The organism is Fusobacterium sp. (genome assembly GCF_030528405.1).
GTDB lineage: Bacteria > Fusobacteriota > Fusobacteriia > Fusobacteriales > Fusobacteriaceae > Fusobacterium.
Genome location: NZ_JAUMYY010000013.1, coordinates 1 through 44,170, shown reverse-complemented (window position 1 = coordinate 44,170; position 44,170 = coordinate 1). Strand labels below are relative to the sequence as shown.

The window sequence follows — 44,170 nt, the reverse complement described above, 5'->3', positions numbered from 1 at the left end:
AATTGTTTTACTAAAGATAATTTTGGAATTTAGGGTTGTATAATTATATTATATTTTTTATAAATTTATTTTGATAAGATAGTATTCAATTTATATTAAATTTCATATATTTTTATTTAAAATAGGTAATTTATTTGCTATAATTATATTAGAATTTATTCACATCTTATTGACTTACTTCCTCTTTCACAATATTTTATTTTTATTTACTTAGCCACATTTAAAAAGGCTGTTGCATTTAAATAATTTTTTTATATAAGCTTTGCAACAGCCTTATTTTTATTCATTTTATTTATCAAATTTTATTGCAGCTTCATCAACAGCATAGCTATAAAAATCTTCTAATGATTTTGAAACTTGCTCTTGTGAACCAAATTTTCTAACATTAACAGTTTTATTTTCAAGTTCAGCCTTTCCTATTATAAGCTGCATAGGAATTTTATATCTTCCATTTGCTTCTCTTATCTTATAACCAATAGTTTCTGTTCTATCATCCAGTTCGGCTCTTATTCCTAATTCTTGTAGCTTTATCATAATTTCTTTAGCATAAGGAATACAATCATCATTTATAGTTAAAACTTTTATTTGAACTGGTGCTAGCCACATTGGAAAGGCTCCAGCATAGTGCTCAATTAAAATTCCTATAAATCTTTCTATCGAACCATAAATAACTCTGTGAAGCATTACAGGCCTATGTTTTTCTCCATCTTCTCCTATATAAGTTACATCAAATCTCTCAGGTAAATTAAAATCAAGCTGTATAGTTCCACATTGCCAAGTTCTTCCTATAGCATCTTTAATTTTAAAATCAAGCTTAGGTCCATAGAATGCTCCATCTCCTGGATTAATTTTGTATTCCCTACCAAGTTTATCCAAGGCTCCTGCAAGAGCACTTTCTGCCATATCCCAAATTTCTTGAGAACCTATAGATTTTTCAGGTTTAGTTGAAAGCTCTATGTTATATTCAAAACCAAATAATTTACTGTAGAATTTATCTATTAAATTTACAACTCCTATGATTTCATCCTGTACTTGCTCTTGTGTCATAAATATATGAGAATCATCCTGAGTAAAAGATCTCACTCTCATAAGTCCATGTAAAGCTCCTGAAAACTCATGTCTATGAACTTTTCCTAACTCTGCAAGTCTTGCTGGTAAATCTTTATATGAATGAAGTTGATGTTTAAAAGATAAAACTCCACCTGGACAATTCATTGGCTTTATAGCAAATTCAAGCTCATCTATTTCAGATGTATACATATTTTCTCTGTAGTTAAACCAATGTCCTGATGTTTCCCATAATTCTTTATTTAACATAATAGGAGTTTCTAATTGGTCATAACCTGCTTTTTCATGTTCCTTTCTCCAAAGATCTATAAGTACATTTCTAAATACCATACCCTTTGGCAAGAAAAATGGAAAGCCTGGTCCATATTCACTCATAAAGAACAGCTCCAACTCTTTTCCAAGTTTTCTATGGTCTCTTTTTTCAGCTTCTTCCATAAATTTTAAATGTTTCTTTAATCTATCTTCATTTGAAAAAGCATAACCATAAATTCTTTGAAGCATTTTATTTTTAGAGTCCCCTCTCCAATATGCTCCAGCAACAGTTCTTAATTTAAATGCTTTTAAATAGCCAGTTGAAGGTACATGTGTTCCCCTACAAAGATCTGTAAAATCTCCCTGTTTATAAAATGACACCTGCTCTTCCTCAGGAATTGCTTCAACAAGCTCAACCTTATATTTATTTTTATCTACAGTTTTAAAATATTCTATCGCTTCATCTCTAGGTAAAATAAATTTTTCTAATTTTATATTTTCTTTTACAATTTTTTTCATTTCTTCTTCAATTTTTTGTAAGTCTTCTTCAGTAAATTGTTCAACTGGATCAAAATCATAGTAAAAACCATTTTCCACTACTGGTCCTATTGTTACCTTCGTGTCTGGATATAATCTCAATACCGCCTGAGCCATCAAGTGAGCAGTTGAGTGCCTCACTATATATTCTCCTTCCGAACTTTCAATATCAATAAACTCCACTTCAGCATCATGATCTAATATATAAGACATATCTACATTTTTTCCATTAATTTTTGCTCCAACAGATTTTTTAGCTAGGGAATTGCTTATCCCCTTTGCTATTTCGAACATGTTAATATTATTTTCATATTCTCTTGTCTGTCCATCTAAAAATCGAATTAACATCTTTTCCTCCATTATTTTTATACATTTTGCTTATAATTTATAAGCTAGTACTCAATTATTTTAATTTAATTTTTCATTATTTTTTGCTATTCAAAGGGCTAGGTCTGTCTAACAGGTAACCATCAGGTTTTGTGCTTCCACTTCCACTGTCTTTTGCTCCAACTCCAAATATAGAATCATTAGGGAAGGTCAACAATGTGAAATGAAGCCCTGCTCTCCATTCATAATTTTTTGTTGTCGCACTATATTTATTTTCAAAGGAAAGTGCCCATTCATAGAAGCCCATCTCTTTCCCTATTTCAATTCCAATACCGTCTAATGATTTCTTTCTATTTGCTGTAGCAGAAGCCTTATCTGCTAAATTTTCATAAAATTTAGCATAGGTTTTTAACTTCCATCCTTGGCTAGGTTTACCTATTTTAGCATAAACGCTTAGTTCATGTTCTCTACTGTTTTTCTTCCATTCATAGCTTCCTGAACTTCTTTTCCAATCAGACTTTTCAATAAAAGTATAGCCCACCCCTAATCTATTGTAGGTATAGCTTAACCCACCTTCTAACTTAGAAAGTGATTTCATCAAATCTCCAGTTTTTGAATATCTCTTGTCATTCTTTTCCATAGTAATATAAAATTTAAAAGCTTTTTTATAGTTACCTATTTTAAAAGTTTCATCAGAAATTCTAGTAAGTTCAAACTGTCTATTAAATTTTTGACTTCTCTCCAAAATATTTTTTATTGTCTCAACATCTTCTATACTTATTTCATCTTTAGGCTTTTCATATTCAAGAGTAGCATATTTTATAAGCTCTTCTTTTTCGAATCTTTTATCTCTATATTCATAGCTAAATCTATATACGTCAGTATTTCTTATGCTACTACTTTCATTTAAAGTACCATAGTCATTTTCAGAAAAACTAAAGTAAAAATCTTGTTCCCTGTCTTGATTAAAAGTATTATAAAGAACCGAATAATCAGTATTTTTTTTATTCAATCTTCCTCCAGCAGAACTCTCTACCTTATCTTTTCCCTGAGCATAAGATAGTGTTATTTTATCATTTTCTCTCCTGTAAGAATATGTAAATCTATTCTCATTTATCTTTTCTTCAGCTTCAATAGGAGAAACAAAATCTTTGACATTAAATTTCATATCCAAATTAGAAAACGAAAAACTATGATTTTTCTTACTATAATTAAAGCCATAATTTCTTTTAGATAAATCATTTAAATTTGTTCCAGAAAGTGTTTTAGAAGTATATCTTCTATCCTCATCAAAAAAAAGTTTAAATTCTTCATCATATTTTGTTTTAAATGCTATTTCATTTAAAAATATCCTACTGTTAAGAGCTTTTTTTCCATATGAATCTTTAGCTTCCTTGTAGCTCGTCGTAAAAACTGTGTCTAAATTTTTGGTTTTAAATTTAATTTCATCTTCTATTTTTATATAATTAACTTTGTTTATATGCCTTTGCTCTTCTCTTTTTACATCTCCAGAAAATTTAAAATTTTGAAATTCCAAACTCAAATTATTATTAAGATTTTTACTAAAGCTTATTTCATGACCTAATTTTAAATTTAAAACATTTGTTTTATCGCTTGAATTTTTATAAGAGTCCTGTCTAAAACTACTTAAAATATGAAATTTCCCAAAAGAGCTCTCTATATTTTTTCTACCTAAAGTCAATTCAAAAAATTTGGACTCATTTTTATAATCTCTGTAAGAACCATCAAAAAGTCCAGTCCTATCCCATATTTTTTCTTTAGCTTCTCCTATTCCAAAACCATATACCTCTTTTTCATTAGATAAATCAAAATCCATTCTTTTTTCTATCTTTTCTTCATAAATTATATTTTCAAATCTATTATAATCCGAAATTCTGCTATCTCCCAACATGGAAACTCTATACTTATCCTTAGATAAATCTAGCTTTTTCTCATTATCCTCATAACTTAGTTTCGGTTTAAAAGTGTAAGCCCCTAAGCTATACTTACCTAAAATTCCATTTATCTTCTCATGATCATTCTTTTCATATTTTACTATAGTCGTTGGAACATAATTCATATCTATACCTAAGATATTTTTTTGTCTTAAGGTAGTCTTAATATCTTTTTCCCATAATGAAAATCTTCTGTAGTCATTTCCTATTCTTTTATCGTATTTTAGCTCCAGTCCACTTGCTCTGTGTAAATAATCTACAGCCACTTGCTCATCTTTTGATTGTAGATCTAAACCGGTAGAACCTGGATCAAGGTCATATAAATATTTATATCCTGCTGATAATTTATATTTCTCATTATCTTTAACTGCATAAAGTTTAGAATACAAATCATGATCTATATTAGAACCATAACCTATGTCATCTATGGAGTCGTACACTATTAAGCCATAGCCTTTTTTATCACTTACTAAACTTAAATCTGCTTTTAAACTTAAGTCTTTATCCTCTCCTAGATTTTTTAAATCTGCACTTAAAGTATAAAAACCTATATTTTTATCATATTTATACCTATCTATACCCAAAGTTTTGTAAATATTATTATCGTCCATCTTTTGCATTATATCAGATAATTTCCCCACCATACTTCTGGTTGAATTAATTGCTTTTAGATCAAAGTAACCTTTCTCACCTGAGTACTCCTGAGAGAAAGAAAATCTATATCTCTTATGAGACTTTTCATATTCACTTAATTGCCCTATATTATTGTTACTGGTTTTTTTTGCTTTTGAATAGATTAGCAAATCATCTATATCAAGTTTAGTTTCACCTAAATCCGAACTATACCAGTTTTCCCATCTTCCAATTAAAAGACCCATTTTATCAGAAAACTTAGGAGCTATACCTCCTCTATATTTATCCTTTCTATTACCATATAAAAATCCCCACGAAGTTTCAAATCCGTAGTCATCTGAAGATTTAAAAGTTGGAAATAAAGGGACTTTTGAGTTTTTCCTTATATTAGCTCTAAACCAAGGAATATTAAAAGGAAAAATATTTCTTTCTTTAACAAAAAGATTAGAGTTATATAAAGTTATCTGTTTATCAGGTTCTATATCCGCATTTTTGGAAAATATATGATAACCAGCTTTTTTGGGTGAATCCGGGAAATTAACTATTCTAAAATCTGTTGTTATCCAGCCATCCTGATAAGAAATTTTTTCGTCTTCGTACTTTACATAAGGGCTACCAAAATAAACTTTGTCATTTGGTGCTTCTGCTCCTGTAGTCTTAGCAACATTTATATAAGCAAAGTTGTTATAAAATTCTCCCTTTTCCTTTAAACGGTCCAGAGTTCCTCTTTCAGTTTCTATTTTTATATTTCCCGTACTTTGCTCTAAATTAACAAGTGCAGATTCAGAAAATTTTATAATTTCAGTTTTAGGATCTCTTTCCAATTTATAAAAAAGACCACTTACACTATCGCTTTTTACTGAAATTCCTTTTTCTGCTGTCAAAGTATTTGTATTTAGATCTACTACAACTTCATCACTATCTGCTTTTATTGTATCTGAGTAAGAATTTGAAAAAAATACTATCATAGCCAAAAAAAAGAAAAAGGCTTTTATTCTCATTTAATTTCTCCCTAAAAATTTTTTAATTATAAATTATAACACAGTTTTAATATTTTTTCTATATTTTAGACCTGTAAAATGCTATCTCTTTGAAACTTTAAGTTCTCTTCTTATATTTCTCTCCTGATCCTTTTTAGCTATACTCTCTCTCTTATCATAATTTTTCTTTCCTTTAGCCACTGCAATTTGAATTTTAACATAGCCTTTAGATAGGTGAACATCAAGAGGTACTATTGTATAACCTTTTATTTTTACTTTTTCATGCAACTTTCTTATTTCTTTTTTGTTGAGTAAAAGCTTTCTAACTCTTCTTTCTTCTGGGTTATAAACAGAACCATACTGCCATGGAACTATAGACATTCCCATTATAAAAACCTCATTATTAATTATTCTTATAAAAGATTCTTTTATACTCACTTTTCCAGCTTTGACAGATTTTACTTCGCTGCCTTTTAATTCTATTCCCGCTTCAAATCTATCTTCTATAAAATAATCAAAAAAAGCCTTCTTATTATTTGCAATTATCATTTATCCTCCAGCAGCTCAATTGGACTAACAGAGATTTCCAAAGTATAAAAATCTGTTTTCTGTAGAATAACTTTTACTTTATCACCTAAGCTGTATACTTTTTCTTTATTATCTCTATCTACCATTACATAGTTAATCTCATCAAATTCATAGTAATGCTCTGCAGTGGTCACATCCCAACTACATTCAATATTTTCAGCTGTTTCAAAGAATACCTTTCTTTGGCTAAAACCACTTACAACTGCTTCAAAAACTTCTCCCACTTTATCTGACATATACTCCACTAATTTTATTCTGATACTTTCTTCTTCAGCTTTCATAGCAACTCTTTCAGTTTTAGAAATATGACTGCATATTTCCATTAACTCATCTTCATAAATAAAATTTTTCTTAGCTTTTTCTGAAATTATATTATTCAAGATTCTATGAACCATAAGATCTGAGTATCTTCTTATAGGAGAGGTAAAATGTGTATAAAATTTTGAAGCTAATCCAAAATGCCCAATATTTTCAACAGTATATCTAGCTTGTTTAAGTGCCATTAAAATCATTTTATGGACTAACATATTAATTTCTCTTTTTCTTGAATTTTCTATTATTTCTTGAAACTGTTTAGGATGTATATTATCCAAATTAGGAATCTTATATCCAAACTTAGCTAGAGTTTCATTTAAGCTAGCTATACTTTCTCTTGTCGGCTTTTCATGTGTTCTATAAACCGAAGGAATGTCTAACCAAAAAATTCTTTCTGCTACAACCTCATTTGCAACAATCATAAAGTCCTCTATGATTTTCTCTCCTTCTCCTCTTTCCCTTTGCCCAATTGCAGCTACAGTCCCATCATCATTTAAAGTAACTTTTATCTCTGGTAATTCAAAATCTATACTTCCCCTCTTATATTTTTTACTTCTCAATATTTTTGATAGCTCTTGCATTTCAAGTAACATGTCTTTTATATCACTATATTTTTTACTTAGTTCTTCGTTGCCATCCAAAATCTTATTTACATCAGTGTAAGTCATTCTGTGGACAGAATTTATAACTGACTTATAAATATCAGCACTTACAACATTTCCATTTGCATCTATTTCTGCTTCACAACTAAAGGTCATCTTATTCTCTCTCTCATTTAAGGAACATATTCCATTTGAAATTTCTTTTGGAAACATCGGTAAAACTCTATCAACTAAATAAACTGAATTTCCTCTTTCTCTAGCTTCTAAATCAAGTTTTGAATTAAATTTTACATAGTGTGAAACATCTGCTATGGCTACAATTAGCCTAAAGTTTCCATTTTCTAATTTCTCAACATAAACTGCATCATCTAGGTCCTTTGCATCTTCACCATCTATAGTAATTATAGGTAATTTAGTTAAATCTTTTCTATTTCCTTCCCACTTTTCTTTTACCGAATTTTCTATCATTTCTTTAACTTCTAACATAGCTTCAGTTGAAAACTCTGTTTTTAATCCTTCTCTAAAGATAAGTGCGTCTATCATATTTTTTGTATTGCTTATTGAACCTAATATTTTAATAACCTTTCCTTCCGGTTTTCTTGAATCATCACCCCAAAAAGTTATTTCAACCGCTACTAAATCCTCATTTTCAGCTCCCATAGTCAATTCATTAGGAATATATATATCCTTACCTATAGAACGAGTAGGCACAACAAAGGAAAAAGTTTTATTCTTTTGTAATATTCCAATTATTACTTTCTTTTCATGACTGATAATCTTTGCAACTTCCCCTTCAGCTCCCTTATCTTCATTTTTTTCCTTTGTAATTCTAACCAAAACTGTATCTCCATCTAAAGCATTATTAAAAGCTGATTTAGGAATAAATATTCCCTCTTTCTCTTCTCCTTTTTTTTCTATATCAACAAAGGCAAATCTATCTTTTACAATGGAAAAAGTCCCCTTCAAGAAACCTACTTGTTCAGGCAAAGTTATTTTCCCAGATTTAACAATACTTAGCTCCCCATCATCTACCCAAGACATAATTATTGCTTTATTACTCTTTTTATTTTTAGTAGACCATTCTAAAACTTTAGTAGCTTCATCAAATGAAAGATAATTCTTTTTTTTAAGTACCTCTTTTAATTTTTCTAAGTCTTTTTCTAAGTTCATTTTTCAGCCTCCTCTTTGATAATAGAAATATTTTTTAATAAATCTTCTTCCATCAATTTAGTATTTTTGTGAGATTTTTTGCCCAATTTTTTTAAATAACTTTCTTTTTTTTCTGCTTCCAGTAAAATTCCTCTATCCAAATTTTCAAAAGTTAAATCTCTAATCTCTTCAAGTCCAGGATAGTTTCTTCCCATTTCTATGGCATCAGCTATATAAACTATTTTTTCAACTAAGCCCATATTTTTATTTCCTAAAGTATGATTTTTTATTGCTTTTAAAATTTCTTCATCCTCTATATTAAAATTTTTTTTTACCCAATATGAAGCTACAAAAGAATGTAGAATATCTGTATTTTCTAAATCTTCTTCTGATAGTTCCATCATAAAATTTTCCTTACAGATTTTTTTCATCTCATCTACATTCATTTCCTTACAAGCATCATGTAAAAGGGCAGCTATCTTACATTTTTCTATATTTGCTCCATAATTTTTAGCCAGTTTAACACTCATATCAACAACAGACATAGTGTGTTTAAACCTCTTAGGGCTAAGCTTTAATTTTATAATTTCAGACAATTCTTTAAAAGAATACTCCATAGATACCTCTTTTTTCTTTATATTTTAATATTTAATTATACCATATATTTATGCTTTTAGCTCTCGTTATTTAAAAAATTAAAAAGGGCATCACAGCCCCTTTAAACAAAATTTTAAAAAATTTTAAATTTCCTGCATAGCCTCTCTTAAAAAGGGAAGCAAAGAACGAGTTACAATTATTTTTCTGCTCTCTATATTTAAGCACATTATGGCTCCTCTTTCCATTAAGTCATACCAGCTTGTCTTGCTTATGCCAAACATTTGAACTAAATCTTTTGTGGAGCAAAACTCTCCTAAGTTATCCAAAAGCATATTTTCTAAAAATGTTTCTATCTCATTTTTAGGCGACCAGTTAAAGAAATTGTTAATATAAAAATCCTCTTGTGTTAGAGGATTTGATATTGGATACATATTGGTGCTGAAATTTAAGCTGTTTAAAAAAGAGGAAAGTTCATATTCTCTTCTGCCGTATCTGCTTTTTGACTTTATATTTTCGTTCTTTACAAGCATATAAATAAAAGTCAGACTTAGACCTAAGTTTTCCTGAAGTTTTTTTGCGCTTGCGTATTCTCCTATTTGCTTTCTTAAAATTTCAAAAATTACATCTTTCATAGTCATAATAAACCTCCTATAATTTTTTTAATTTTAATTCCGATGATTAAAAAATTTTCAGTTTTTAATAGGATTATGTGAAAGCTCATTCCTCCTTTGCAATAGATTTTTTTTATAACTTAGTTTTATTAAAATATGGGAGAAAATTTCTCCCATACTAAAATTATTTTTTCTTCAATAAAATATTTAATTGTTGCTTCATAAGCTCAATTTCTTGTGCCTGCGCATTAATTCTATCGTTTTGTGAATTAACTTGTGCCTTTAGCTGATTATTTTCCTTTGCAAGTCTATTCATTTCATCTTGCATTATATAACTAGGTGTGTTAGTTGCTGATGAACTTCCACCCTTACCTAGCTTCCAAGTTAAACCTACATTTGCCATAGTCTTCACTCTTCTTTCACTGCCTATTGCAAGACCTGCCGTCATTAAAACATTTTCACCAAAATAATGGCTCATTCCAACTGCTATGGATTGCTTATTTCTGTAATGTCCAAATCCTGCCATTATTTGATTTGGCGCTTGCGGATCATATTGCATAGGCTTTAAAGCCGACAAAGCTGCACTTAGTGAACCGACATGATTTATTTCAGATTTTACCTCTGCAAATCTCTCATTTACCTCTGCTCTTAAATTCTCTGTTCCAACATTATTTTGCATTGCATTATAAAGCTGTCTTCCTGTTACTGCATCTGTTGATGTAGCTGACAGCTCACCATCTGCAACATTAGTTATCTTTCTTTTTAAAGTTGCAGAACCCACTGATACCTCATTAGAAGATGTTACTGCTGAATTATTTCCTAGCGCCACTGAATTTGTTATTCCTGCCGCTATATTTACATTAGATCCCAATACAAAGTTATCATTGCCAGCTATTGTATTATCATTACCGAAGGCATAAGAACGATGACCTGTTACTATATTAGGATCTCCGAAAGCTCCTGAATTATTTCCGCTTACTTTATTTCCATATCCGACTGCTGTTGATTTTTCTCCTGAAACTTCATTTTTCGCTCCAAAAGCTAAACTATCAATTCCACTCGATTTATTGTTTGAACCAAAAGCTAAACTATAATCTCCACGTGCCTCATTTCTACGTCCAAAATCTAAACTTTCTTTTCCACCTGCATAATTTTCTGTACCAAAAGCGGAACTTTAATTTCCGCTGGCTTCATTATTTGAACCAAAAGCGGAACTATAATCTCCGCTGGTTTTATTATTTCTACCAAAAGCCGAACTTCCTCTTTTCATAGCTTTATTATTATATCCAAAAGAAGATGAGCCACCTCCAATAGCTTCATTTCTCCATCCAAATCCGGCAGCTCCCCAACCTTCAACTTTATTTTGAAATCCAAAAGCCGAACTTCCTTCTTTTAGGGCTGTATTCTGAGTTCCAAAAGAAGATGAGCCAGATCCGTAAGCTTTATTTGTACTTCCAAAAGCGGAAGAACGAATTCCATCAGCTCTATTTTTATATCCAAAAGCGGAACTGTCTATTTCTAAGGCTGAATTCCAATATCCAAAAGCGGAACTTTCTTCTGCTATGGCTTCATTATTATATCCAAAAGCGGAACTTTTTTCTTTTAATGCCATATTAGAATATCCCACTACTGTACTTTCTTTTGCGTCAGAACCAACAGCATTATCATATCCAAAGGCTGAACTTTCCTCTCCATAGACTTTATTTTTAGCCCCTACTGCTGTACTTTCTTTTGCGTCAGGATAAAGCACATTATCTGTTCCAAAAGCGGAACTTCTTTTTCCTTTTGCTTTATTATTATTTCCAAAAGCAGAGCTTTCAAGCTCACTGGCTTTATTTCTATATCCAAAAGCAGAGCTTTTATACCCACTGGATTTATTTTCTACTCCTACTGCTGAAGAGTAATAATTTATTGCTGGTTCAGAACTTTCCCCTGCTTCATTGTCAATTCCAACTGCAACGCTTTCTTCCGAATGTGCTACACTTCCATTTCCTGCCTGATATTTGTGTGCTAAAGATGATTGTGCCAATAAAATTAATAATGTAAGTGTTATAAATTTTAAGCTATTTTTCATATTAAACACCTCTTTTTATTTTTTATTTAATTTTATATAATCTTATCTTATTTCTATTGTATCAAAAAAAAAAAAAATGCAACAAATTTGTACGATTTATTTAAAATTATTTTATTATTTATTTTTTGAATTTGAAATATATAAAATTTCCTGCTTTGCATTTTTTTAATTAGGGAGAAAAGGAAAAATTTTTTATAAAAAAATAGCTCCATTTTTTTCTGGAACTATTTTTGAGAATTTATTTTGTATGTTTGATTCATTTTTAATATTTTTTAAAAGGGTAATTTTAGAGAACTTTTATCTTTTTTCTCATTCTTTTCTTTTTCATCTTTTTCTTCTTCATTTACATTTTTTTCTTGTTCTTCTTGAATTTCCTCTGGCTTAGGAATAGGCTGACCAAACATCCACTCAATATGCCTTCTCATTCCTGTCATATCGAATTTTTTCCCATTTATTTCCACTATATCATCCTCCGGTAATGCTATATGACCTTCTTCAAGAGCCAAGTTTTTATCCAGTGATATTTGGAATTTAACTGCTTCAACATTGGGATCTTCAGCAAATTCTAAAGGCTTAAACTCTGTCTTCACAACTTTTATTAAAGTGTCATCTGCTAATATAGCTTCTATTTCTGCATCTGTAAATTCTCTTTGTGGAGGAAAGTCTGCCACAAATAATCTATCCGTTTTTACAAACTTCAATTTTTGATCCGCTGACATCTCAAAAACATCAATTGTATAATTCCCTCTAGTAGGAATTAGCATAGAACCTAAATTAATAACCTTTCTTCCATAACCAAATGGATCTGGTAACACTCCAAAACTTCCTTTTGATATAAGTTCATCCTCTGGCGAATTAATTCTCACCTCATACATAGTTGGTCCTTCCATTTCTTCAAATGAAAGAATAACAGATAGCTCTGGCAAAGGAAATGGAAATATCGGCTGTACCAAATTATCAAAAATCCCTATTGCATCTACTGCATTTGGAACATGTTGACTTACATCTGCTCTCAAAGCTGTTTCTACACTTCTTAATTTCATTAGTTTCACTCCTTAAACTTATTTATTTTAATCTATAAATCTATATAACTAAATTTTTTCACATACAGTTTATGATAAATTTTTAAAAATGTCAAAACTATTAATTTTTTTTATTTGAATTTGCATAAAAAAATCATTCGTGCTATACTAAAATAAATTATTTTAGTAAAATTTATAGGAGGAACACAAATGCAAGAGCTTTACGCAAAATATGGTAGTACAATCATTATTATAGTTGTATGGGTTTTGATTTTTTACTTCTTGGTTATGAGACCTAATAAGAAAAAGCAAAAACAGCAACAAGAACTTTATAATTCATTAAAAGAAGGTGTAGAAGTTTTAACTATAGGTGGAATAAAAGGGACTATCGCTTTTGTTGGTGAAGAATATGTTGAAATCAGAGTGGATAAGGGAGTTAAACTAACTCTTAGAAAGTCTGCTATATCATCTGTTCTTAACTCTTAAAAGAAAATAACACAAATTTGAAATTGGGTTGTTGCATCTTATTAATTAGTTAAGCTTGCAACACCTTTTTCTTATTATGAAGGGGATTATTTTATGAAACGAATTTTTACTTTTATTTTATTTATATTCTTTTCCACTTTTTTGTTTGCAGCAAAAATAAATAAAATCAATTTAAATTTAAACAATTTTTCTGTAGATTTTTCCGAATTAAAAGATAGCGACTATATTGTCAGTGCTGATGAAGATACAAGACTTATCTATATTGAAATCCTGAACTTGGATAAAAAATCTGTGGATAAATTTACAAATGAATTAGAAGAAAAGATGAAGAAATCAGGTTATTTTGAAGATTTAAACATAAGTAAAGCTGAAAATGCTCTGTTTATTACCCTACAGCTTTTTCCTAAAATTTCTTATATTATAAATAGCACTAACAAAAAAATTGATCTTTCTCTATATAAAACAAATAAAAATAAGCATTTAATCGTTATAGACCCAGGTCATGGAGGTAAAGATCCTGGAGCTGTAAGAGGTAAAGTTTATGAAAAAGACATTGTTTTTGCTATTTCTAAGCATTTAAGAGAAGAACTTGCAAAAGATTTTAATATACTTATGACAAGAGATAAGGATGTTTTTATCAAACTTCACGATAGATCTAAAATGGCAAATAATGCAAAAGCAAAACTTTTTGTAAGTGTGCATGCAAATGCTTCTACCAACACAAAGGCTCATGGAGTGGAAGTATTCTATTTCTCCAGAAAATCTTCTCCCTATGCAGAAAGAATAGCAAATTTTGAAAATAGCTTTGGCGAAAAATACGGAGAAAATACCAATGATATAGTTCAAATTTCTGGCGAACTTGCCTATAAAAAAAATCAAGAAAATTCTATAAGCTTAGCCCAAGACATCGTTGATAATATTGCAACTTCAGTTAATCTTCGAAATGGAGGTATACATGGTGCAAATTTTGCCGTACTTAGAGGTTTTAACGGACCTAGTATTTTAATTGAAGTCGGCTTCGTTAGTAACTCTGGAGATAGAGAGATTATAACTAATTCTGATGCTCAGAAAAAAATAGCTATTGAAATTGCTGACTCTATTAGAAATTATTTTGATTAGGAGAATTTATGGAGAATCTAAAAAAATACAAATTTTCATTTATTTTACTTACATTATTTTTACTTTTATCTATATTTTATATTTCATTACCATCAAAGAATAAAATTTCTGAGGTTGAAGTTAAAACAATACAAAAAAGCACAAGAACTATGGACGTACAAGCTTATTATGTTAAAGATGATCTTATTGAAGCTTATACCATTACTGTTGCTGAGGATTCTTATTCAAACTTATTGAAAATAGCTATTGAAAATTTAATTAATAAATCGCTTATAAGTAATAAACCTACTCTTTTAAATATTTATTTTTCTAATTCTTCAATCTATTTTCAGTTTAACACCAAAGATTTGAATCCCATATTAAAGGAAGCCATCCAAAAAACTACATTTGAATTGTTAGATATTTCAGATATAAAATTTATATAAAAATAAGAGGCTATTGCAACTTAAATTCTCTTTAAAATGCAATAGCCTCTATTTTTTTAAAATTTATATTGTAGTCCTGCTGAGAACACTGAGTCTGCTCTCTTTCCATCTTCTACTCTAAAGTCTACATTTCCATAAATTCCAAAGTTTGGTGTTATTTCTCTAAATAGTCCTACACCTAACCATGTTGTATTTTTCGCTTGTTTTACACCACGATATTTTTGCTTTGTTGTATTTCCTGTGAAATGACCTTCATAAGTCAATTCTCTTTTACCTACATTTATTGCTTGAGTTACATATGATTGGAATTTATATTTATTTAGCGCAAATTCTGCTCTAAGTCCTACTAAGAAATTTGAACTCCAATAATTCTTTGAATCTGCATGTATTCCCCATGCTGCATTTGATTCTGAAAAACTTCCTCTCTTCAAATAATCTTGTGAATATCCTATAAATGGTGTTAACCATCCAAATTTCTTTCCAACCTCCAAATAAACTGAACTCATTATATCATCATGTTTTACTCTTCCTTGCACTGTATTTCCTAAACCATCTATTAGTTCTCTCTCAACTTTTGTTGATACATGTGATATACCTACTCTACCTGCTGTATAGAAATTATTTGCTAAATCTTTCTTTCCATATAGCGATATTCCTACCATATCACTTTTCGAATTTCCTGCATAACGATTAAAATCTGCTTTCGCATATGAATATGCTAATGCAACACCTAGATTAGTATTGCTGTTAAATTTCTTATCAAGTCCAAATTGTCCACCTGTTACACGAGTGTCTGCTGAAGCATAGCCATCTCTTCTTAATTTTCCATCACTTCCTATAGCTGAAAACCAAGCTTGACTCTCTCCATTTGAAAGTTTTAAGTTACCTAAACCTGCTAATCTATTTGATAGATCTCTATTTATATTTTGTGCCTGTGAAAAAGTTAGAGCCTGAGCTGATGCATATATCTCTCCTGACATCATTTCTGTTGCCCTTGTAAATGCCATTGTCGACATACTTTGCATTGTAGCAGCCATAGTTAATTCTTCTTGACTTGCTGTACCAGCTTTCACTTTTTGGTCAAGATCGGCAAATACATTTTCTACATTTTGTGCTACATTTTTTGATGATTCTTCTGCATTTCCTATATAGTCAACTGGATTTTGTCTTGATAATTCTGCAACTAATTTTCCATCATTTGCTTCTACACTTGCAACTCTCATTCCTTCAGTTGATACATTTTCAATACTTCCTTTTATTTCCTTTGCACTCATCAATGTTTTACTAACAGTTCCAGCTATATATTTATCTGATAATACTTGCACTTTTCCATTAATATTTACATTACCTAAAACAGCTACTTCTGAACTAAAATCTAGTTCCGTTTTAGAATCTGGATGTGCTATATAATCTCCACCAATTATAGCTGTTCCTTTAAAGTTTTTACCATCTATATTAATACCACTTCCTAAAAACTTCACTGTTCCATAGTTTTCAACATTTTTTGAAGCTATATTAGAAGGCTTTATATCATTTTCATCAATTTCACCCATATAAATATCATTTCTATATCCTATAATAGATTTACTATGTAATTTTAATTCTCCATTAAGATTTACTGTCACTTTCTCTGCATGTATTTTATGAATCTCAAGAGTACCTTCTGTAACTGTACTTCCTCTTAAATAAGAGTTATTACCTGTTAGGTGAAGAGTTCCTTTTCCTAATTTATTTAAGCCTCCATTACCATAAATATCATTTTCAAAATATGAAGTTATTCCTTCTGGAACATTGGCATTAAACATATTATTTGAATTAGCTGAATGTTTATATTGAGATAATGTATTTACAAAAGAACCTGGACCTTTTAAAGCCCTCTCTGTATTTAACATTCCCCAACCATATTTATAATCTGGTTCTTGACCTACAAAAATATTTCTTCTATCTTCTCCCTTAATGTCAGAAGAAATTTCTGTTCTATCAGTTGTAGTGAATAGAGTTTGTCTAACTTGTTCATTAGTCATCCAAGGAAATTTTTCTGCAACTAAGGCTGCTGCTCTTGAAACCCTTGGCGCCGCATATGATGAACCATGAACTATTTTTGTTTCATATATAGTTTTAGCATTGGCAGAAATAGCCCACCACTTTGCAGCTCCAGGATATGCAAGATGACTTCTATAATGTATATTTAATTCTCCATTATCATTTTTTTCTTGTATTCCAACTGCAGTTATCCATCCTTTTTCTAACTCAGATCTAAATTTAGGTAATCCTGGGTTTAAAAAAGCATTCATTGGTTGTACTGTATTTCCACCTACACTTATTGTATTTCCATTTGCCCATACAAAGATAGTGTTATTATTTACCTCTTTTTCATAAAATTTTACTAATTCTTCTCCATCTTTTATAACTTCTTGTATATTTCCACTTTTTCCTGAAAGAGCAACTCTAAAATCACTTACTCCCATATCTGATTTAAAATTAATCATTTCACTTACTACTGCAAAAGATTGATTAAACACCTTTATTTTTTGATTTTCCATTTTTCCTATAATTTGTTCATAAAGTTCTTTAGTAGGTAGTGAAATTTCTCCTTCAGTTCCAGCTCTTCCTATTCCTGCAAGAATTGGCTTAAATTTTGCACCATTCTCCATTAAAGTAAAAAGAACTTCTTCTCCATGCTCACTATTGTTTCCACCAGTTTTAACAATTTCTAATTGAGGGTATTTTTTTCTTAACTCTGCTTCATGTCTAGAGAAATTTGAATCTAATACCGCTACTTTTTGAGTTGAACCATTTAGATGTCTACTATCTGTTGGAATAGCTTCAGTTGATTTACTTCTAGCTGCTAATAAAGCATTTTTAAATCCTTCTTCTCCTAATTTCTTACGAAGCTCCATAAAAGAGCCCTGCATAGGAATTTTTGGATCCAATGGAATAACATTTGGATTTCTAGGTTCTAAGTCATTATTATTAATATCTGGCATTCCCTTATTTCCTTCAGGAGCATTTGGTAATGCTGGATTATGTCCTTTATTTTGTTCATTTGGTACTGAGGCATTATCAGGCATATTCTTTTTAGGTACACTAGGCACTGACTGTTCTGGTCTTATTGGTAGATTAGTACTTCCACCGCCTCCACCACCTCCGCCTCCGCCACCACAAGCTGTGAAGACTAAGCATATAGCCGCTGCCAATATCATCTGTTCTTTTAATTTTCTTTTTTTATTTTTCATTTTATCTCCCTTTAATTACTTATAAGTCATATTCACTATAAAATTTTTAACCTGCAAATTATAGTATAGATTATATATAATTGCAAGAATTTATTTTTTATTTCTTTAACTTTGTTTTTTATTTGCTTTTATAATGTTTCATAATTGATTCTTTAATAAAAAATAGGACTTATATATTTTAACAATCAAGTTAATTTTAATAGTCCTATTTCTATTTTTACTAAAATCCTATTGTAATATTATCTATTAAACGTGTTGTTCCAAATTTAATTGCTAATGCTATGATAGATGGTCCTGTTATGTTCTCTACATCTTTAAGTGTTTCTCCATCAACAATTTTGATGTAGTCAATTGTACAATTCAATCTATCAAATAACTCTTTCATAGCTTCCTTAATAACTTTTGTATTTTTCTCTCCTTGTTCAATCATATTTTTTCCTAATTGAAGAGCTTTCGAAAGGGAAAGAGCATCGCTTCTCTGTTCAGATGAAAGGTATTTATTACGTGAACTTTTAGCTAGTCCATCATCTTCCCTAATAATAGGTAAAGCTATCACTTCAATGTCCAAATCAAAATCCTTAACCATACGCCGAATAATCATAAGCTGTTGAATATCTTTTTTTCCAAAATAAGCTCTATCTGCTTTTGTAATATTAAATAACTTAAGTACAACTGTGCAAACCCCTTTAAAATGACCTGGTCTTTGTGCTCCACATAAATTATCAGTTAAATTTTCTACATTCACATAGCTTGAATAATTTCTAGGATACATCTCTTCTACTGATGGAACAAAAAGAATATCCACTCCCTGTTCCAGACATTTTTCTTTATCATGTTCCAAATTTCTAGGATAAGCATCATAATCTTCATTAGGTCCAAACTGAATGGGATTAACAAAATCTGATACTATAACAATATCATTTTCTCCCCTAGCTTTTTTCATAAGTGCTTGATGACCTTCATGTAAATATCCCATTGTTGGAACAAGCCCTATACTTTTTCCTGACATCTTCTGCTCTTTCACAAATTGCTTTAGTTCTTTTAAATTATCTATTATTCTCATATTTTTTCCTTTCAGATAAATAAATTACTCTAATTATATAAATTTTTAAGTAAATTTATCTCTAATCTTTCGATGCTGTATTCTGTTCACCGTATAGTTTACACCATTCTTCTGCCTCTTGCTCACCTATATGGTAACTTTCCTTATCATTTGGAAATTCTCCTTTTTCAACTGCCTCAATAAAATTTTTAGTTGATGTTTTTATAACTTCTCCAACATTACCAAATACACGAACAAAAGATGGTGATTTATCTGAATAAGTACCAAAAGCATCATTAGATACAAGAACTTGTCCATCTGTAACATTTCCTGCTCCAATTCCTATTGTTGGACATTTTACTATTTCAGTTATTTTTTCAGCTACTTGCTTAGGTACACATTCAATTACAAGAGCAAATACACCTGCTTCATCTAAAAGCTTTGCCTCTTCAAGTAATCTTTGAGCATCCTCTGCTTTTTTTCCCTGAATAAGATACCCTCCCATTTGATTAACAGACTGAGGCGTAAGCCCAATATGACCAACTACAGGAATTTTTGCTCTTACAAGTGCATGCACAACATCTAAAATTTCACGTCCACCTTCTAACTTTACTGCCTGTGCATGGCCTTCTTGGATCAGACGTCCTGCATTTTTAACAGCTTCATTGACATCTCCATGGTATGAAAGATAAGGCATATCTCCAATTATAAGTGCATTTTTTGCCCCTCTTGCAACAGCTTTTATATGATGAATCATATCTTCCATAGTTACATAAATCGTATCATCATAGCCCAGTATAACATTTCCAAGTGAATCTCCAACTAAAATTGAATCAATTCCTGCTTCATCAATTAATTTTGCTGTTGAATAATCATAGGCTGTCATCATTGTAATTTTTTTCCCAGTCTCTTTAAATTTTTGAAAGCTCCTTGTTGTTATTTTTTTTCGCATAATTCCTCCCATCTATCTTTTTTATTTAATTATGTTCTTCATTTAAATCATCTTCTAAAAAAAGTTTTAATAAATCTTCAGAAATTGTTCTTCCATTTCCTCTGAGTAAATTTAATGTTTCTAAACCTAAACTCCTGTAAACTTTCTCTATATGTAAGTTATTTTTTAAATTTTTCAAATGATGTTTAATTGTTAACAAATCTCCTCGCTCAAGAGGTCCCGTTAGGGCATTGAATCCTTTTTCACTGATATTATTTACAGTTGAATTTAAAAGTGGCATTAAAAGCTGCTGAGCTTGCTTCGAATTTATACCAATATCTTTAAGTATCTGTTCTGATAAGCCATATAAAGTTACTAAATAATTAGATAAAATAACTGCTGCAATATGATAAAGTGCCTTATTATCTGTTGAAATTTTTATATATTCATTAGCATAAGTTTTTAGCAGTTCTTCAACAATTATTTCATACTCTCCCTGTCCTTCAACAGTAAAAACTGTATTTGCTAGCTGCTGAATTGCTATTTGTGAATCTGAAAAAGATTGTAAAGGATGAAAACTAAAAATTTTTGCCCCTCTATCAAAAAGTAATTGAAGTTCTGTCGAGGCTAAAGAACCAGACAAATGTGCAAAACTTTTATTAGATATATCCAAATCTAATTCTGCTATAGTATCTGCAACTTCTTTAATCTGACTGTCATTTGTTGAAATAAAAATTAACTCAGAACTTAGAACTAATTCTTCTAATTTGTTATATGCCTTTGTTTCAAGTTTTTCTGCTAGGTCTTTAGCATCATCAAAAAATTTTGAGTAGATTCCTTTTACACAATGTTTCTTTTTAAGGTAAAAAGAAAGAGCATGACAAACTTTGCCCGCTCCAATAAATCCAATATTCATTTTTCACCATCCCTATCTTACGAACCAAAGTAATATTTTCACTATTAAATTGTATTTTTTTATATTCTCCTTTGAGTATTTATAAACTATAATCTATGTACAACAGGGCTTATCTGATGTAAAATTAATATCTATTCTATGTATTTTTATGTTTTATAAAATTATTCTCATCATATCTAGCTCGTCTAGCTTTACATCTGTTTTTATTCTAACAAAAGAATTTGGATTCGCTGATTCCACTATTTCTTCTGGCCCTCTGTCTATTCTTATCATCTCAGGTATTATAAACTCCCTTACTTCTATACCAGGACTAACTATTTCAACTATTTGTCCAACATATAATTTATTTCTTATAGCTAAGATATACTCATTGTCACTTAGTTTTTGCTCTACTTTTGCAACCAGTTTATGTGTTTGACTATAAGAATTTCTATTATTATAATTTAATGATTCCACTCCAGCTTTACCATGATAAAAACCTTCAGTATATGATCTATTTGAAATTGATTCCAATTCTTCTCTCCATTTAGGATTGTATTCGTATTTTCCGCTGTAATAAGAATTAAGAGCATCTTTATATACCTTTACTGCGTTTGATACATAGTAAATTCCCTTCATTCTACCTTCGATTTTTAAAGAATCTACTCCTATATCTAAAATTTTATCTAAAATTTCTATAGTACATAAGTCTTTTGAATTAAATATATAAGTCCCATGTTCATCTTCAAAAACTGGAATAGTTTCTCCTGGTCTTGTTTCTTCAACTAAAGAATATTTCCATCTACAAGCTTGTGCACAATCCCCTCTATTAGCATCTCTTCCCGTCATATAATTGCTAAGTAAACATCTTCCAGAAATTGCCATACACATTGCGCCATGTACAAAAACTTCAAGCTCTATATCTGGAACTTTCTGCCTTATCTCTGCTATATTGGCAAGTGATATTTCTCTAGCTAATACAACTCTTTTTGCTCCCATATCCTTCCACATCTTAACTGATCTCCAGTTAGTATTACTTGCTTGTGTACTGATACTTATATTTAAATTAGAATTTTCCTTAACTACTTGAAATACTCCTAAATCTGCAACAATTACTCCATCCACTCCAATTTTTTCTAAAAACTTCACATAGTCTGGTAATTCTTCCAGCTCATCATTATGCGGAATTATATTAAGGGTTACATAAACTCTTCTTTCTCTTTCATGTGCATAGTTAACTGCTTCTGTCAATTCTTCATCTGAAAAATTATTGCTACCTGCCCTTAAGTTAAACATTTTTCCACCTAAAAATACGGCATCTGCTCCATAATGTATAGCCATTTTAAATTTTTCCATATTACCAGCAGGTGCCAGTAGTTCTACTTTTTTCAAAATATCATCCCTTCTAAAAATTTCTTTTCTATTTTACTTTATCTGTATAACTTGTAAATTTTGTAAATGCTTCTAGGAAATTAAGTTTAACAGTTCCTGTTGAACCATTTCTTTGTTTCCCTATAATAAGTTCGGTTATTCCTTTATTTTCAGTTTCTGGTATATAATATTCCTCTCTATATAAAAATGCAACTATATCTGCATCCTGCTCTATAGCTCCAGATTCTCTTAAATCTGAAAGCATTGGTCTTTTATCCATTCTGGACTCAACCGCTCTTGAAAGTTGTGAAAGAGCAACTATTGGAATATCTAACTCTCTAGCCAAACCTTTTAATGCCCTTGATATATCAGAAATTTCTTGCTGTCTATTTTCTCCGCCTCTTCCACTTCCTTTTATAAGTTGAAGATAGTCTATAACAATTAAATCAAGTTCTCCCCTACTTTTTAATTTTCTAGCTAGAGATCTTATTTCCAAAACTGTTACATTAGGAAGATCTCCTATAAAAATTTTAGTATTTGATAACCTTCCAGTTGCTATACCAATATTTTGCCATTCATCTTCATTTAAATAACCATTTCTTATGTTTTTCAAAGGCACTCCAGCCTCAATAGCTAAAAGCCTTTGATATAACTGTGAACTTGACATTTCTAAACTAAAAAATAAAACAGATTTGTTTTCTATCTTAGCCACATTTAAAAGTAAATTAAGAGAAAAAGCTGTTTTTCCCATTGCTGGTCTAGCTGCTAAGATTATAAGATCTGAATTATTTAAACCACTTGTCATATGATCTAGGTCGATAAAACCCGTACTTAAACCAACTGGTTTTCCTTTATTTTGGAAAACCTTTTCAAGTCTTCTTATTTCATCTAATGAGGCTGTTTTAATAGGTATGATTTCTTTTTTGCTAACTTTATTAGAAAGATTTAATACCAAAGATTCTGCTTCATCAACAACATCCTCAGAAGCTCTATCATCTTTATAAGCTATTTCAGTTATTTTAGTCCCTATACTTCCAAGTTTTCTAAGTACAGATTTCTCTTTGATAAGTTCCGCATATTCAATTAAATTATAAGAGCTTGTTATTTCCTCTGTAATTTCATTTAATGCATCTTCAATGGTAGTTCCTATAAATTTATTTATCTTTTTACTAACTTCATTAACTAGAATTGGATCTATGGTCTTTCCTTCTGAATAAATTTCCATCATAGCTCTAAAAATAGTAGAATATTCTTTTTTATAGAAATCTTCCTCTTTTAAAATTTCTATTATTTCACCAAAAAGATCAGTATTATAAAATATACCTCCTAACAGAGCTTTTTCAGCTTCTACACTGTATGGAATTTTTTTTAAATTTTCACTATCCATCTCTATTTCCTCTATTTTGCTAATATATTAACTTTTAGAATTGCTTTTATATCAGTAAATAACTTTATAGTTACCTCATCTGCACCTAAACCTTTAATATTTGCCTCTATTTTTTTCTTATCTATATCAAGCCCAAACTCATCTTTAATTACTGCCACAATTTCTTTATTAGTTATAGCACCAAATAGTTTCCCATTTTCTCCACATTTCGCAGCTATTGTAAGAGCTTTACTTTCTAAAATCTTTTTTATTTCTAATGACTTTTGTCTATCCTCCTCAAATTTCTTTTCTTCTTTTTTCTTTTTATTCTCTATTTTTTTTAATTCCTCTTCAGTAGCAAGAACTCCCTTTTTATTCTTTATTAAAAAATTATGGGCATATCCATCTGAAACCGTGATTATTTGTCCTTTTCTTCCTTGTCCTGCCACATCCTCTAATAAAATTACTTGTATTTTTGCCATTTATATACCTCCATTATCTTTTATCAAAAACTTGACTTTACTTTAAAAAATAGAAACAAAGTTATATTTTTATTGTTTCTACCTCAACTATATCAAAACTTGCTAAAGCTCCAAGCACAAAAACAGGCAGTGGATAAATTATAGCTAAGACTATACTCAAAGTATGTTTTAATAGATTAAACTTTATACCAACTTTAGTGCTCAATAAATATAGAGTTTTCACACCATACCATGTATAAATATACCTCACTATTGCTATTACATTTTCACTAAAAAACTCATTTAAAACAAGTCCAGAAACCTTATTTAATACTATTATTAACATAAATGGTACTAACCAATATGGTGATATTTTCCATACTTCATAAGTATTAGGTAATAAAGTTAGAAATAAAAATATATTAGCTATAAATAAATATGAAAAAATTGAGGATACAAGGTTTTTCCTTAATTGCAAAAATGTAGTATATAAATCTCTAACATCCATATTTAAAGTCAGTTCACTAGCTTTAAAAGCTTCTTCTACTATATTTTCTAAATAGAGTCTATTATAATAAATAATTGTAGTTATTATTAAAGTTGATATAAGCGACATTATAACTACTTTATCAAAAGTTTTTATCTTAGCCTTAATTCTTAATATTAAATAGAATAAAAATTCAGTTAAAAATGGATAAATTAAATATATTATCAATATCTTTATATTAATTATATAAAGAATTAAAGCAACTGATAAATTCACTATTAATCTGTATTTACTTCCAAATATATTCACTTTTTTTATTTTATAGTATGGTACTAAATATCCAAAAATTGGCATAAAAATTGATAAAATAAAATATGCCAATATAGTTAGCACTGATACTATTGGTGTTAAAATTGTCATTTAGCCCCCCTCAGCTAATATTTCCTTCAAAAAAATCTTTTACTTTCTTATGAAATTCTGAATCTCCTTGTCCTTGATTCATTTTTTTTCCAGTTAAAACATATTTTACAACTAGATTTTCTTCTTTAAAAAATTCCCTAATGATATTTAAAAATTCTTCCCCATATTCATTTGTTTCCATTTGCTCTTTTGCATAACTGTATTTATAATCATAGCATATTGTTAGTACATTATCCACAAGCGACTTTACTTCTGCATACATGAGAAATACTCTATAGGAAATTCTCCTCTTACTTGCTTCTACAAGTAAATTTTTCCAAGAACTTTTTATTTCATTTATGTCTATCTTTATTTTATCCGTGGAATTTATACCTGTATCCTCTTTAATTAAACTTTCTTTTTTTTCCACGACATATAGAGTTTTATTAGGATTTAACAAGTTTTTTCTATCTTCCATAGTTGATAAAATATCCGAAACAATTACATAACCTATTAGTTTTTTATTATCTTCAAATTTAAACTTTCCAATTATATCATAAATTATAGATATTATTTTAAATGCTAAGTCTGTTTCTATTTCTTTTTTTATCATAGAATTTTTTATATATTTCGCTAAGTCTTTAAAAAATAATTCTATATCAAAAGATTCTGCAGATAAAGTTTCTAATTCATTTATTATATCATATTCATTAGCTGTTAATAACTTATCTAAAAATTTTTTTATTCTTTCACTGGGTGTTAGACCTAATGTTTCTTCAGCTAACTTTAGATCTATCTGTTTTTCATTTGTACTTATAATTAATCTCTCTAATATTGATATGGAATCTCTCATACTGCCAGATGAATTTTCATGAATCAATGGAAAAACATCGTCTGTCATTTCAATTCCTTCTTCACTTAATATGAATTTTAATCTCTGTTTCATCTCATCTAAATCTAAACTTTTAAAATCATATCTCTGACACCGAGAAATTATAGTCGGTAAAATTTTTTCTAATTCAGTTGTTGCCAAAATAAAAATAACATGCGAAGGTGGCTCCTCCAAAGTTTTTAATAAAGCATTGAAAGCTTCCTTTGTAAGCATATGTGCCTCATCTATTATGTAAACCTTCTTTAAGCCTTCAACAGGTTGATAATTTATTTTTTCTTTTAAGGCTCTTATTTCATCTATGCTTCTATTTGATGCCGCATCTATCTCTATTAAATCAGAAAATCTTCCTTCATTCATAGAAATACAATTTTTACATTTATTACATGGCTCTCCATCTTCACCTAAATCTAGACAATTAACCCCTTTAGCAATAAGTCTTGCTGTTGTTGTTTTCCCTGTTCCTCTAGGTCCAGAAAAAAGATAGGCATGTGATGTAGATTTATTTTTTAGCGACAATTTAAGGCTCCTTACTATATCACTTTCTCCACTTATTTCAGTAAAACTTGATGGTCTATATTTTCTATAAAGTGTAATATGCATAATCTACTCCAAATCATAATTATTCATTTTAGTTCTAAGTGTATTTCTTGTTATACCTAAAATTTCAGCTGTCTCAACTTTCTTTCCATTTGTCATTTCCAAAATTTGCTTTATTAATTCTTTTTCAACCTTAGAAATAATTTCAAAATAATAATCTCCTTTCTTTTTAGAAGATTTTAGTTGTATTATTTCATTTCTTATTAAACTTTCAAGGGATATATTCTCATCTCTATCTTTAAAACCTAAAGCTTTTTCTCCCATAACATTTGGAGGCAAGTCTTCTATTAGAATACTTCCTCCTCTACACATAGCTACGGCTGATTTTATTGCATTTTTTAATTCATTGACATTACCTGGCCAATCATATCTCATTATCTTTTTTAATGCCGCCTTACTTATACCTTTTACATTCTTATTAAGCTCCATATTACATTCAGCTATATAATGATCAATTATAAAAGGTATATCTTCTTTTCTATCTCTAAGATTAGGTATATTAATTTCTAAAACTTTTAATTTTCTATAAAGTTCATCTATAAATAATCCCTTGTTTATTAAATCTTCTAAGTTTACACTTGTACTAGCTATTATCCTAACAAAAGCATTTATAGGTTCTGCTCCACCTAATCTAAAAAATTTATTTTCTTCTAGTAAAAATAGTATTTTAGATTGCATATCCAGACTTAAAGATTCTATATTAGCTAGATGAAGTATACCTCCTTCAGCCTTTTCTAACTCTCCAAATTGGCTGAAAACTGCTCCTTCAAAGGAACCCTTTTCATAACCAAATAATTTTCTCTCTAAAAGTCCTGATCTATAAGAATTACAATTTACACTTATAAGAGGTTTATCATGAGATGAGCTAAATTGATGTATTGCAGATGCCACACTTGTTTTTCCTGTTCCTCTTTCTCCAGTCACTAAAACTGGAACACCATTATTTGCAACCTTTCCAATAACCTTATATAAATTTATCATACTTTTAGTTCTACCTATAAGTTTCTGACCTGTGCTTTTTGTTTTATCAACTCTCTCAGCCATGACTTTATAATCTTTAAAAGATTTTTCAACTATTTTTACAATATTTTCTGGTGTTTCAGGTTTTAATATGTAGTCATAGGCCCCTGCCTTTATACTTCCTGCTATAATTTTTAAATTGGAAGTTTCCCCTAATACTATTACTACAACTCTTTTTTGAAATTCAATTATTTTTGATATTAAATTTATTAAAACATCTTCTTTTGAATTTTTTTCATCTACTAATACTACTTCATATTTTTTAGATTTTATTGCATCCATAAAATCTACAACATTATCTACAAATGTAAGTTCATTTTCAAAATTATTTTCAAATTCAAGCTTTAATTCGTTATCTAGTCTAAGTCCTAGTAATAACATAATTTTCACTCCCTCTTATTTAAAATCAAATTCATAATCTAATTTAAAAACTCCCGCTATTATTTTATTATTTTTTTTCATCTTTAAATTCCAACTTCCTATAACCTTCTCTACTGCTAAGTCTATTTCTGGAACTCCACTTCCTTTTTCTATTGAATATGAAAGTATTGTTCCTGCTTGATCAACTTCTATTTTTATAATCATATTTCCTGTCTTACCTTGTATCTTTGCTTTATCAGGAAAACTTGGATTTTTATTAGACTTCGACCAAAGTATAAAAATTTCATCTCCATTTGAAGTCCCACTTATATCACCAGAAACTAAACCATTAGAATTTTCACTTATACTTACTTTTCTGTCTACATTCTCAAAATTCCCATCATTAGGATTAAAACTTTTATCTTTTTGTATTAGATTTTTAGTAGCTGGTTTTGAATCTGAAATAGATTTTTTTAAGTCTTTTAAAGATGGCTTTTCTTTTTTCACTTCTTCTACTGCTGCTACTGTCTTTTCAGCTTTTTCATCTATATTTTTTTCAATAACTTTTTGTTCATTTTTTTCCTTTGTTTTGTTAACTTCCTCTGTTACTGTGTCTTCTTTTTTTTCTTCTACTTTAGTTGCTTCTAAATCTTTTTTAAATGCATCTCTATTTTCTTCACCTTTAAATGCTGTCGTTTCCTTTGTATCTAAAGATACTAAACCCACTTTTATAGCCTGTATATCTTTTACATTTATAAAAGGTTTATAAGTTAAAAAGAAAAGTAATAATAAATTTATGATAACTGACAATAACCATGCCACTATATCTCTTTTTTCCACCTGTAATCACCTATCTTTTTATAACTGTATCTATATTTATGGCTTCTGCTCCTGCTTCTTTAACAAGTCCCATTATTTCAACAACGTATCCATAGTCTATTGACTTATCGGCTGATATTATGACGGATCTATTTTCAGACTCTTTTAATTTTTCAGATAGAACTTTAATAAAATTTTTTTCATTGATTTGTTCCTGCTTATTCTTTGAATCCAAATTATATTTCAAATACATATTCTTTTCTTTATCTATCAAAAGCTGTATTTCCTTTATTGATTTAACTACTTTTTTAGCACTTGTTTTAGGCAACTCTATTTTAAATGCTGTACTTTCATCAAATGTTGTCGCCAACATAAAAAATATAAGTAGAAGAAATACAACATCTATAAGTGGAGTCATTTCTAATATAAGCCCAGCTCCATTTCTTCTTTTTACTCTTTCTAATTTCATGATATCACCTAATCTCTGAAACTATTTAATAGTTCTGTGCATGTCTTCTCTATATCACTTATTATTAAATCAATTTTTTTATTAAAGTAATTATAAATTATCATACAAGGTATGGCTACCATAAGACCTCCTGCTGTGGTGTAGAGTGCCTCAGATATTCCCAAAGCTAAAATTCCAGCATCCCCTGTACCATGAATTGATATTGATTGAAAAGCTTTTATCATACCAGTAACTGTTCCTAAAAGACCTATCAAAGGACTTGTGTGTGCAACCATAGAAATAAGCCACATATTTCTTTCCAAATGCTTTATTTGTTCTATAGCTTTTTCTTTTCCCTTTTCCTCAAGTGATGATAAACTTTCTTTATTTTCCTTATAACCATAAACAAGTATTTCTTTCAAAACATTAGAAGTCGAAGATTTATTAGTATTAAAAAATACTATAGCCTCTTTTACTTCTCCTTTATTTAATAATAATTTCACTTCTGAAGGTAATTTTGAGTAGTTATTTCTCTCTCTTAACATAAAATAGAAAAATCTCTCCAATATAGCATACAATCCTAATACACCAAAAAATAGAATTACATACATCAATACTCCACCAGCTTTTAATATGTCCATATTTATTTTTCTCCTTTATTTTTATAGTGCTATTATTAAAGCAACTACTCCTAAGCCACCTAAAATATATTTTAAATATGATTTATTTTCAACTCCCTGAGATAATTCTTCCTCCAGAGCCGCTTTATTTGTCTGTTGTACCTTTACTTTGTCTTCCTTTTCTTTAAAGTTTTCTCCCGAAATTTCAACTGAAGATGATTCTAAATTTTGATTTTTTAATAAAAGTTCCTCTGTATCTATCTCTTTCACATCTAACTGCTGCTTATTAGTTCCTATTACCTCTTTACTGATAGTTGGATCAGCATAGATAGCCAATGTTGTTGACATAAATAATATTGTTAATATTTTTTTCATTTTTCCTCCTTCTAAAAATATGCTTCAAATTTCTCCGCCTTCTTAGCATTTAGCTTTTTTAATTCATCCAGATATTTTTTTGCCTCTGTGTTATTTTCTTCCAACAGTCTATAATAGATAAGTTTTTCTAAAGTATATTCCCTAAGTTCTTTGTTATCCTTCACCTTATATAGCCTGAAGAATAATTTTTTTGCCTCTGTATTATTTTCTTGTTTATCATATATTTCAGCAGCTCTAACTAAAGAATCTACTTCATATTTTCCCTTGTATTTATCATAAACTTTTTTATAATTAATAAGTGCATCTTTGTGATTTTTCTCTTTTTCATATATGAGAGCCAGCCTATAAATTATATATTCTTCTTCAGCATTTTTATCAAACTTTAAAAGATCCAGATAATATTTTTTAGCTTTAGAATTATCTTTTTTGTCATACCAATAATCTCCCAAACCTTTATTTGCATATGATTTGTACTTAGATGAGTTTAAAAGTTTTTCATACTCTTTTATTAATTTATTATCCTTTTTAGTAAGATAATACTTAGAGTAATAATATGCCCGTTCTTCAGAATCACTTATTTCATCTATATATTTTTCAATATCCTTATAGTCTTTATTTTTTAATTTTAAATTAACTATTCTTATATTGTTATTATCTTGCGGCTCCTCCTCACCAGCTGTATTTTTTATTTCATTTAATGCTTCTATTGCTTTTTCTGTTTCATTATTTTCAGAATAATAATTTGCAGATAAATTCAAAAGAGAATTTTTCATACTACTCTCTGGGTATTTTGCTAAAAATTTATCTTTTTCTTTTTCAAATTCATTTTTTTTATCTTGAATTTTTAAAATACTTATATATCTATAATAAGCTTGTTCACCATAAAAAGTCTCATCATAATTTTCAAAAATTTCCTTGTATTTATCTTTAGCTAGGTCATAATCTTTTTGGTTATAATAACTATCTGCTATCTGATATTTTCCATATACTTCATAGGCATTTTCTTCTGTTATTTTCTTGTAATAGCCTCTTGCTTCCTCATATTTACCTAACCTAAAATAACTCAGTCCCACTTTATCTAAAAGTTCTATGTATATAGAAGTTTCCTTTTCTTTATTAATTTTCTCTAAGTAAACTTCACCTACAGATATAGCTTCTTCATACTTCCTCCAAAGGAAAAAGTTTCTAACTCTATTCAAGGCTATTCTATTATCTAAATTTAAGTCATTTGCAATGTTTTTAGCTTTTTGTAGATATGATTCTGCCTCCTCATATTTCCCTAATCCAATTGCAGAAATTCCTTTCAAATAGCTATGTCTATCTTCTTCAGTAACGAGAGATAAATATCTTTCCATCTCATCATATTTTTGCTGTTCTAATAGTGTTGAAACAAGGCTAGATAAAATCTCTAAATTAAAATAGCTGTCTAAATATTCCTTATATATCTCTTCTGCTCTTTCTAAATTTCCAGTTTTAAAGTATGCATCTCCTGTATACAAATACACGTCTTTTTTAAATTCAGTATCATTTGAAAATAACTTTTTATATTGTGCAAATCTATTTCCTAAGTCTTCCATATCTAAAATTTGACTATCTAAAAGTATTACTCTAAATAAGTTTTCTTTTTTTGCTGAAATCGCAAAAAGCCTTCCATAGTAGTCTTTCGCAAGCTTATAATCCCCCATTTGATAAGCTGAGTTTGCAATTATTCTAATTATATTGTCTGTATCAGTTTGAGTTACTACCACTCTTCTTATTACATCTCTATTATCTATTATTTCTTTAAAGTTCTTTAATTTATAATTTATTGCAAAAATATGATATATGGATTGATTATAGTAATCCGTATTTTTTAGTGATTCGAACTTTTTTAGTGCTTCACTATAATTCTCTAACTTATATAAAGAATAAGCCTGCCCATATATAAGTCTTGGATTAGATAAATCATTGCTCTTTTGATAACTTGCAAGAGCATCTCTATATTTTTCCTTAGTTACATATAAATCTCCCATCATTATCATGGCCGTATTATAAGCTTCTGTTCCTTGTATTTTTTGTAAATAATAATTTAATTTCTGTTCATCTTTTTTATTTGCATATATCTCTATTAAAGTTAAAATTGCTTTTTTACTATAATCTCCTGCTGAATTAAAACCTAGGTTAACTATTTTATCAAAATAATTTATAGACTCATCTATTCTATTATTTTTATAAAGTGAGGATGCTTTCAAATAATCAATAACAACTGTATTTTTATTTGGATTTTTCCTTGTATATTCTTCTAATAATTTAAAAGAACTTTCATATTTTTTAGCATTATAATGAGCTATTCCTAAATTTAAAAGTGCTTCATCGTAGTTTTCTGACTTAGCATTAACTATTGCTGAAAATATCTCTATAGCCTCTGAATTATAATCATTACTTAGTAAATCAAGTCCAATTTCATATCTTGTCTTTTCATAAATTTTTTTACTTTCTATGTTTTTTAAGTAAAATTCATACTTTTCTTTTTCGCCCAAAGCAGCATAAGCTCTTGCTAAATAATAAGCATATTCGTCTTTTAAAGATTTTTTACTTTCATTTACATATAATTTTTTAAAAGTATCTATAGTCTTTTCATAATTCTTATTAAGAAAATATACCTTACCTATTTTATCTAACATACTGCTGTAGTACTTTGAATTTGGATATTTTTGAAGATATTTTTCAGATTCCTCAAGTGCCTGAGAGAAATTTTTCTCTCTATATAGATTATCTATTCTTTTAAAATAATCCATATCATCTGCAAAAATTACCAATGTCTTTGTAAGCAAAATAATACCTATTATTCTTTTTATTTTCATAACAATCTCCTAAAAACTTAAAGCAACAAAATTGAGTTTATATTAATATAATGTAAAATAAGTAATTCCGTTGGTAAAAGTGTCAATTTTTTATCATTTTTTTCTTTTTTAACTTTTTTAATACATTTTTATTGATTTTTTTTAACTTTCTTTTTATCATTTTTTCAAAAACTTTTTGTAAATTTATATATACCAAGCTATTTAATTTCTTTTTTTCTAAAATTTTCTCTTGAAACTCTATTTTAAAATTATACCATACTTGTCCTCTTATTACAATTTTAGATAAAAATTTTATCAATTTTATTCTTTTTTTATGATTAATATTTTACTCTATTTTATTATAAAAAAATATGTCCTTATATTAAATTTTGCATTTAATATCTTAGACATATTTTTTTATAATTTAGTTATACTATTCTTTTTTAATTATTTTATTCTCTAAGTGCTAAAGGCATTAAGATATACAAGTAGTCATCTCTGTCTTTCTCATATACTTTCACTGAAGAATTTGAGAGCATAAATTCTATTTCAATTTCTTTTTCTTTAGAAATATTTTGTATAAAATCTAATAGAAATTTAACATTTAAAGATATTTTTAAATCCTCTCCCATAAAATTTACAGGAACTTCCTCATTAATCTTTGCAATATCATTTAAAGCACTTATACTCATTTTATTGTTTTCAAATTTATAGGTAGTAGCATATTTAGATTCAAAATTTGATCTAGAAAATATGCTAACTCTCTTTAATATACTCGTAAATTTTTCTACAGCTATAGTCATTTTCTTATCATAACTACTATTTGTGAGAATTTTTATATAGTCTGGAAATCTAAGCTCTATCAACTTTGTAACAATAGTTATATCTCTATAGACAAAATAAAGATGTGAGTAATCCTGGTATACTTTTATACTGTCATTATCTGAACCCTTTAAAATTTTTATTATAGAATTTACAGCATCAGCTGGAACACTAACTGAAAAATTTTCTATATCCCTAGACATAGCCTTCTTTAAAAATGCCAGTCTATATGTATTAGTTGCAACAAAATGTAGATGCTTTAATACACTGTCTATTCTTATACAATTCATAGCAATATTATCAGCTGTATCAGCTGCAAATACAATTTTTTCAAAAATATCAACTAGTTCGTTACTAGGTAGCTCAAACTTGAAATTACTGTCATCTAAATTTATTTCATCAAAACTATTAGGATAATCTTCAGCTGAAAAAACAGCAAATTCTGTAACAGAATCTTCACTTTCTATAAATAAATTATTTCCTTTTTCAACTCTTAAACTTATAATTTCATCCTTAATTTCTTTCAAATATTCGTCAATTATTCCATAATGAAATGCAATTTCACCAGCTTCAATAACTTCCTCTATAGCTATAAAAGTCTTTATTGTATTTTCTAAATTTGTTCCACAAAAATTTAGTTTTCCATCTTTTACTTTTATATAAACACATGAAAGGATAGGCTTTATTTTATTTTCTTTTATAGCTTTTTCAACTACTCTCATGGCAGATAAAAAATTTTGTCTATTAACTCTAATATGCATAAAATCCTCCTATTTTATTTGAACTTAAATTTTGTTTCTGTTCCTTTAAAAAGTCTTTCTATATTGGACTTATGTCTGTAAATTACAAAAAGCCCTATTATTAAGGAAAGTACAAACAAGTAAATATTATTACTCCTATCCATTATAAATACTAATATTGGTAAAGAGCCTGCCGCTACTACTGATGCAAGTGAAACATAGCGAAACATTAAAAATACTGTTACAAATATCAAACTCAATATTAATACTACATAAGGTGTCAGAAATAAAAATACTCCTAAACTTGTAGCAACTCCTTTACCACCTTTAAATTTTATAAAGCAGGAATAAGTGTGAGCTAAAATAGTAACCATAGCTAAAACAAGAATTTGAAATTGGCTTTCAATATATTTTGAGGCAATCAAAAGAGGTATAAAGCCTTTCAATGCATCAGCTATTAAGACAGCTACTCCAATCTTTGCTCCTAAAATTCTATAGCAATTAGTAGCTCCACTGTTTCTACTACCATAATCCCTTACATCTATATTTTTTAAAAGTTTTCCTATCCATACTCCACTTGGTATAGCTCCAATAAAATAACATAAAATAAGCATTATTACAAAATTCATATATCCTCCTACTTTTAATAGTACTTAGGTTATAAAATATCTAAGTCTTTATTTTTGTTATTTTTATATTATATAATTTTTATTCGAATAATAAAAGGAGATTTTTTATCTCCTTCTAATAATTTAAATTATTTGATATTTATTTTTTTCTTCATCAAATTTTTCTATATTTAAAATTTCAACTTCCTCAATTTTTCCACAGACATTTACTTTTATTTTTTCTTTTCCCTTAAGCTTGGAATATCTTGAAAATAATTTTTTAGCAAAGTCCCTCTCCACTTCATCTAGATTAACATTGCTCATCATTCTTGGCCCTGGAGTTTCCGCACCATATAAAAAGAAAGTTCCTTTTCTATTATCTGTAAATTCCTTTATTTTTAAATTTGATTCATGATTTCTACCCACAAATAAATACCTTCCTTCTCCAAATCTAAAAAATCTTGCTTCCCTTAAAAGATAAAACATATAGGAATTTTCTTCAACTAAAAGAGCATCTTTTTCTACAATTCTAAGTCTATCTGAGTAAGCTGGATCAGTTAATAAACATCCCCCACCAGGACTTGGATACTCAACTATTCCATACTTTTCCATAAGTTCCATTTGTCTTTGTCTTGACCTACCCTGAATATCAAGGAGTTTTTCTCTATCAATCCATCCCTCTATTTCAGCTTTACTAGCCGGTAAAAGCTTTGCAGAGAGTGGCCTTAAAACTAAATCATGCATTCCTGATAAAAGCTTTACTTTTTCTAATGCCTGTGAATTTTGTGACATGGGTCTTTGCCCTAAAACTTCACCTGATATTACAAATTTTGCATCATATTCCTCCATGAGCTCACCTGCAATTTTAAACATTAGTGAATGACAATCTATACATGGGTTCATATTCTTACCATAACCATAGACTGGGGCTTGAAGCACTGATGTATGCCTTTTTTTAAAATCTATATATTCAAGCCTTACTCCTAGTTGCTTTGCCATATTTTCAGCTTTCTCATTTTTTCCTCCAAAAAAATGAGAAACAAAATTTAAAGCAATCACTTCTATTCCCTGTTCTTGAACTATTTTTATAGCTAAGGCACTATCTAAGCCTCCAGAAAATAAAGCTAAGGCTTTTATTTTTTTTGTTTCCAAATTTAATTTTCCCCTCTTTCTAAATATATCAATTTCTTTTCTCTTTTCCTAGGTCCTTCATAATACACTTTCATATTTTCTGGTACTATAGTATAAACATTTTTTGCTATTTGTGCGAAACTGGCATTTTTTACTTCCATAGCTCCTGCTAAAAAGTCAAGTATCCTCTGTGCTGTATTCTGGTTTAAATTTTCCAAATTAATTGTTATCATTTTTTCTAAGTTTATATATTTAGCAATTTTTTTGCAGTCTTCAAATTGCTTTGGATCTATAAATACTGTACTGAAGTTCCCCTCTTGTTCAATATCATTCTCCTCTGGTATTTCCTCTTCTTTAATTTTTCTTGAAAAAAGAGATCTTTTGGGAGCTTTTTTTACTTCCTCAATTATTTCCTCTTCATATTCTTCTTCATATTCTTCATTTTCATCAATTTCATCATCTATAGAATTTATTCCGACTAACTCTTTTACATCTTTAAACATTCTCTTTAATCCCATTTTTACCTCCTACTTTAATAAATTAGATCCTATTCTTATTATAGTGCTTCCTTCCTCTAAAGCTATTCTATAATCTCCCGACATACCCATTGATAGCTCTGTTAGCTTTCCTCCAAAATGTTCTTTATTCAATATATTTTTTAGTTCTACTAAATGTGAGAAAACTTTTCTTGTTATTTCTGAGCTAACATTTAAAGGTGCCATAGTCATAAGCCCTTTTATATTTATATTTTTTAAAGCTTTCAATTCTTTTAAATCAAATAAAAGCTCTTCAAAGGAGTAGCCTTGTTTACTTTCTTCACCATGAATATTTACTTCCAATAAGACATCTACAATCCTATTTATTTGGCTAGCTTTCTTATCTATTTCTTGAGCTAAAGAAATTTTATTTACAGAATGTATAAGGCTGACATCATTAATTATATACTTAATTTTATTTTTTTGTAAATTTCCTATAAAGTGCCATTCTACATCTATGTTTTTATCTTTAAAATAATTTATCTTTTCTCTTATAAGTTGTGCCTTATTTTCTCCTAATGAATTTTGACCAAGCTTTATAACTTCTTCAATTTTATCTGTATCCATATATTTAGTAACTGCTACTAATTTTACTCTTTCAGGATATGGCGAATATTTTTTTATATCTTCTAAGATTTCATCAATATTTTCTTTTATGGTCATTACTCTTCTCCTGTCAAAACTTATTAAACTATTACCTATATAAAATTAGATATGAAATCATTAAAAAACATTAAAGCTTTTTTAGTCATAATATAAAAATCTCCATTCTTTTTAAGATAGCCTTCCTCTTCCATATCTTGAAAAATTTTTCTATTTTTTTCCGTGGCCTGCATTTTTTTCCCTAAGATTCTAAATCCAACTAAATATCCATATTCATCTATTTCATCCTGACTTAAAATTTCTTTTTCTTCCATTGGAAATTCAATAAGATCTAATTTTTTATAATATTTATTAAAATTACTATAATTTTTATATCTTATATTTTCTAAATAACCTGCTGCTGCAAGCCCTAAACCTAAATAATTTTTATTTTCCCAATATATCATATTATGCCTTGATTCTAAACCAGGCTTAGAAAAATTAGAAATTTCATAATGTTTATATCCATTTTTCTCTGCAAGCTCTATTATTTTTTCATACATTTGAGCTTCCAGTTCATTTTCTGTTTCCTTTAGTTTACCAATAATTAATTCCTTATAAAATTCTGTTCCTTCTTCCCAAATAAGTGAATAAATAGAAAAATGCTCAGTTTTTAAAGAGAACAACTTATTCAAGTCCCTTTCCAAGTCTTCTAAAGTTTGTGCAGGTAAAGAAAACATCAGATCTATACTTATATTTTCAAAGCCAACTTCTCTGGCATCACAATATATTTTTTCTGCCTCACTACTACTGTGTACTCTTCCTAATTTTTTTAAAAATTTATTATTAAAAGTTTGTACACCTATACTAAGTCTGTTTATTCCTAGCTCTTTATATTTTTTTAATTTTTCCTTATTTACTGTCTTAGGATTAACTTCTATTGTTATCTCTGTATTTGTATCATAATTAAAATTAGCTAGTATTCTTTTCAATTCATCAATTGAAAGGAGAGACGGTGTCCCTCCTCCAAAATAAATTGTATCTTGCTTTACTGTTAAATCATATTTTTTTTTATAAAGCTCTATTTCTTTTAATAAATAATTTACATATTTCAAACTCAAATTTTCTGCAAATTTGAAAGAAGTAAAATCACAATAATTACATTTTTTTTCACAAAATGGTATATGAACATATGTATTATAAACTTTCAACATATTTTTTAAATCCATCTACTACTTTTTCTAATTTTTTTTCTGCAATCTTCTTGTCGGCATCTACAACTGAGATATAATATTTTATTTTAGGTTCTGTTCCTGAAGGTCTAACAGTTAAATAAGTTTCATCTTCCAAAATTAATTGCACGACATCAGATTTAGGTAAACCGTTTACATTTTGGTCAAAGTCCAAGTATTTTCTTACTTTTATCCCAACAATTTCTTTATGTTCAACTTCTCTAAGTCTTCTCATTATTCTTGAAATCTCATCTAAACCATCTTTTCCACCTTTAGTTACTGGTATTGTTTTTTCAAGACGCCAACCATATTTTTCATATATTCTTATAAGTTCTCTATACAAACTGGAAGCTTTACTATCATAGAATGCTGCCATTTCAGCTATTAGCATACTTGATACTACAGCATCTTTATCTCTCACATGAGTTCCTATCAAATAACCTATTGATTCTTCAAAACTAAATAAAAATGTCCCATCCAATTCTTTATTTTCAAATTGTCTTATTTTTTCTCCCATGTATTTAAAACCTGTTAATGTTCTGAAAGTTCTAAGCCCATTTTTTTCTACTATAGTATCAAAAAGAGGGGTAGAAACTATTGTTGTTATCATAGTTCCATTAGCTGGAATATTTTTCTTATAATTTACAATATATTCAGCTATTAATATTCCTATTTGGTTGCCATTTGGTATAAACCAATTTTTATTCTCATCTAAGATTGCTATTCCAACTCTATCTCCATCAGGGTCATTAGCTATACAAAGCTTAGCACCTGTTTTATCTGCAAGTTCCATAGATAATTTAAAAACAGAAGTATCTTCTGGATTAGCATAGCTACATGTTGGGAAATTGCCATCGGGATGGATTTGTTCTTTAACAACCTCCACACTCTCAAAACCCATTTCTTTTAAAACCCTTGTTACTGGTCTTCCAGCTGTTCCATGAAGAGGCGAATATACAATTTTAAATTTTTCTTTGTTTGGAATATCTATATTTATAGCATTCTTCTTAACTTCTTCTATATACCTCTCATCAACTTTTTCACCTATGTACTCAATCAATTTTTTCTCCAAAGCTTCATTGAAATCCATTTTTTTTATATCTGTAAATATATCTACATTATTTACTGATTCCACTATGCCTTTAGCTTGAGGATCAACTATCTGTGCTCCGTCTTCCCAGTAAACCTTATAGCCATTATATTCCTTCGGATTATGAGAGGCTGTTATCATTATTCCTGCTTGTGCTTTAAGCTCTCTTGTGGCAAAAGATAATTCAGGAGTAGTTCTAAGACTTTTAAATAAGTATACTTTTATTCCATTTCCCGCTAAGACCATAGCTGTATTTCTTGCATTATCTTCAGAATCCAACCTACAGTCATAGGCTATAGCAACTCCTTTTTCTTTACCAATTTCAGCTGTAGAATTTATAATATAGTTAGCCAATCCTTGTGTCGCCTTCCAAATATTATATCTATTCATTCTATTCTTACCAATTCCTCTGATCCCTCGCATTCCTGCTGTTCCAAAACTTAAATTGGTATAAAATCTACTTTCTATTTCTTTGATATCATTTTCTATACTTCTCAATTCCTCTTTTTCTTCTTCAGTAAGGAGATCTGAATTTAGCCATTTATTGTACTCAGCCATTATCATAGCCTACACCTTCCTTGTTAAAATATTCCTGACAATACGTTTACCAACTCTTCTTCTAAAACTGGCACTGCATCTTCAAATTTTAAGTTTACTTTATTAGCTATACTTAAAACTCTTGTTGAATATTTATCAACATTAGTCGATTCACTAGAAGTTGAAGTTCTTGCTCCAGATGTACCTTGTTTTACAACATTTTTTGTAGTAACACTAACTGTTTTCCCTGTTTTTTCTGTTATTAAGATATCTGTAACCATAGCATAGTTTATATCTTTAACTAATGCATCAGCAATTGTTGAAATTGTAGCTGCTGCAAGTCCCCAACCAACTGCTGTATAAATTCCTCCTGATCTTGTTCCTCCAAGAGCTGCTCCAATTCCTCCAGCTAAAACTACATTAGAAAATGTATCAGGACTAACCTCTCTTAAATCAACTTTATCCACTTTTAAAATATTTGCTTGTAGCCAATATCTTGCCATTGAAGGATCACCAACAACTCTATATCCTTTTTCTTGCATTTTACTTATTATTCTATTTTCTATTGTTAAATTTTTACCAGAAGTATTTCTTATTTGTAAAAATACAGTCTTATCCCCTGCAACTGGATCTAACCAAATTGTATCTGACATCTTTGTCTGAACGTCTAAATTTCTCTTAGAAATTGTAGTGTGTAATGCACTACAAGATGTAATTGTAAATACTATTATTAATAAAACTAAAGATTTTAAATATTTTTTGAAATTCATAAAATTCACTTCCTTTTAATTTTAATTTTTTTTATTTTACCATATTTTTAAGTATTTTAAAAACGAATTATTTTTATTTTTATCTCTATATGGTATAATTCAAAGGAAAATTATTGAAAATTTGGAGGTAAAAAATTGCAAAATTTAACTTCTTTAAAAAATAGAAAATTAGGACTTCCTCCTGGCAGCATTGTATATACTGGTGAACCAGATAATGAAATTGTTAATATTACTGTTATTTATTATCAAAAAAATTTTTATAAAAAGGAAATCTTTACTGAAAATGATGAACTAATTTTAGACTTAGATTTTGATGGATATATTTGGATAAATATAGATGGCATCCATAATACTGAACTTATTAAAGAAATTGGGAGAATTTTTAATATTGATAATCTAGCCTTGGAAGATATTGTTAACCCTGATCAACGAGTAAAAATAGATGATAGAGGAACTTATATACAAATTGTCTTAAAAATGTTATCTTTGGAATTGCTTACCAAAGAAATTAACTATGAACAGGTTTCAATTATTTTAAAAGAAAATATTTTAATCACCTTCCAGGAAACTGCTTTTGATATTTTTGATGATGTGAGGTACAGAATAAAAAACCCAAAAAATAGATTTGGAACCTATGATAGTAGTTATCTTAGTTATATGCTTATTGATACAATAGTTGATCATTATTTATTAATTTTAGATGAAATTGAATTTGAAATTGATGATATTGAAACAAAAATTATTCATAATTCTAACCGTGAAGACCTAGAAAATATTATTTCTTTAAAACAAAATGTATCTCTTTTGAAAAGATTTATCTCTCCAATAAGAGAACTTGTAGCTAAATTACAAACTCGTAATTTATTACATTATTTTCCAGAAGAAATGAAATACTATCTAGGTGACTTAAACGATCATAGTATAATTGCATTTGATACTGTTGAAATGCTTAACAATAGAGTAACCGATCTTATTCAGCTTTATCATTCCACTCTGAGTAATACTATGAATGAAGTTATGAAAACCTTAGCCATAATATCTACAATTTTTATGCCACTTACATTTCTATCAGGACTCTATGGTATGAACTTTAAATTTATGCCTGAACTCAATTGGAGATATGGCTATTTTTTAGTTTTGAGTACAATGTTTACTCTAGTTATCTGTATGATAATCTATTTTAAAAAAAGAAAATGGTTTTAATAAAATTTAAATAAAAAACTGCACTCTTCTCTTATCCTTTAAGAACTACAGTGCAGTTTATTTTTATATTTGCTTTTTAACAACAAGTAGCCTAATAGAAATTTTAGGCTACCTATAAAAAATTAATTCATATTTACTTCTCAGGGTTATAATTAAACTTTTTATCTTTATCTATTATTTCTTTAATAATAATTTTTGTATTTTCAACAGGATTACCATTTTCATTTCTAACCTCCAAAATACTTATTTATTCATATTTCTCTTTTTCCACTCTCTATACTCTTCTATTGTTCCTTCAAATAAATCTTCTCTTGTATTTTGATTTAGAGCATCTAAAAAATTATTTATCTTATATACATATACATATCTTTTAATTAATAAGGGAGGAATATTTAAAATTGTTCCATTTTTAAATTTTATATTTCCTATTTCAAGAATGAAATTATCAGAATCTATTATTATCCCATTATCATAAACTGGGTAAATTGTATTATATTTTGAATCTATATTTATAATATATTCTTTCTTATTAGAAATTATTTTTATTGTTTTTGGAGTTTCTTTTATATTATTTTTTTCGTCTTTACTGCTAATACTTACTCTTGTTAAAGGACTTTTCTCTTTTTTTGAAGTATCCATTATTGTTGTGCCAATATCAATCTTATTATAAACCTCATTTTCTTTTTTAGTTGTTACTTTATATCCATAAGATGTGTTTATTTGAATTGTTTTACATCCTGTAATGCTAAATATTATTATAAATAAAAATATTATTTTTTTCATTTTTTACCTCCTTGAGAGTTGTAATTAAATCTCTTATTTCTATCAATCACTTCTTCTATAACAATTGTAATATTAGGAACAGTTTTTCCATTCTTATCAGTCTTTCTTTCATAAATTCCATCAGGTTTTCTTATATAATCTTTAAGGTTATAATTAGCAACAGGGTGTGTTTCCCAATTTGTATTAGGTTTATGCCCCCACATACCTGGCACAATATCTTTTTTGTTTACTAATTTTTCTAACTTTATTTTATTATCTTCCCCTTTCATTTTGCTTATTTCTTCAAATTTTCCTTCCAAGTCTTTATACATTCCTGGAGTTATTGCTAAACCTACTAATAAAGTATTTTTTACATTATCTTTTAGCAATAACTTCCCTTCCTCTGTCTTATATAATGAATCTATTGCTGCTTTATACTTTATTGTTCCTTGACTATGTGCTATAAAGTTCTTCATTAAATCTGGTCTTTTTATAAATATTTCCTTTACATCATTTCCTGCCCAATTTAATCCAATTTTATTTCCTAATAAACCAATTCCCGCTTCTGCTACATCCGCTATTAAACCATTTAAAAAAATATCTTTTTTTAATCTTTTAACAAGTAGCCTAAGATTTTCTTAGGCTACCTATAAAATATCAATTATTTTTCTTCTTCTTTCTTTTTAAAGTTTCCAAATTTTCTTTCAAGATTATTATATAATTTTTTTAATGTACTTGGATCTTTTGGGTAATCTTCCGCCCAGCCCCTGTAGTATACGTCAAAATCACTTCCAGTTATATCATTTACATAAGTTCTAAAAATAGTTTTTTTAAATATTATTGGTGGTATTTTAGTTCTTGGTCTTATTATTTTTCCATCTGTATCAATAATTTCTATTTCTCCTATATCTAATATATATTCATTATAATTAGTTTCTGTTATTCTTACTGGTAAATCTAAATCATAATCAGATGCTGAATATCTTATTTTTTCCTTAGACATTATATATTCTTTTCCATTTACTGTCATTTTTAAATCATTATAAAATTTTATTCTATAATTTTCATTATGATCTTTAGGTGCTATTCGATTATCATTTATAAATTGAATTCCATATTTATCATTTATTATGCTATCCATTTTATCAATGTTTTCTTTAGGGATTCCCATTCTATTTATTTTTCCATTTTCTATTATTGCATAAGAATGAATATAAGCTCCTGTTGAAAAATGTGGTTTAAATCCCCAAAAACTTCTTCCATCATTGCTACAAGC

Annotated in this window: 39 protein-coding genes and 1 pseudogene; 4 read left to right on the top strand and 36 right to left on the bottom strand. The window is 28.6% G+C overall.

Annotation, left to right across the window (positions count from 1 at the left end):
• Positions 1 to 288: 288 nt before the first annotated feature.
• The 10 genes and pseudogenes from thrS to Q4A58_RS03545 form a co-directional block, all read right to left on the bottom strand.
• Complete coding sequence (gene thrS, locus Q4A58_RS03580) at positions 289 to 2,205, bottom strand: threonine--tRNA ligase (protein WP_303116625.1); 1,917 nt, start codon at positions 2,203 to 2,205, stop codon at positions 289 to 291.
• Positions 2,206 to 2,281: 76 nt separating this feature from the next.
• Complete coding sequence (locus Q4A58_RS03575; RefSeq protein ID WP_303116623.1) at positions 2,282 to 5,773, bottom strand: hypothetical protein; 3,492 nt, start codon at positions 5,771 to 5,773, stop codon at positions 2,282 to 2,284.
• Between the two features lie 81 nt (positions 5,774 to 5,854).
• The gene (smpB, locus tag Q4A58_RS03570; RefSeq protein WP_303116622.1) at positions 5,855 to 6,301 is read right to left on the bottom strand and encodes an SsrA-binding protein SmpB; all 447 of its coding nucleotides are present in this window, start codon (positions 6,299 to 6,301) and stop codon (positions 5,855 to 5,857) included.
• Complete coding sequence (gene rnr / locus Q4A58_RS03565) at positions 6,298 to 8,427, bottom strand: ribonuclease R (protein WP_303116621.1); 2,130 nt, start codon at positions 8,425 to 8,427, stop codon at positions 6,298 to 6,300. The genes smpB and rnr overlap by 4 nt, the downstream gene beginning before the upstream one ends.
• Entirely contained in the window at positions 8,424 to 9,023 is a 600-nt protein-coding gene (gene yqeK, locus Q4A58_RS03560) for a bis(5'-nucleosyl)-tetraphosphatase (symmetrical) YqeK (RefSeq protein ID WP_303116619.1), read from the bottom strand. Before yqeK ends, rnr begins: the two co-directional genes overlap by 4 nt.
• A 123-nt stretch (positions 9,024 to 9,146) precedes the next feature.
• A complete protein-coding gene (locus tag Q4A58_RS03555; protein ID WP_303116628.1) occupies positions 9,147 to 9,635 on the bottom strand; it encodes a hypothetical protein in 489 nt (162 codons plus the stop codon).
• Positions 9,636 to 9,798: 163 nt separating this feature from the next.
• Positions 9,799 to 10,485 (bottom strand): YadA-like family protein, encoded by a 687-nt coding sequence (locus Q4A58_RS08080; protein WP_368501090.1) that lies wholly within the window; start codon positions 10,483 to 10,485, stop codon positions 9,799 to 9,801.
• Between the two features lie 90 nt (positions 10,486 to 10,575).
• Positions 10,576 to 10,710: pseudogene (locus Q4A58_RS08075) on the bottom strand (hypothetical protein); the annotation flags it as partial.
• Positions 10,711 to 10,788: 78 nt separating this feature from the next.
• On the bottom strand, positions 10,789 to 11,688 hold the full coding sequence (locus tag Q4A58_RS08070) for a hypothetical protein (protein WP_368501088.1): 900 nt from the start codon (positions 11,686 to 11,688) through the stop codon (positions 10,789 to 10,791).
• Positions 11,689 to 11,960: 272 nt separating this feature from the next.
• A complete protein-coding gene (locus Q4A58_RS03545) occupies positions 11,961 to 12,731 on the bottom strand; it encodes a hypothetical protein (protein ID WP_303116618.1) in 771 nt (256 codons plus the stop codon).
• Positions 12,732 to 12,920: 189 nt separating this feature from the next.
• Here Q4A58_RS03545 and yajC point away from each other — a divergent pair, with 189 nt between their 5' ends.
• The 3 genes from yajC to Q4A58_RS03530 all read left to right on the top strand — a co-directional run bounded on the left by yajC (position 12,921) and on the right by Q4A58_RS03530 (position 14,740).
• Positions 12,921 to 13,196, top strand: a complete 276-nt coding sequence (yajC, locus tag Q4A58_RS03540; protein ID WP_303116617.1) for a preprotein translocase subunit YajC — start codon at positions 12,921 to 12,923, stop codon at positions 13,194 to 13,196.
• A gap of 93 nt (positions 13,197 to 13,289) precedes the next feature.
• Positions 13,290 to 14,315, top strand: a complete 1,026-nt coding sequence (locus Q4A58_RS03535; RefSeq protein WP_303116615.1) for an N-acetylmuramoyl-L-alanine amidase — start codon at positions 13,290 to 13,292, stop codon at positions 14,313 to 14,315.
• An 8-nt stretch (positions 14,316 to 14,323) separates the two neighbouring features.
• Complete coding sequence (locus Q4A58_RS03530; RefSeq protein ID WP_303116614.1) at positions 14,324 to 14,740, top strand: hypothetical protein; 417 nt, start codon at positions 14,324 to 14,326, stop codon at positions 14,738 to 14,740.
• 56 nt (positions 14,741 to 14,796) lie between these two features.
• On the opposite strand, the gene Q4A58_RS03525 is transcribed toward Q4A58_RS03530, so the two are convergent.
• From Q4A58_RS03525 to Q4A58_RS03415, 23 genes are all read right to left on the bottom strand, one after another.
• The gene (locus Q4A58_RS03525; protein ID WP_303116612.1) at positions 14,797 to 17,976 is read right to left on the bottom strand and encodes an autotransporter serine protease fusolisin; all 3,180 of its coding nucleotides are present in this window, start codon (positions 17,974 to 17,976) and stop codon (positions 14,797 to 14,799) included.
• A gap of 220 nt (positions 17,977 to 18,196) precedes the next feature.
• Positions 18,197 to 19,039 carry a pantoate--beta-alanine ligase gene (panC, locus tag Q4A58_RS03520; RefSeq protein WP_303116610.1) on the bottom strand — a complete coding sequence of 281 codons (843 nt, stop codon included), beginning with the start codon at positions 19,037 to 19,039 and terminating at the stop codon, positions 18,197 to 18,199.
• Between the two features lie 61 nt (positions 19,040 to 19,100).
• Positions 19,101 to 19,970 (bottom strand): 3-methyl-2-oxobutanoate hydroxymethyltransferase, encoded by an 870-nt coding sequence (gene panB / locus Q4A58_RS03515; protein WP_303116608.1) that lies wholly within the window; start codon positions 19,968 to 19,970, stop codon positions 19,101 to 19,103.
• Positions 19,971 to 19,995: 25 nt separating this feature from the next.
• Positions 19,996 to 20,865: a Rossmann-like and DUF2520 domain-containing protein gene (locus Q4A58_RS03510; protein WP_303116607.1), complete on the bottom strand. Its 870-nt coding sequence runs from the start codon at positions 20,863 to 20,865 to the stop codon at positions 19,996 to 19,998.
• 153 nt (positions 20,866 to 21,018) lie between these two features.
• Positions 21,019 to 22,236, bottom strand: coding sequence for a U32 family peptidase (locus Q4A58_RS03505; RefSeq protein WP_303116605.1), 1,218 nt, complete (start codon positions 22,234 to 22,236; stop codon positions 21,019 to 21,021).
• Between the two features lie 28 nt (positions 22,237 to 22,264).
• The gene (dnaB, locus tag Q4A58_RS03500) at positions 22,265 to 23,602 is read right to left on the bottom strand and encodes a replicative DNA helicase (RefSeq protein WP_303116604.1); all 1,338 of its coding nucleotides are present in this window, start codon (positions 23,600 to 23,602) and stop codon (positions 22,265 to 22,267) included.
• Between the two features lie 11 nt (positions 23,603 to 23,613).
• Positions 23,614 to 24,063: a 50S ribosomal protein L9 gene (rplI, locus tag Q4A58_RS03495; RefSeq protein WP_303116602.1), complete on the bottom strand. Its 450-nt coding sequence runs from the start codon at positions 24,061 to 24,063 to the stop codon at positions 23,614 to 23,616.
• Between the two features lie 61 nt (positions 24,064 to 24,124).
• Positions 24,125 to 24,949, bottom strand: coding sequence for a hypothetical protein (locus Q4A58_RS03490; RefSeq protein ID WP_303116601.1), 825 nt, complete (start codon positions 24,947 to 24,949; stop codon positions 24,125 to 24,127).
• Between the two features lie 10 nt (positions 24,950 to 24,959).
• Positions 24,960 to 26,420: a DNA polymerase III subunit gamma/tau gene (gene dnaX, locus Q4A58_RS03485; protein WP_303116599.1), complete on the bottom strand. Its 1,461-nt coding sequence runs from the start codon at positions 26,418 to 26,420 to the stop codon at positions 24,960 to 24,962.
• 3 nt (positions 26,421 to 26,423) lie between these two features.
• On the bottom strand, positions 26,424 to 27,818 hold the full coding sequence (locus tag Q4A58_RS03480; protein WP_303116597.1) for a sigma-54 dependent transcriptional regulator: 1,395 nt from the start codon (positions 27,816 to 27,818) through the stop codon (positions 26,424 to 26,426).
• Positions 27,819 to 27,833: 15 nt separating this feature from the next.
• The gene (locus Q4A58_RS03475) at positions 27,834 to 28,637 is read right to left on the bottom strand and encodes a TonB family protein (protein ID WP_303116596.1); all 804 of its coding nucleotides are present in this window, start codon (positions 28,635 to 28,637) and stop codon (positions 27,834 to 27,836) included.
• Positions 28,638 to 28,647: 10 nt separating this feature from the next.
• Positions 28,648 to 29,085 carry a biopolymer transporter ExbD gene (locus Q4A58_RS03470; RefSeq protein ID WP_303116595.1) on the bottom strand — a complete coding sequence of 146 codons (438 nt, stop codon included), beginning with the start codon at positions 29,083 to 29,085 and terminating at the stop codon, positions 28,648 to 28,650.
• An 8-nt stretch (positions 29,086 to 29,093) separates the two neighbouring features.
• The gene (locus tag Q4A58_RS03465; RefSeq protein WP_303116594.1) at positions 29,094 to 29,705 is read right to left on the bottom strand and encodes a MotA/TolQ/ExbB proton channel family protein; all 612 of its coding nucleotides are present in this window, start codon (positions 29,703 to 29,705) and stop codon (positions 29,094 to 29,096) included.
• Between the two features lie 21 nt (positions 29,706 to 29,726).
• Complete coding sequence (locus Q4A58_RS03460; RefSeq protein WP_303116627.1) at positions 29,727 to 30,032, bottom strand: hypothetical protein; 306 nt, start codon at positions 30,030 to 30,032, stop codon at positions 29,727 to 29,729.
• A gap of 38 nt (positions 30,033 to 30,070) precedes the next feature.
• Entirely contained in the window at positions 30,071 to 32,902 is a 2,832-nt protein-coding gene (locus Q4A58_RS03455) for a tetratricopeptide repeat protein (protein WP_303116593.1), read from the bottom strand.
• Between the two features lie 431 nt (positions 32,903 to 33,333).
• Complete coding sequence (gene dnaN, locus Q4A58_RS03450; protein WP_303116592.1) at positions 33,334 to 34,464, bottom strand: DNA polymerase III subunit beta; 1,131 nt, start codon at positions 34,462 to 34,464, stop codon at positions 33,334 to 33,336.
• A 14-nt stretch (positions 34,465 to 34,478) separates the two neighbouring features.
• Complete coding sequence (gene plsY / locus Q4A58_RS03445; RefSeq protein ID WP_303116591.1) at positions 34,479 to 35,072, bottom strand: glycerol-3-phosphate 1-O-acyltransferase PlsY; 594 nt, start codon at positions 35,070 to 35,072, stop codon at positions 34,479 to 34,481.
• Positions 35,073 to 35,195: 123 nt separating this feature from the next.
• The gene (locus Q4A58_RS03440) at positions 35,196 to 36,203 is read right to left on the bottom strand and encodes a 7-cyano-7-deazaguanine synthase (RefSeq protein ID WP_303116590.1); all 1,008 of its coding nucleotides are present in this window, start codon (positions 36,201 to 36,203) and stop codon (positions 35,196 to 35,198) included.
• A 2-nt stretch (positions 36,204 to 36,205) separates the two neighbouring features.
• A complete protein-coding gene (locus tag Q4A58_RS03435; protein WP_303116589.1) occupies positions 36,206 to 36,700 on the bottom strand; it encodes a cell division protein SepF in 495 nt (164 codons plus the stop codon).
• 9 nt (positions 36,701 to 36,709) lie between these two features.
• Complete coding sequence (locus Q4A58_RS03430; protein ID WP_303116588.1) at positions 36,710 to 37,381, bottom strand: YggS family pyridoxal phosphate-dependent enzyme; 672 nt, start codon at positions 37,379 to 37,381, stop codon at positions 36,710 to 36,712.
• Between the two features lie 35 nt (positions 37,382 to 37,416).
• On the bottom strand, positions 37,417 to 38,514 hold the full coding sequence (gene hemW, locus Q4A58_RS03425; protein WP_303116587.1) for a radical SAM family heme chaperone HemW: 1,098 nt from the start codon (positions 38,512 to 38,514) through the stop codon (positions 37,417 to 37,419).
• Positions 38,498 to 40,186, bottom strand: coding sequence for a phospho-sugar mutase (locus Q4A58_RS03420; RefSeq protein WP_303116586.1), 1,689 nt, complete (start codon positions 40,184 to 40,186; stop codon positions 38,498 to 38,500). The genes hemW and Q4A58_RS03420 overlap by 17 nt, the downstream gene beginning before the upstream one ends.
• A gap of 17 nt (positions 40,187 to 40,203) precedes the next feature.
• Positions 40,204 to 40,929 (bottom strand): complement resistance protein TraT, encoded by a 726-nt coding sequence (locus Q4A58_RS03415; protein WP_303116585.1) that lies wholly within the window; start codon positions 40,927 to 40,929, stop codon positions 40,204 to 40,206.
• A gap of 135 nt (positions 40,930 to 41,064) precedes the next feature.
• Here Q4A58_RS03415 and corA point away from each other — a divergent pair, with 135 nt between their 5' ends.
• Positions 41,065 to 42,132: a magnesium/cobalt transporter CorA gene (gene corA, locus Q4A58_RS03410; protein WP_303116583.1), complete on the top strand. Its 1,068-nt coding sequence runs from the start codon at positions 41,065 to 41,067 to the stop codon at positions 42,130 to 42,132.
• Between the two features lie 243 nt (positions 42,133 to 42,375).
• Here the strand turns inward: corA and Q4A58_RS03405 are convergent, their stop codons facing one another.
• The 3 genes from Q4A58_RS03405 to Q4A58_RS03395 form a co-directional block, all read right to left on the bottom strand.
• The gene (locus tag Q4A58_RS03405) at positions 42,376 to 42,915 is read right to left on the bottom strand and encodes a hypothetical protein (protein ID WP_303116582.1); all 540 of its coding nucleotides are present in this window, start codon (positions 42,913 to 42,915) and stop codon (positions 42,376 to 42,378) included.
• Positions 42,912 to 43,370 carry a hypothetical protein gene (locus Q4A58_RS03400; protein ID WP_303116581.1) on the bottom strand — a complete coding sequence of 153 codons (459 nt, stop codon included), beginning with the start codon at positions 43,368 to 43,370 and terminating at the stop codon, positions 42,912 to 42,914. The genes Q4A58_RS03405 and Q4A58_RS03400 overlap by 4 nt, the downstream gene beginning before the upstream one ends.
• Positions 43,371 to 43,555: 185 nt before the next feature.
• Positions 43,556 to 44,170: hypothetical protein (locus Q4A58_RS03395; protein WP_303116579.1), on the bottom strand; the 615-nt coding region annotated here is incomplete at its 5' end.

What these genes read in the sequence shown, in the direction of transcription:
- yajC (WP_303116617.1), top strand. Translation starts at nt 12,921, where the DNA reads ATGCAAGAGCTTTACGCAAAATATGGTAGTACAATCATTATTATAGTT.
- Q4A58_RS03510 (WP_303116607.1), bottom strand. Translation starts at nt 20,865, where the DNA reads ATGAATATTGGATTTATTGGAGCGGGCAAAGTTTGTCATGCTCTTTCT.
- yqeK (WP_303116619.1), bottom strand. Translation starts at nt 9,023, where the DNA reads ATGGAGTATTCTTTTAAAGAATTGTCTGAAATTATAAAATTAAAGCTT.
- Q4A58_RS03480 (WP_303116597.1), bottom strand. Translation starts at nt 27,818, where the DNA reads ATGTTATTACTAGGACTTAGACTAGATAACGAATTAAAGCTTGAATTT.
- smpB (WP_303116622.1), bottom strand. Translation starts at nt 6,301, where the DNA reads ATGATAATTGCAAATAATAAGAAGGCTTTTTTTGATTATTTTATAGAA.
- Q4A58_RS03555 (WP_303116628.1), bottom strand. Translation starts at nt 9,635, where the DNA reads ATGAAAGATGTAATTTTTGAAATTTTAAGAAAGCAAATAGGAGAATAC.
- Q4A58_RS03455 (WP_303116593.1), bottom strand. Translation starts at nt 32,902, where the DNA reads ATGAAAATAAAAAGAATAATAGGTATTATTTTGCTTACAAAGACATTG.
- Q4A58_RS03420 (WP_303116586.1), bottom strand. Translation starts at nt 40,186, where the DNA reads ATGATAATGGCTGAGTACAATAAATGGCTAAATTCAGATCTCCTTACT.
- Q4A58_RS03430 (WP_303116588.1), bottom strand. Translation starts at nt 37,381, where the DNA reads ATGACCATAAAAGAAAATATTGATGAAATCTTAGAAGATATAAAAAAA.
- Q4A58_RS08070 (WP_368501088.1), bottom strand. Translation starts at nt 11,688, where the DNA reads ATGAAAAATAGCTTAAAATTTATAACACTTACATTATTAATTTTATTG.
- panB (WP_303116608.1), bottom strand. Translation starts at nt 19,970, where the DNA reads ATGCGAAAAAAAATAACAACAAGGAGCTTTCAAAAATTTAAAGAGACT.
- panC (WP_303116610.1), bottom strand. Translation starts at nt 19,039, where the DNA reads ATGAGAATAATAGATAATTTAAAAGAACTAAAGCAATTTGTGAAAGAG.
- Q4A58_RS03460 (WP_303116627.1), bottom strand. Translation starts at nt 30,032, where the DNA reads ATGTCAACAACATTGGCTATCTATGCTGATCCAACTATCAGTAAAGAG.
- Q4A58_RS03400 (WP_303116581.1), bottom strand. Translation starts at nt 43,370, where the DNA reads ATGAAGAACTTTATAGCACATAGTCAAGGAACAATAAAGTATAAAGCA.
- dnaN (WP_303116592.1), bottom strand. Translation starts at nt 34,464, where the DNA reads ATGCATATTAGAGTTAATAGACAAAATTTTTTATCTGCCATGAGAGTA.
- Q4A58_RS03525 (WP_303116612.1), bottom strand. Translation starts at nt 17,976, where the DNA reads ATGAAAAATAAAAAAAGAAAATTAAAAGAACAGATGATATTGGCAGCG.
- dnaB (WP_303116604.1), bottom strand. Translation starts at nt 23,602, where the DNA reads ATGGATAGTGAAAATTTAAAAAAAATTCCATACAGTGTAGAAGCTGAA.
- Q4A58_RS03545 (WP_303116618.1), bottom strand. Translation starts at nt 12,731, where the DNA reads ATGAAATTAAGAAGTGTAGAAACAGCTTTGAGAGCAGATGTAAGTCAA.
- dnaX (WP_303116599.1), bottom strand. Translation starts at nt 26,420, where the DNA reads ATGCATATTACACTTTATAGAAAATATAGACCATCAAGTTTTACTGAA.
- rplI (WP_303116602.1), bottom strand. Translation starts at nt 24,063, where the DNA reads ATGGCAAAAATACAAGTAATTTTATTAGAGGATGTGGCAGGACAAGGA.
- Q4A58_RS03575 (WP_303116623.1), bottom strand. Translation starts at nt 5,773, where the DNA reads ATGAGAATAAAAGCCTTTTTCTTTTTTTTGGCTATGATAGTATTTTTT.
- hemW (WP_303116587.1), bottom strand. Translation starts at nt 38,514, where the DNA reads ATGTTGAAAGTTTATAATACATATGTTCATATACCATTTTGTGAAAAA.
- Q4A58_RS03530 (WP_303116614.1), top strand. Translation starts at nt 14,324, where the DNA reads ATGGAGAATCTAAAAAAATACAAATTTTCATTTATTTTACTTACATTA.
- thrS (WP_303116625.1), bottom strand. Translation starts at nt 2,205, where the DNA reads ATGTTAATTCGATTTTTAGATGGACAGACAAGAGAATATGAAAATAAT.
- Q4A58_RS03470 (WP_303116595.1), bottom strand. Translation starts at nt 29,085, where the DNA reads ATGAAATTAGAAAGAGTAAAAAGAAGAAATGGAGCTGGGCTTATATTA.
- Q4A58_RS03415 (WP_303116585.1), bottom strand. Translation starts at nt 40,929, where the DNA reads ATGAATTTCAAAAAATATTTAAAATCTTTAGTTTTATTAATAATAGTA.
- Q4A58_RS03435 (WP_303116589.1), bottom strand. Translation starts at nt 36,700, where the DNA reads ATGGGATTAAAGAGAATGTTTAAAGATGTAAAAGAGTTAGTCGGAATA.
- plsY (WP_303116591.1), bottom strand. Translation starts at nt 35,072, where the DNA reads ATGAATTTTGTAATAATGCTTATTTTATGTTATTTTATTGGAGCTATA.
- Q4A58_RS03405 (WP_303116582.1), bottom strand. Translation starts at nt 42,915, where the DNA reads ATGAAAAAAATAATATTTTTATTTATAATAATATTTAGCATTACAGGA.
- Q4A58_RS03535 (WP_303116615.1), top strand. Translation starts at nt 13,290, where the DNA reads ATGAAACGAATTTTTACTTTTATTTTATTTATATTCTTTTCCACTTTT.
- rnr (WP_303116621.1), bottom strand. Translation starts at nt 8,427, where the DNA reads ATGAACTTAGAAAAAGACTTAGAAAAATTAAAAGAGGTACTTAAAAAA.
- Q4A58_RS03490 (WP_303116601.1), bottom strand. Translation starts at nt 24,949, where the DNA reads ATGACAATTTTAACACCAATAGTATCAGTGCTAACTATATTGGCATAT.
- Q4A58_RS03465 (WP_303116594.1), bottom strand. Translation starts at nt 29,705, where the DNA reads ATGGACATATTAAAAGCTGGTGGAGTATTGATGTATGTAATTCTATTT.